The organism is Flectobacillus roseus, assembly GCF_030056595.1.
Classification (GTDB): Bacteria; Bacteroidota; Bacteroidia; order Cytophagales; family Spirosomataceae; genus Flectobacillus; species Flectobacillus roseus.
The window spans coordinates 692,057-749,727 of record NZ_JASHIF010000002.1 but is presented as its reverse complement, the minus strand read 5'-3'; the positions used below and the strand labels follow the sequence as shown (position 1 = coordinate 749,727).

Annotated in this window: 39 protein-coding genes (2 of these 39 running past the window's edge); 19 read left to right on the top strand and 20 right to left on the bottom strand. The window is 37.5% G+C overall.

Annotated features, from left to right (window positions below; genetic code table 11):
- Together QM524_RS03285 and QM524_RS03280 are read right to left on the bottom strand one after the other, a co-directional pair.
- Positions 1-1,210 carry the start of a phosphocholine-specific phospholipase C gene (locus tag QM524_RS03285; RefSeq protein ID WP_283343472.1) on the bottom strand. Its footprint begins 1,346 nt before the window's first position, so only the first 1,210 of its 2,556 coding nucleotides appear in the window; its start codon is at positions 1,208-1,210; its stop codon lies off the left edge, out of view.
- A gap of 185 nt (positions 1,211-1,395) precedes the next feature.
- Positions 1,396-4,326: a PAS domain-containing protein gene (locus QM524_RS03280; RefSeq protein ID WP_283343471.1), complete on the bottom strand. Its 2,931-nt coding sequence runs from the start codon at positions 4,324-4,326 to the stop codon at positions 1,396-1,398.
- A 506-nt stretch (positions 4,327-4,832) separates the two neighbouring features.
- Here QM524_RS03280 and QM524_RS03275 point away from each other — a divergent pair.
- The 4 genes from QM524_RS03275 to QM524_RS03260 all read left to right on the top strand — a co-directional run bounded on the left by QM524_RS03275 (position 4,833) and on the right by QM524_RS03260 (position 12,408).
- Positions 4,833-5,234 carry a ketosteroid isomerase-related protein gene (locus QM524_RS03275; protein WP_166576681.1) on the top strand — a complete coding sequence of 134 codons (402 nt, stop codon included), beginning with the start codon at positions 4,833-4,835 and terminating at the stop codon, positions 5,232-5,234.
- 1 nt (position 5,235) lies between these two features.
- Positions 5,236-5,817 carry a GNAT family N-acetyltransferase gene (locus QM524_RS03270; protein WP_283343470.1) on the top strand — a complete coding sequence of 194 codons (582 nt, stop codon included), beginning with the start codon at positions 5,236-5,238 and terminating at the stop codon, positions 5,815-5,817.
- Positions 5,818-6,307: 490 nt separating this feature from the next.
- Positions 6,308-7,207: a carbon-nitrogen hydrolase family protein gene (locus QM524_RS03265; protein WP_283343469.1), complete on the top strand. Its 900-nt coding sequence runs from the start codon at positions 6,308-6,310 to the stop codon at positions 7,205-7,207.
- A gap of 644 nt (positions 7,208-7,851) precedes the next feature.
- Positions 7,852-12,408, top strand: a complete 4,557-nt coding sequence (locus QM524_RS03260) for a PAS domain-containing hybrid sensor histidine kinase/response regulator (protein WP_283343468.1) — start codon at positions 7,852-7,854, stop codon at positions 12,406-12,408.
- 147 nt (positions 12,409-12,555) lie between these two features.
- On the opposite strand, the gene QM524_RS03255 is transcribed toward QM524_RS03260, so the two are convergent.
- Together QM524_RS03255 and QM524_RS03250 are read right to left on the bottom strand one after the other, a co-directional pair.
- A complete protein-coding gene (locus QM524_RS03255) occupies positions 12,556-14,493 on the bottom strand; it encodes an acetoacetate--CoA ligase (protein WP_283343467.1) in 1,938 nt (645 codons plus the stop codon).
- A gap of 133 nt (positions 14,494-14,626) precedes the next feature.
- Positions 14,627-15,886: a Glu/Leu/Phe/Val dehydrogenase dimerization domain-containing protein gene (locus QM524_RS03250; RefSeq protein ID WP_283343466.1), complete on the bottom strand. Its 1,260-nt coding sequence runs from the start codon at positions 15,884-15,886 to the stop codon at positions 14,627-14,629.
- Positions 15,887-16,379: 493 nt separating this feature from the next.
- On the opposite strand from QM524_RS03250, the gene QM524_RS03245 reads away from it, so the two are divergent.
- Positions 16,380-16,844, top strand: coding sequence for a hypothetical protein (locus QM524_RS03245; protein WP_283343465.1), 465 nt, complete (start codon positions 16,380-16,382; stop codon positions 16,842-16,844).
- A gap of 313 nt (positions 16,845-17,157) precedes the next feature.
- Here the strand turns inward: QM524_RS03245 and QM524_RS03240 are convergent, their stop codons facing one another.
- The 8 genes from QM524_RS03240 to QM524_RS03205 form a co-directional block, all read right to left on the bottom strand.
- Entirely contained in the window at positions 17,158-18,354 is a 1,197-nt protein-coding gene (locus tag QM524_RS03240) for a redoxin domain-containing protein (RefSeq protein WP_283343464.1), read from the bottom strand.
- A gap of 70 nt (positions 18,355-18,424) precedes the next feature.
- On the bottom strand, positions 18,425-18,940 hold the full coding sequence (locus QM524_RS03235; RefSeq protein WP_283343463.1) for a TlpA family protein disulfide reductase: 516 nt from the start codon (positions 18,938-18,940) through the stop codon (positions 18,425-18,427).
- A gap of 177 nt (positions 18,941-19,117) precedes the next feature.
- On the bottom strand, positions 19,118-20,176 hold the full coding sequence (locus QM524_RS03230) for an asparaginase (protein WP_283343462.1): 1,059 nt from the start codon (positions 20,174-20,176) through the stop codon (positions 19,118-19,120).
- Between the two features lie 334 nt (positions 20,177-20,510).
- Positions 20,511-21,269 carry a TatD family hydrolase gene (locus QM524_RS03225; protein WP_283343640.1) on the bottom strand — a complete coding sequence of 253 codons (759 nt, stop codon included), beginning with the start codon at positions 21,267-21,269 and terminating at the stop codon, positions 20,511-20,513.
- A gap of 36 nt (positions 21,270-21,305) precedes the next feature.
- Positions 21,306-22,337, bottom strand: a complete 1,032-nt coding sequence (locus QM524_RS03220) for a glycosyltransferase (RefSeq protein ID WP_283343461.1) — start codon at positions 22,335-22,337, stop codon at positions 21,306-21,308.
- Positions 22,338-22,364: 27 nt separating this feature from the next.
- Entirely contained in the window at positions 22,365-23,015 is a 651-nt protein-coding gene (locus QM524_RS03215; protein ID WP_283343460.1) for a polysaccharide deacetylase family protein, read from the bottom strand.
- 169 nt (positions 23,016-23,184) lie between these two features.
- A complete protein-coding gene (locus tag QM524_RS03210) occupies positions 23,185-24,318 on the bottom strand; it encodes a glycosyltransferase (protein WP_283343459.1) in 1,134 nt (377 codons plus the stop codon).
- Positions 24,308-25,186 carry a lysylphosphatidylglycerol synthase domain-containing protein gene (locus QM524_RS03205; RefSeq protein WP_388046175.1) on the bottom strand — a complete coding sequence of 293 codons (879 nt, stop codon included), beginning with the start codon at positions 25,184-25,186 and terminating at the stop codon, positions 24,308-24,310. Before QM524_RS03205 ends, QM524_RS03210 begins: the two co-directional genes overlap by 11 nt.
- A 144-nt stretch (positions 25,187-25,330) precedes the next feature.
- On the opposite strand from QM524_RS03205, the gene ruvC reads away from it, so the two are divergent.
- Complete coding sequence (gene ruvC / locus QM524_RS03200) at positions 25,331-25,894, top strand: crossover junction endodeoxyribonuclease RuvC (RefSeq protein WP_095163632.1); 564 nt, start codon at positions 25,331-25,333, stop codon at positions 25,892-25,894.
- A 153-nt stretch (positions 25,895-26,047) separates the two neighbouring features.
- Here ruvC and QM524_RS03195 read toward each other — a convergent pair whose 3' ends face one another.
- From QM524_RS03195 to QM524_RS03185, 3 genes are all read right to left on the bottom strand, one after another.
- On the bottom strand, positions 26,048-27,274 hold the full coding sequence (locus QM524_RS03195; protein WP_283343457.1) for a hypothetical protein: 1,227 nt from the start codon (positions 27,272-27,274) through the stop codon (positions 26,048-26,050).
- Between the two features lie 85 nt (positions 27,275-27,359).
- A complete protein-coding gene (locus QM524_RS03190; RefSeq protein WP_283343456.1) occupies positions 27,360-29,336 on the bottom strand; it encodes a thioredoxin domain-containing protein in 1,977 nt (658 codons plus the stop codon).
- A 143-nt stretch (positions 29,337-29,479) separates the two neighbouring features.
- The gene (locus QM524_RS03185) at positions 29,480-31,126 is read right to left on the bottom strand and encodes a T9SS type A sorting domain-containing protein (RefSeq protein WP_283343455.1); all 1,647 of its coding nucleotides are present in this window, start codon (positions 31,124-31,126) and stop codon (positions 29,480-29,482) included.
- Positions 31,127-31,363: 237 nt separating this feature from the next.
- On the opposite strand from QM524_RS03185, the gene QM524_RS03180 reads away from it, so the two are divergent.
- From QM524_RS03180 to QM524_RS03145, 8 genes are all read left to right on the top strand, one after another.
- Positions 31,364-32,953: an NAD(P)/FAD-dependent oxidoreductase gene (locus tag QM524_RS03180; protein WP_283343454.1), complete on the top strand. Its 1,590-nt coding sequence runs from the start codon at positions 31,364-31,366 to the stop codon at positions 32,951-32,953.
- Between the two features lie 278 nt (positions 32,954-33,231).
- On the top strand, positions 33,232-33,858 hold the full coding sequence (locus QM524_RS03175) for an NUDIX hydrolase (protein WP_283343453.1): 627 nt from the start codon (positions 33,232-33,234) through the stop codon (positions 33,856-33,858).
- Between the two features lie 38 nt (positions 33,859-33,896).
- A complete protein-coding gene (locus tag QM524_RS03170) occupies positions 33,897-35,579 on the top strand; it encodes a hypothetical protein (protein WP_283343452.1) in 1,683 nt (560 codons plus the stop codon).
- Positions 35,580-35,785: 206 nt separating this feature from the next.
- Positions 35,786-38,455, top strand: a complete 2,670-nt coding sequence (locus QM524_RS03165; protein WP_095163625.1) for a DNA gyrase/topoisomerase IV subunit A — start codon at positions 35,786-35,788, stop codon at positions 38,453-38,455.
- Between the two features lie 297 nt (positions 38,456-38,752).
- A complete protein-coding gene (locus QM524_RS03160) occupies positions 38,753-39,412 on the top strand; it encodes a SanA/YdcF family protein (protein WP_283343451.1) in 660 nt (219 codons plus the stop codon).
- Positions 39,413-39,565: 153 nt separating this feature from the next.
- Positions 39,566-40,798 carry a sulfite oxidase gene (locus tag QM524_RS03155; RefSeq protein WP_283343450.1) on the top strand — a complete coding sequence of 411 codons (1,233 nt, stop codon included), beginning with the start codon at positions 39,566-39,568 and terminating at the stop codon, positions 40,796-40,798.
- Positions 40,799-40,813: 15 nt separating this feature from the next.
- Positions 40,814-41,209 (top strand): hypothetical protein, encoded by a 396-nt coding sequence (locus QM524_RS03150; RefSeq protein ID WP_310586441.1) that lies wholly within the window; start codon positions 40,814-40,816, stop codon positions 41,207-41,209.
- A 205-nt stretch (positions 41,210-41,414) separates the two neighbouring features.
- Positions 41,415-42,281 carry a dienelactone hydrolase family protein gene (locus tag QM524_RS03145; RefSeq protein WP_283343449.1) on the top strand — a complete coding sequence of 289 codons (867 nt, stop codon included), beginning with the start codon at positions 41,415-41,417 and terminating at the stop codon, positions 42,279-42,281.
- Positions 42,282-42,525: 244 nt separating this feature from the next.
- Here the strand turns inward: QM524_RS03145 and QM524_RS03140 are convergent, their stop codons facing one another.
- Both QM524_RS03140 and QM524_RS03135 read right to left on the bottom strand, forming a co-directional pair.
- Positions 42,526-44,457 (bottom strand): DsbA family protein, encoded by a 1,932-nt coding sequence (locus QM524_RS03140; RefSeq protein WP_283343448.1) that lies wholly within the window; start codon positions 44,455-44,457, stop codon positions 42,526-42,528.
- The gene (locus QM524_RS03135) at positions 44,454-45,623 is read right to left on the bottom strand and encodes a pyridoxal phosphate-dependent aminotransferase (RefSeq protein WP_283343447.1); all 1,170 of its coding nucleotides are present in this window, start codon (positions 45,621-45,623) and stop codon (positions 44,454-44,456) included. The genes QM524_RS03140 and QM524_RS03135 overlap by 4 nt, the downstream gene beginning before the upstream one ends.
- Positions 45,624-45,948: 325 nt before the next feature.
- Between QM524_RS03135 and QM524_RS03130 the strand changes: the two genes are divergently transcribed.
- The 5 genes from QM524_RS03130 to QM524_RS03110 all read left to right on the top strand — a co-directional run bounded on the left by QM524_RS03130 (position 45,949) and on the right by QM524_RS03110 (position 52,166).
- Positions 45,949-48,525 (top strand): glycosyl hydrolase, encoded by a 2,577-nt coding sequence (locus QM524_RS03130; RefSeq protein WP_283343446.1) that lies wholly within the window; start codon positions 45,949-45,951, stop codon positions 48,523-48,525.
- Between the two features lie 239 nt (positions 48,526-48,764).
- Positions 48,765-50,282, top strand: coding sequence for a serine hydrolase domain-containing protein (locus tag QM524_RS03125; RefSeq protein ID WP_283343445.1), 1,518 nt, complete (start codon positions 48,765-48,767; stop codon positions 50,280-50,282).
- 435 nt (positions 50,283-50,717) lie between these two features.
- Complete coding sequence (locus tag QM524_RS03120; RefSeq protein WP_166576654.1) at positions 50,718-51,101, top strand: DoxX-like family protein; 384 nt, start codon at positions 50,718-50,720, stop codon at positions 51,099-51,101.
- Positions 51,098-51,847, top strand: a complete 750-nt coding sequence (locus QM524_RS03115; RefSeq protein ID WP_283343444.1) for a DUF2071 domain-containing protein — start codon at positions 51,098-51,100, stop codon at positions 51,845-51,847. Before QM524_RS03120 ends, QM524_RS03115 begins: the two co-directional genes overlap by 4 nt.
- Positions 51,848-51,965: 118 nt before the next feature.
- Positions 51,966-52,166 carry a YgaP family membrane protein gene (locus tag QM524_RS03110; protein ID WP_283343443.1) on the top strand — a complete coding sequence of 67 codons (201 nt, stop codon included), beginning with the start codon at positions 51,966-51,968 and terminating at the stop codon, positions 52,164-52,166.
- Between the two features lie 54 nt (positions 52,167-52,220).
- Here the strand turns inward: QM524_RS03110 and QM524_RS03105 are convergent, their stop codons facing one another.
- The 3 genes from QM524_RS03105 to QM524_RS03095 all read right to left on the bottom strand — a co-directional run.
- Positions 52,221-53,522, bottom strand: coding sequence for a TolC family protein (locus tag QM524_RS03105; protein ID WP_283343442.1), 1,302 nt, complete (start codon positions 53,520-53,522; stop codon positions 52,221-52,223).
- 51 nt (positions 53,523-53,573) lie between these two features.
- On the bottom strand, positions 53,574-56,663 hold the full coding sequence (locus QM524_RS03100; RefSeq protein WP_283343441.1) for an efflux RND transporter permease subunit: 3,090 nt from the start codon (positions 56,661-56,663) through the stop codon (positions 53,574-53,576).
- A 79-nt stretch (positions 56,664-56,742) separates the two neighbouring features.
- On the bottom strand, positions 56,743-57,671 hold the 3' portion of the coding sequence (locus QM524_RS03095; protein ID WP_166576650.1) for an efflux RND transporter periplasmic adaptor subunit. The gene runs 130 nt beyond the window's last position; 929 of the gene's 1,059 nt are visible here — the last part of the coding sequence; the start codon falls outside the window, past its right edge — the gene reads right to left on this strand; the stop codon is at positions 56,743-56,745.

Sequence of the window (57,671 nt, the reverse complement as noted above, 5' to 3'; positions counted from 1 at the left end):
ATGAAACGGTTGGTAAATTATTATTGTTTACATCCTCCCGAAACTGATACAAGACATCGCTTTGTGGCACCGCCATTTCACGCTCTTTCCCATCAAAATCGTATTTGATGTGACTTAGCTTTCTGTAATTGGGATCTTTTCTGTTATTGGTAAAAGCACGATGGTGAATTGCCTTTTGGGTATCCGACAATTCATTAAACTTGTCAGGATGATAAGTTACTAAGTCAACTTTGATTTGTGCCAACCAGTCTTTTTTCGATTCTAGTTGTCTTTGTGCTTTTTTATAGTCAGCGCTTGCAGCATCCAGCGTTGGTAGCTTCTTCTCTAAACTGCTGATTTCTTCAGGCAGAACTTTCTCTAATTTCTGGATAAACTCGTAATATTCTGGTGCAAACTTTACCTTGTAATTCTCAAACCACTCAATAGGGTTATCAGTAAAATTAGAAAGCCAAGCATCCTCCTCACCTTCTAAACCAGATGGCAAACTAATTTCATTTTGGTATATTTTCCAAGGCACATTAGCTTCCTGAAGTCTTTCAGGAAATGTTTTCCATTTTGCCCACTTTTCATAGTCAATATCCTCATTTTTGACATTGGCTTTGGTATTGAAAGAAGCATTTTCACGAATCGTACCCGACCATAGATACAAGCGATTGGGTGTTGTACCTGTCAAAGAAGAGCAGAAATTTTGGTCACAAATCGTAAAAGCATCCGCCATAGCATAATAAAACGGAATATCCTCACGATTGTAATAACCCAAAGTCAGGGGCATATCCTTATAATCCTTGTTTCCAGATTGTTTTGCGCCAAGCCAGCCGTTATTTTTTCCATTATTGAGCGCATCTATTTGGTTTTCCCACGAGTGTGGCAACGAGCTCATCCAAGTAGCTTTGGAATCTTTAAGATTTAGGCGAAAAGGTGCGTAAGTTTTGCCGTCTTTAGTAGTTTGTAGCCAAACTTTACGTTTATTTCCATCTGTCAATGCACGAGGGTCGTTGAACCCACGTACCCCTTGAAGGGTACCAAAACAGTGGTCAAAAGAGCGGTTTTCTTGCATCAAAATCACCACGTGTTCGGCATCCCAAAATGAGCTACCTTGTGGAGGATTGATTTCCAATGCGCGTTGAATAGATTGAGGTAGAGCGCCAAAAAATCCAGCGCCGCTAGCTAGAAAGGAGGCTTTTTTGATAAATTCTCTTCTTGATTCCATAAGTTTTTGTTTCAATTGGGTAAGTTTATTTAGCCAACAACTGCTGTATATAGGTAAATTGTCGTAGTGGCTAAATTAGCTATACAATTTCAAACTCCTGTATCATATTGTTATCATTTTCAATATGGTACAGGAGTCAAAATACAAAACAAATTTAAAAGAAGCAGCTTAACGTTACGATAAATTTACGATACCATTAAATTATCGGTAGGACTTTTGGAGTCAGGTGAATAAGGGGAAGCTTTTCTAACAATTTCATGAATGATCTCATCCATCTCACGCGCTGATATGTCTACACACGAAAGCAATTCAGCTGAAGGTAAATTTCCTTGTGAATCGTGCATAAGCAGATCTACAGCCCCGAGTATTCGAGAAAGTGGCGCACGAACGACATGTGATTGAATCCAAGTAATCTCACGAAGCTTGAGGTTTTGTTCTTCAATGGCGCGAACATATTTCTCCTTTTCGGTGATATCCTTGGAAAAACATGATACGCCGATTATTTCATCATCACGGTAGATGGGATATAAATTGATTTCCGAAATTTCATATTCGCCTTTTACAGGATTAAAACCAGAAACCTCTTCAAAGAAAGATTCTCCCGCCAAAGCTCGATCGTACAACGAATTCCAATAGGTTAATTCCTCCCCTGACCATTTTTCATTGAGAGCTTCAGACCCAACTTGAGGCTGCTCTCCTATCTTTTGGGCTAATCTTTGCGCAAAAATTGAATTGAATGTCACAAATCTTTTTTCAGTATCAATTGACCAAATGTAGTTATCTGTATTGTTGATTAATAGTTCTAAGTTGGACTTCATACGCTCTATGTTACTTTCCTGCTCTTTCAAAGTAGAGATATCACGATACGAAATAGCCATGCCATCATTAAGCGGATTACAGCTAACCGAAAGCCATTTTTTGGAATGCTCTTCAAAATCGATAAAGCTATGTTCTCTATTTTCATCTTGAGCCACCACATGTTGCATGAAGAAGGGATGATAAGGATGAATATTAAAAACTTCCCAGAGATACATACCCATGTGCGACTGCGAATCCAAATCAAAAAGCTGTTCAGCGGCCTTATTGGTATATTGAATCCGCCATTGATCGTTTACCATAAAATACCCATCTGTAATACTTGACAAGATTCTACCACTATTTTCCGCCTCTAAAAGATATTGTCGTTTGGCCGATTGTTCTTGGGTAATATCCTTACCAATAAGATAAGCAATTTCTGTATTGGACTCATAGGTCGCGCTCCACTCTATCCAATGAATTGTGCCATCTTTCGCAACACATCTGTTAGTAAAAGTTGAGCTAGCATTGTTAGAAAACATCAAATCTAAATCAAATCTCGCTGCTCCTAAATCCTCTGGATGAACCACTTGCAAAAATGGTTTACCATAAAATTCCTCTTTTACGAAACCAAGTTCTTTACAAAAGCGAGGGTTGACCTTGATAAAACTACCATCACGACCGATAGTACAGATATAATTATTGGAATGATTAAAGACATTATCCCAATCTTTCAATGCACTTAATTTAACTATTTTTAATCCTAATATATCTGCCACACTCTTACAAAATGAGGTATGTTTTTTGTTGATCAGGGTCACATCCTGCGTGCAAAGCGATAAAATTCCAACTACCCTGTGTTTACTTTTGAGAGGTAATATAAAAGAATTACACTCAATAGCTTTTCCACCATTTATTTCTCGCATTTGTTTACCACGCATGGCTTGTCCATGACGAAATACCTGTACTTCCCAGTCATCGACCGAATACTCTAGCCGTATAGGAGATGCCAAAGAGAGGCTTTCTGGAAAATTATGTGTTCCTAAACTTACATTTTTGAGATATTTACCTGCGCCATCTACAACCCACAAGGAGGCAGTTTGATAACCAGCTAGCTCACAGACACGTTTAAGCACCATTTCAAAAGGCTCATTGAAAGTTTGTGTTTGACCTAACAGTCTATGAATTTCGTTTAAGCAAAGTGTCTCTTGATTTTTCTGATAGTTATCTGTGATATCTAAAAGCGTGGCGAGATGATACCCTCCAATGAGTTTTTTATGTAGTTGATAGCTTGCGATGAGTTGATTATTCTCAAAATCTCTGATTTTGGTAATTCCTTTGGCTTGGTTATGCTCAAGAAAAGTTTGCCAGATTTGACCAAATGATTTCTTGAGACCATCCGTCATCAAAGGCTGAATTTTTGAGACTTTCAATTGATTATTATATGCGCGGAAAAGTTTAACCGCTGAACGATTCGCATCGATGATTTGTCCATCATCATCAAAAACCAAAATAGCCTCTTGTGTTTTATCGAAAATGGTTTCAAATTGGGATAGCGAAGAACGCTCACGTTCTCGAGACTCGATGAGTTGGGTAATATCCGTAAAAATCACCAACGAGGCAGGATATTCGTTTACAATGATGTTATAAGCCGAAAACTCTATATGCAGGGTATTATTTTTGGGCAAACACCACCTTACGACAGCCCGTTCACCCGTTCGAGAGGCCATATTCTTTTCCATACGGTCCTTATCGTCGGGATGACACAACTCCGTGATGTTCATCTGGGTGAGCCATTCTTCCTTTGCCGAAATGGTATCTTTTGTGGCTTGGTTTACCATCACAATTCGATTGGTATATGCGCAAGTCACAATCATCGGTATGGCTGAACTAGTAAACAAATTATTATATAAATCGATGTATTTAGATAATTTTTGTTTACTCTCTTTCTTTACTTCAAAAGAACTCAACACACGCTCTATCCAATCTTCGGAAAGTTGGCTATCGAGCAGATAATCTTCATATTTAATCTCATTCTGAGATTTTAATTCGTTTTTATTGTCTTTAGGAATTATTAAAACTATGTAGAGAGGAGATGACTGCTGGCGGTAGTCGTTGTAAAGCTGTATTTCTGGAGATGCAAAACTGGGTAGGTAATAAAAGACAATCGGACGGGGTTGAAAATCTAGTGGTTGGGCTATTTCTTCGACAGGAAGATACTTGTATTCAGTACAGAGTCGCTGAAAGCTCTCAGTTATGGACTTCGGTATGTCTGGTACTGTTTTAGTGGCGGTAAAATTTTTGAATGAGTAAAGCAACATAAGGATTCACAATTATGAGAGAGTAGCAAGGATGCCATTTTTCTATATTTTCAAGTAACAATAATGCTCAATGTAAATATAGAAAAATATGCCATCATGACAAAAGATTCTTCAAATATTTAGGAATTTCCCCATGTAGCTAAAATTATCTGCATTTAATTAAATTACTATGATACCCGCCTTACCCAAAAAAGCCTCAATCTATTGACAATCAAGCCTTAAATTTTCTTTCTTTTTTATGATATTGCTTAGAAAGAAAAAAATCTTTGGACATACCCTATAACAGCGGTCAGGTTTTATCAACCGAAATCTGTTTATCATAAATCCAAAATAGGTACGGAAGAGCAAGCTAAATTCACGAATGCACACTTCACTAATGGTAATAAATGCATGTACCTACAAATAAAATACTCATTTGATTCTTGAATTTTTTAATTTTGAACCGCATAAAAGTTATGCCCAGTGCTTCAACTGGAATCAATATTTATTAATACAATTTTAGTGCAATGAAAGGTGTAGAAATCGTAAAGGCCTATTACAATAGCTTCAATCAAAAAGATTGGCAAGGAATGTTAGACTTGCTTGATGAGAATATTCGTCATGAAAGCAACCAAGGCGATGTGCGTGTGGGAAAAGATAAATTCACTGCATTTCTTCAAAAAATGGACGAAAGCTATGAAGAAACGCTCACTGATATGGTTTTTTTGGCAGAGGAGACTGGGACTCGTGTAGCAGTTGAGTTTGTGGTAAATGGTATTTACAAAAAAGGAGAAGAAGGTCTTCCTGAAGCGCACGGGCAAACTTATGTGTTGCCTGCTGGGGCATTTTTGGAAGTAAAAGATGGGAAAATCACCCGTGTAACAACATACTATAACCTTACACTTTGGATTGAACTAGTTTCAAAGTAATATGGAATTTATCAAAAAAGTAGGCACAGAAATAGAAAGCGTTTTTGAAGATTTGGCAAAACTCAGAATCGAGGTGTTCCATGACTATCCGTACTTGTATGAGGGAACATTGGACTATGAATTGGAATATTTAAAGACCTATGCTAATTCGGAAAAAGGCTTTCTATTTGCCGTTTATGACCAAGGTAAAATAGTTGGTGCTACGACAGGGATTCCGCTCAAGGATGAAACGGAAGAAGTGCAAACCCCATTTATAGAACAAAATTTTCCTTTGGATAAAATATTCTATTTTGGCGAAAGTATTTTGTTAAAACCGTATCGAGGCATGGGACTTGGACATCGTTTTTTTGATGAAAGAGAGACATTTGCAAAGGATAACGGTTTTCAAATTACCACTTTCTGTTCTGTTGACCGAGGAGAAAATCATCCTTTGAAACCAATAGACTATCGTCCCAATGATGTTTTTTGGACAAAAAGAGGTTATTTACAACAATCTGATTTGGTTTGTGAAATGAGTTGGCTAGATATTGGCGAAACGGAAAGTACCCAAAAACCACTCAGATTTTGGCTTAAAAATCTGTAGTTGTAAGTTAGTGGGCAAGATAAAATTTAAGATTATACTTTGGGTTTTCAGGTAACAGCCTTCGGCGGTGGGTAAAAAAACATTTTAACACTCTGTGCCTTGTGCCTGTTCCCTAAACACAAATTTTAAATCTTATTCTGCGTTATTACTAGAGTTAGTGGGCAAGATAAAATTTAAGGTTACACTTTGGGCTTTCAGGTAACGGCTTTCGACGGTGAGTAATAAAAAACATTTTAACACTCTGTGCCTTGTGCCTGTTGCCTTGCACCTAAACACAAATTTTAAATCTTATTCTGCGTTATTACTAGAGTTAGTGGGCAAGATAAAATTTAAGATTACGCTTTGGGCTTTCAGGTAACGGCTTTCGGCGGTGGGTAATAAAAAACATTTTAACACTCTGTGCCTTGTGCCTGTTGCCTTGTCCCTAAACAATTTTATCATGCACTATTAATCATTTTATCAGTAATTATTCAAATTTTAATCCATTCGTATGAAAGTTCGTGTTGCAACCGCGCAATATCCCATCACGCAACATAGCTCATTTGATGCGTGGGCAAGCCACGTACACGAATGGGTGGTGGAGGCTAGTGCTCAAGAAGCCAAATTGTTGGTTTTTCCCGAATACGGTGCCATGGAGTTGACAAGTATTTTACCAGCCAATTTACAATCTTCTCTTCAAGGACAGGTAATTGAGTTGAGTAACTTACAAGACAAATTCATAGATGTTTGGACTACCGCAGCACAGCAAAATAAGGTGACGATTGTTGCTCCAAGCTTACCAGTCATCATCAACGGACGTCCTGTCAACAGGGCGATGGTTTTTTCTGAAAAAGGCTACGTTGGGTATCAAGATAAATTTTTCATGACGCGTTTTGAAAACGAAGAGTGGGGAATTTCAAGTGGAGAAAAAGTGCTCAGTATTTTTGAGGCAGAATGGGGAAAATTTGGTATTCAAATATGCTATGATGTCGAATTTCCTATTGGCAGTCAGCTGCTTGCCTCCGAGGGAGCTCAACTCATTGTGGCACCAAGCTGCACCGAAACCATCAGAGGGGCTACGCGTGTACACATAGGGGCTAGAGCCAGAGCTTTGGAAAACCAAATCTATACCGCTATAGCTCAAACTGTCGGCAATGCGCTCTGGTCGCCAGCCGTTGATATCAATTATGGATATGCGGCTTTTTATGCTACTCCCGATAAAAATCTGCCAGAAGAAGGAATCATTTCCTTAGGCGAAACCCAAAAACCAACATGGCATTATCAAACCTTAGATTTTGAACTTTTAGACAGGGTAAGAGCAGATGGCCAAGTGTTTAATTTTAGAGACCAACAAAGTATCGCTACAAAACTATTGTATCATAAAATAGATATCAAGAAAGTTCAAGTTTAATCAAGTGCGAAATTTGAGATATCGTGCAAAATAAGATTCAGGTTATGTGTTTAGGCAACAGGCAAGGCGTGTGAAAATGTTTTTAATAACCACAGAAATACTTTTTCTCAAAGCTTACCGCCGAAAGCTGATACCTGAAAGCCTTAAAAATCCTATTTTTCCCACTAAATTATATTACATTCTTCAAAACGTTTAATCTTGATAGTTTTACTTCAGGAAACAAGACTATGAAAGGTTTAATTTCCTGAAGTATTTATACTCAGCAATTACTGCTTCAAATACCAGCTCCAAGGTCGCTACAAAATTTCTATCGCCTAATTTTCTCACTCATCTTCAAAAACTAACAAAAATCATCCCTAATACTAGGGATTTTATAGCTTTTATTAGGGAATTCTAACTAGAGTCATTTGTTTTTGTTCTTCAAAAATATAACTTGCCACTGCCTTCAACAATAAGATTATTGCCCCGAACTCATCTTCTGCTTAAACGAAAACTATTTTAAGAGAACTCACTCGATAAATAGTTGAAAATCATCCATTTTAAATGGTAAAATAACTACCTCAACCAGCACTCAATTTATGTTGTAATCCGTCTGAGAAGACGGAGGTAAGGAATTATTTGATAACCATTAATGCACTAGTACTATGAATCACGTGAAGATTGAATTATTTGAGGAAGTAAAAAATCATCCAGCATTATTTGATTGGATGATTTCAAACAGTTTTACAGGCTTTGGGTTCATGCAACCCAACGAAACAGATACGATTTGGTTCAACACTGCGCTTGTCGATTTCTTCCAGAAAAACACACTCGCTATTTCAGAGTTAAAGGCAGAACTCCAGAAGTTTAAGCCATTCTCAATAGATTTTTTTCGCATAACACTAAGCAACTCAAATCATACAAGTTTTGCTGTTGATACTAAACTATTTCATTTTGATAATTCAAATAAAATTGCGTTCGGATTCTATATTGAAGAAATTGTAAAAGAAGAGAAAATTGACATCCTATCTTCCATCATCCAAAGTAGGGCATATTATGTAGTTACTACAGATTTATTCGGTAATTACAGTTTTGTAAACGAACATTTTTGTAAGGTTTTTAGCTTTAAAAAGGAAGAAATTGTTGGTAAAAATGCCTTACTAAATATTATCCCCGAAGACCATCAAAAGTGTCAGGATACCGTTGGACTATGTTTTCAGTTTCCTAACAAACCTCATCCTGTCATTTTAAGAAAACCTGACAAAAATGGAGAGGTCGTTGTAAATGCATGGGAATTTAGCGGTCAAACAGATGCACAAGGTAACGTATATGAAATCCTTTGCACAGGATACAATATCACAGACCAAATCAGAATACAAAATGATTTGAGTGTGTTGGTATCGACTATGTCTGATATTTTGATGGTAGTAGGTACCGACTTCAAGATAAAATATCTCTCCAACAGTTGGGAAAGATTATTAAACCAATCTGTGGAAGGTTGGCTGGGCGCAAACTATCTGGCACTAATTCATGAGGCTGACAAAGAGAAACTTACAATTGCTGTTCAAAGCATCGGGGAATCGCAAACGCAAACATCTGTTGAGTATCGCATATTGAGCTTTTCTGGAGAATGGATTTGGCTTCGATCTTCGATCAACTATGATGAGGCTACTAAAAATTTAGTCTTTACAAGCCAAAATATTTCTGATAATAAAGAGAAAGAGGAAAAGCTCAAAGAGTTGGCCTTGGTTGCCTCCCAAACCACAGATGCGATTATTATAGCAGATGCTCAAGGTCGTATAACTTGGATTAACAAAGCATATCAGGAACTAACGGGCTATTCACTGGAAGAGGTATTAGGTCGTAAACCTTCAGAATTGATTCATGGCCCACTGACTGACCAAAAAACCATCGAAAAAATAAGAGAGGCCATCAAAAATCATGTCCCAATATCTGAGGTAATCTTGAATTACACCAAAGACAAGCAGCCCTATTGGATCGACATCACAATCAATCCTGTTTTTGATGAACATAATGTTTGTACCAACTTTATAGCAGTTGAAAGAAATATATCGGCAAAAAAAATTGCTGAAGATGAATTACGTGCCACCAAAGCATCACTTCTGCAAACGAGTGAGGTAGCGCTTGTGGGTGGATGGGAATTAACCCTACCTGACAGAGCTTTGTATTGGAATGAGATTACCAGAAGTATTTTTGAAGTTGAACCTGAATTTAGCCCCGCACTTGAAAAAAGCGTCAATTTTTACACACCAGAGTACAGAAATATACTGATAAAATCGCTGGATGATTGTATAAGTAATCATAAAAGCTTTGATATTGAAATGGAAATCATTACTCAAAAAGGAGCTAAAAAATGGTTACGATTAATCGGTAAAATGGATACTGAATCGACTCCACAAAAAGCTTATGGTGTGGTTCAAGACATTACAAAAGTGAAAATAGCTGAGGCGGAAGCAAAAAAATCGACTTTGCTGCTTCAAAAACTATCCAGTCAAGTACCTGGGAGTTTGTATTTGTATGAATTTTCGGAAAATACTGGAAAATTTTCGTTCCCGTACGTCTCGGCGGGTATTTCTGAGATTTATGAGGTAACACCCGATGAGGTAATACATAATCCTGAGCTGATTTTTAGCAGAATTATTCCTGAAGACCAACAACGGGTGATTGACAGCATGGAGCTTGCCCTCCTGTCGTTTGACAGATGGGAGCAGGAATTCAGAATTTTAGATTCTAAAGGAAATATAAAATGGTTAAGAGCTGCCTCTACTCCTGAAAAAACAGCTACGTCATCCCTGTGGCATGGTTATTTGCAAGATATTACTAAGAAAAAAGAAATTGAAAATGAAATAACCAACTCCGAGAAAAAATTCAAAAGTTTATTCGATTTCAGCTCAGATGCGATTTTCTTATTTACAGAGGATGGCGTAATTGATTGTAACGATGCTGCCTTAAAACTTCTTGGGATGACTGCTAAAACACAAATTCTAGGTCAAAATCCAGCTGATTTTTCTCCAGAGTTTCAACCTAATGGGCAGAAAAGTATAGATTCTGTGAATGAAAAACTCGAAGAGCTTACAAATCGAGAATTTTATAATTTTGAATTTGTTCATAAAAGATATGATACTGGAGAAAATTTCCCCTGTGACATTTTATTAAACACCATCGAGCTTGGTGGAAAAAAAGTGGTACAATCGGTGATAAGAGATATCACGGCTAGAAAAGAAACTGAAGCACATCTTTTGCGAGCAAGAGAGCAGGCTGAAGCGGCCAGTCGCTCAAAATCTGAATTTTTGGCCAACATGAGCCACGAAATTCGTACGCCACTCAATGGCGTGATAGGATTTACCGATTTATTGTTGCGGACTCAGTTGGACGAAACCCAACGACAATATATGTCCACGGTTCATCAAAGTGCCAATGCATTACTCGATATTATTAATGATATTTTGGATTTTTCTAAAATAGAGGCAGGAAAATTGGAATTAGCGCCAGAGAAAATTGATTTACTCGAACTAGGGGGACAGGTAGCTGATATGATTAAGTTTCAGGCGCACCGTAAAGATTTGGAAATGCTTTTGAATATTTCACCATTAGTCAATCGATTCATTCATGCCGATCCAGTTCGTTTGCGCCAAGTGCTTGTCAATTTGTTAGGAAATGCTGTAAAATTCACCCAATCAGGAGAAATCGAATTAAAAGTCGAAGTATTATCATCGAGTCCCAACAACCCAACTTTATTTAGATTTTCGGTAAGAGATACGGGGGTAGGAATAGAGCCTAAAAATCAGCAAAAAATCTTTGAGGCGTTTTCTCAAGAAGATGCTTCGACCACACGTAAATTTGGCGGAACAGGCTTAGGTTTAACAATCGCTAATAAACTGTTGGCCTTGATGAACAGCAAGTTACAATTGGAGAGTACTCCTGGCAAAGGAAGTATTTTTTACTTCGATGTTTCCTTTGAAACCGAGCAGGCAGGACCGATTAAGACTAATTTGCCTTTGTCAATTGAGAAGGTACTGATTGTTGATGATAATGATACCAATCGACTTATTATTCACGAAATGTTGGCATTGAAGCAAATTCAATCAGTTTGTGTAAAGAATGGAATAGAAGCATTGGATAAATTAAAATCAGGAGAAAAATTTGACGTTGTTTTGATGGATTATCACATGCCTTACCTAGATGGCATTGAAACCAGTCTAAATATTCGTAAAAAACTAGCGCTCAATGCCGATCAATTGCCAATTGTCTTACTTTCGAGCTCTTCTGATGATGATAGTTTACAGCAGATTTGTCAAGAATTATCCATTCAACAAAAATTGGTAAAGCCAATCAAGATTCAGCAATTTTATGATTCGCTTGCCACGCTACACGCTGGCAAGGATACGAATTCGTCAAGAACCTCAGACAATTTGGTCACGAATCAAGACGAGTATTTCCAAGCTAAAATGGATATTTTGTTGGTCGAAGATAATCCTGTAAATATGCTTTTGGCTACCACATTCTTGAATAAAATTGTGCCAAATGGAACTGTCGTAAAAGCCCATAATGGTGCTGAAGCACTCCTTAAATTTCAGGAAAAAAGACCAGATATTATGTTTTTGGATATCCAAATGCCAGTGATGAATGGTTATGAAACAGCCACAGCTATTCGAAAATTAGAAGCTGGCAAAAACCCTGTTCCTATTATTGCTCTGACAGCAGGAACGGTAGTGGGCGAAAAAGAAAGATGTTTGGAAGCAGGTATGAGTGATTATATTACCAAGCCAGTTTTAAAGGTAACAATTCAAAAAATGATTGAAAAATGGGTATTAGAACAACCCAAAACTGAAATATTAAAAGCTCAATCGGTAGAAAGATTAGGAGTACATTTTGATAAAAACGAGTTGATTGAAAGAACGGGAGCCAATGGTAAACTGATAATACAACTCCTTGATTTGTCATTTGAGCAAACAGATAGCTTTTTAGTCGAAATACAACAAGCTATTTTGGTTCAAGATTGGGATTTGGTTCAATCACTAGCACACAAGCTTAAAGGAACTGCTTACTCTGTGAGTTTTCTAAAACTCGGAAAAATCGCTGGAGAATTAGAGGAAATAAAAGAACCAACTCTTGAAAAAGTACAGGAACTAATCCAAGAACTAACACAAGAAATAGCCTGTCTGGGAGCCTTAAAACCAGCAATGCTATTGCTCAATTGATTCATTCCAATTGGGCTTGTTCTCGAAGTTTTTAACAAAAAAGCGGTCGAAAAATAGGTTTTCGACCGCTTTTTGATGCTACTGTGCTAGATATGAATGGCTTAAAATCTAATTTAACATACACTACTCACAATTCAGCACTAATACTCACACTGAGTTTTTTTGAAAATTCCGAAAGAACTCCAAACTCTCTGGGTTGCGAACTGCACCAATATTTACTGCTTTTTCAAACGGTTTTCCTTGAATAAGCTTTTTGACAGGTAATTCTAATTTTTTACCTGAAATTGTATAAGGAATTTCTGAAACCTCAATAATTTGATCGGGAACGTGTCTTGGCGAATAGGTATCTCTAAGAACTTTTTTGATTTGCTGTTTTTGAGCATCATTCAGTTTATTACCGTCATTAGTTACCACAAACAATGGCATGAAATCTGTATCCTCTAAATGAATAATCAAAGAGTCTTTCACAAAATCCAAGGCCTCAACAGCTCGATAAATCTCGGCAGTGCCTATCCGAATACCTCCGCGATTGAGGGTTGCATCAGAACGCCCCGCAATGACTAATCCACCTGTAGAAGTCAATTTCACCCAATCTCCGTGGCGCCAATAATTAGGGTATTCTTCAAAATAACTTGCTCTATACCGTTCAAAATCAGGATCGTTCCAGAAGAAAACAGGCATAGATGGAGTTGGTTGAGTAATCACCATCTCCCCTATTTCCTCATGCAAAGGTGCTCCGTTTTCGTCCCAAGATTGTAAATCAACGCCTAACCCTATACATTGAATTTCGCCCTCGTATACAGGTGAGATAGGATTTCCACCTACAAAAGCTGTACAAACATCCGTGCCACCAGAAATAGACGCTAGCCATAGTTCTGGATTTACTTGGTCATATATCCAATCAAAACCTTCGGGCGACAAGGGAGAACCTGTTGAGCCAATAGAACGCAGATGTTCAAACGTATAATTTACCCTAGGACGTACCTGCTCTTTCATGCAAGCATGAATAAACGCAGCGCTAGTGCCAAAATGATGAACAGGTGTTTCAGCCACTAATTCCCAAAGTGTTTCCATGTTTGGATACCCTGGACTGCCGTCGTACAACACCAAGGTAGCTCCAGAAAAAAGCACTGAAATCGAAAAATTCCACATCATCCAGCCAGTCGTCGAAAACCAGAAATAGTTTTCATTTTCCCTCACATCATTGTGAAAAAGAAGATACTTTTTATGCTCTAACAATATTCCCCCATGACCATGAACGATTGGTTTAGGGATACCTGTAGTCCCTGAAGAATAAAGAATATACAACGGAAAATCGAATGATAAAGGCTCGAAAGTTAATACGCTATTGCAATTTGCCACAGTTGTATTCCAGTCAATTGTGTTGGGCAAAGTATTACCAATTGACATATAATCAATCAAGATAGTCTGTTCTAAACTTGGCAAATTTTCTTGGAGATTGGCAACCACAGCACTGCGATCAAAGATTTTACCTCCATAAGAATAGGAATTGACAGCAACCAATACTTTGGGGGCAATCTGACCAAAACGCTCTAGTACACTTCCCCCTCCAAAATCTGGCGAAGCACTCGACCATATGGCACCAATTGACGCAGTCGCCAAAAATGCTATTACCGCCTCGGGAATATTAGGTAAATAAGCACAAATGGTATCGCCTTTTTGAACTCCAATTGAGCGTAAATATTCGGCAAAAGAGGCAGTTTTCTGTTGTAATTCCGCCCAAGAAATAGCACGTTGTGAGGAGGTTTCTGACTGAAAAAGAATCGCTGGACGAGTATCCGTTACAAAGGAAAATATATGTTCGGCATAATTAAGTTGGATTCCATCAAACCATTTAGCATGAGGCATTTTTCCAGATACGACCTCTTTGTATTGTCCAGTAAATTGAATACCTGAGTAATGTAAGAATATATCCCAAAACTTGGCGATATCCTTTACCGACCATTGCCATAGTTCTTGATAATTATTGAAATGCAAACCATATTCATGCGAAAGGTAATCCATAAATCGCTTGATATTGGACTGCTCGATTTGTTGCTCGCTAGGCGACCAAAGAATTTTCATAGTTTTACGGTTGAGATTGAATTAGCAGAGAAGCAAAATATTCAAAATAGCGCTATTTTCAAAAGAGATTTTCTAGTAATAAAGCCAAGAGGCAACTCAGTCTCTGCATTTTGACTGAATTGCCTCCTATTTTCTACACTGATTCTACTTCCACTTTATTCTCTAATTTTTCCAACGCAATAGAATATAATTCGTTTGCGAGTAAAGTTCTACCTTGGTGTTGTGCATGTAATTCGTCTAAAGCTTTGTAAATCGTTTCGGAAACATCCTCAAAAATCCCCTCATCAGTCACCATCGCTGAGTCGCTCATTAAGTAGGCAAATACACGAGCCATACCACAATTTGCCACGAAATCAGGAATCAAAGCCACTTTAGCGTCTGCCAGTTCCATGGTAGGACCATAGAAAATCTCAGAATCATTGAATGGTACATTGGCACCACAAGAAATTACTTCGAGACCATTATTTACCAATTTTTCTACTTGCTCTGCACTGACGATTCTTGAGGCTGCCGCTGGAATAAATATCTCCGCTCCTACTTCCCAAATTTTGGCATTCGTTTCCTCAAAGCTCAACATATTTTCCGCATAAAGTGTGTTTTGTTTTTTGTTAAAGAAAAGGTCTTTTATTTCTTCCAAACCTAAACCTTCGGGCACAACCAAACCACCATTTCTATCAATAATACCTACAATTTTGACACCCATACGCGCCAAATTGAGTCCAGCAGCGGCAGCTACATTTCCCCAACCCTGAATAATCGCTCTTTTTTCTGACAAATCGCCACCCCACAACGAGTAATAATGCTTAACAGCCTCCGCAACACCATATCCTGTAATCAAATCTGAAACAGTATATCTATGAATGTTTTGCGTTGAAGTCGGTGTGTAATTCCAATCTTCAATAATTTTAGACACACCTTGACGCAACTGCCCAATCAAACGTATTTTTTGTGCCTCAGAAGCATGAAAATGTCCATTTACTATACCTTCTTGTGGGTGCCACAAACCATATTTTTCAGTCACAGGAATCACCTCATGAACTTCATCTACATTCAAATCACCACCAGTACCATAGTAGTTTTTCAAAAGTGGCGCTACTGCTTTATACCAACGCTCCAAAACACCCTTTTTACGTGGGTCGCTCGGGTCAAAATTGATACCAGATTTTGCTCCACCGATTTGAGGACCTGATACCGTAAATTTGATTTCCATGGTCTTAGCCAACGATTCCACCTCACGCTTGTCGAGTCCCTTACGCATACGAGTGCCTCCCCCTGCTGCACCTCCACGTAGGGAATTGATGACTACCCATCCCTCGGCTTCAGTTTCAGAATCTTTCCATTCAAATACGATTTCTGGTCGTTTGTTTTCAAATCTTTTGAGTGCTTCTTTCATTGGTTTGTCGCGAGCTAATGCCCTAATATGTTAAAATTTATCGTACAATATCAAAGGTTAATTATCGCTGCAATATTAGTTGTTTTAACAAATATTAGCAAACAAACATTAAAGAATAAATGAGTTAAGTATTAGGGCAAAATACATTTTTATTTTTGGCTTTCGACTTTCGGCAATGGGCTTTCGGTAAAAATATTCCCCTTAAATTCAATTAAGCATTTTAGCATAATGCCTAGAGCGTATTAATGCCATTTTATTCTGTGTTAACACTTCAGTAATCGTGCAAAATTAAGCTGGAGAAATCAAGCAGATAAAATATTAATAATCAAAAATACACTGATAATTCAGCACTAATACTTGTCTGTCAGAGTCCGAAGAATAAGTGATACCTTTAATACTTTTCAAACTTATAAAATTACCCTAATTTCGTTTTTAACTACTTGAAGGTTCTTCCTGTACTCGAGGTAACACCTAAAATAAACTTACTAACGCCATGTTCTATTCATTAAACAAATTGCATCCAACCTTGAGGTTTTTTATCCAACTCGGTTTTGTTTACATCCTTTTTCACCTGCTATTCCGTTTAGGAATATGGTTAATGGAACTGTATCCCTATGAGCCTCCATTCGCAGAATTTAAGGTCTCTGATGTTTCTCAACCTCAAAGTTTTGTAGATTCCGTTTCTTCTTCAAAAGGTTCTTCACACTTAGTAATTCTGTTAAAAATTACAGGAGAACTAGACGATAGTGCTGAGGTATCCTATGGAGTTTATACTTTCGAAAAGAAAAAAGGTAAAAAAACTTCAAAATTTGAAATGCTCAGTACACAAAAGCTTTCTAAAGGGAAAATAAATATTGATGTCCGAAATGACTTTTATTCCAGCGATACGGTCCATATTTTCTTCACTCCAAAAGGTTCAAAAAAAGGTTGGGTGAAAATACGAACCTCCATTCGGTGATAGTCATTTAATGAGGGGCAATTGAGTGATTATTTTATGAAAAGATTTTGCCATCTTCAAGTTTTTCCAATAGAGGGCGACTGAAATCGCCCTCTATTAGAAAAAAGGTTAGAAATGTTGTTAATTTGAACGTAAGGGTTCTGATCATTCATCAAAAGAGCGGTCGAAAAACAATTTTCGACCGCTCTTTTGATTTTGTAATACTTGATAAATCAGCTTGAGACGCAAAACATTGCGTCTCTACACGTAAAATATATATTTCTAAAATAATCACTAAACCATCAATCATTAAACGTCAGGATGGCTCCTATTACTATTTATCAGCTACTAAAATCATCAGCTTTACCTTCCTTTTTCCATCCGTTAATGTTAAACCAATCTTTTCTAACTCCTCCATACAAGCATCTGGTTTTTCGGGATACCAAGGAAAAGACAAATTGTATTTTTTCGTTAGTCCCGTTTCATCAATAATAGGTTTACTGAGGTTGTCCTCTAAAAAAGATGCTAGATTTTCCAGTCCTCCACTTTTCATTTCAAGTCCATTTGCGGAGGTAGAAACAGCAGGTGTATCATCACTCTTAGCTTCTTCCATTTTAACAGTATCACTTAATTTTGTCAAAACTTTCACATCAATCTCTCTTTCTTCAAACTTCACCTTCACAGGAGCAATACCACTCAAATACCCCAGAATGGCGCTTGAGACTTTTTCTTTAGTGAATTTAGGTGCATATATTTCCAAGCCGATAGCTTGGTCGGGCGCACCCCATCCACGGTAATATGATTTTGGATTTTCCCATCTCGTCCTAGTTCTATTAGGATAATTATATAAGATTTCATAGATGGTTGAGTAAGACATATTGATAAACGTTAACCTTCCATTTTTGAAAGATTTGTAAACGCTATAGGCATTCTTATCAAAAGGTTTTTGCACTATTTGAACATCTGTTTCTCCTTGCTCTGATCCAATCAGATTTTCTATTTCCTTCTCTACTCCATCTGAGTATTGCGCGGTTACTTTTTTGCCAGCAATAAGTTCTTTGATATGTTTATCTGTTACTAAGCCAGCAGTGGTAATACTTTGTACTATTCCACTCTTATCAATAAAAATGGTATGTGGCACAGCCTCATGAGGGAAATACCTCACATATTGTTGGTCATTAGTGTCCAAAACTACAGGCAATGCCAGTTTTCTATTTTGGAGGAATTTGATAATTCTTGCTTTTTTGTCTTGAGCAATGGTAATAATTTTCAAGTCCTTCTGATAATCCTTTTGCCACTTTTCTAATTTTGGAAAAGATTCGATACAAGGTCTACAACTGGTAGACCAAAAATCAATGATGACAGCTTTTCCTTTAAAATCCGAGAGTTTATAGCTCTGCTTCGTATCATTGAGCACCTCTTTAAATACGATGTCAGGAGCAGGTTTGCCAATGAGTTTAGAGGATTGAGCAGATAGGTTCAAGGTTGCTAGAAGACAAAAAGCAATTAGGATTAATTTTGTGTAGGTCATTGGTTTGCATATTTATGTGAACAATTTAAATTATTTAATCAAATTTACATTTATTATCAAAATTTAGGTTTTACTCCTTCAGAGGTAGAATAGGGTTCTTTCCATGAATCAACAAATCAATATCTTTATCATTTAGCTTATCTCCTGCTGTTATACTTTTCACAAAGCCTTTTTGGTCTATGATAACTGTATGGGGTAATTCAAAATGTGGAAAATACTTTCTGTATTCGCCCAAAGAGTCCATTACTACAGGAAGTTCTAAAGATTTAGTATGAAGAAACTTTTGCAATCGACTTTTGCCATCAGTTGAAATAGTAATAATTTTAATAGTCTTGGAATACTTTTTTTGCCATTTTGCTAGATGTGGCAACGAGTTAATACAATGTCCACACCAAGTAGCCCAAAACTCAATAATAACCAATTTCCCTTTAAAATCAGAAAGTTTGTAACTCGATTTGGCATCGTTCAAAACATCTGTAAAATAAATATCAGGGGCAGGTTTGTCAATGAGTTTGGAGGATTGTGCAGATACGTTCAAGGTTTCTAGAAGACCAAAAGCAATTAGGATTAATTTTGTGTAGTTCATTGAATTGTGTAGTTTGTTTTTTGAAAATACTAATCAAGTAAATGGTAAAAGTCATATTCGTTCAACGAAGAATATTATCAAAAATTACACTCATTTACTATTATAAAAATAAAAATCGGAGCTTCTTTAACAAAATATTCTGCTAAAAAAACTCCGATTACGCGTTAAATTACTTATTTATGACATTTCGCCTGCCAATGGTTTCTTCAAAATGGTCTTTATTTCGTCTAATTTATCGGTCTTTCCTAATGCATACATCATCTTAGTTACTGCTGCTTCTGTAGTTAGGTCTGCCCCGCTAACTACACCAACTTCCTGTAGGAAATGACTTGTCTCGTATCGTCCTTGAATCACTCGTCCGCCATTGCATTGTGACACATTATAAATGACAATTCCTTTGTCGATACTCTGCTGAATCAAATCTAAAAACCATTGTTCGGTTGGGGCATTTCCAGAACCGTAAGTCTCCATAATGACACCACGCAAACCTTCAATTCCAAGAATACTTTTAACCACTTTTTCAGAAATCCCTGGGAAAAGCTTCAATATCACGACATTCTCGTCTAGTTGGGTATTGACTTTCAATTGGACATTCTGCTTAAAATGACCAATAAAGGGGTAATTATATTCTATTCGCACACCTGCTTCGGCGAGTGGAGGATAATTCTCAGATTCAAAGGCATTGAACTGAACACTCTCATGCTTACGTGCGCGATTTCCTCTCAACAAAAGTGAGTTAAAATAAATACAAACTTCTGAAATAATAGGTCGACCGTTTTGTTTGGCTGCCGCAATTTCAAGTGCTGTAATAAAGTTTTCTTTAGCATCTGTACGAGCTACACCAATAGGCAATTGCGCTCCAGTCAAAATTACAGGCTTATTCAGATTTTCCAATAAATAACTCAAAGCTGAAGCCGTATATGCCATAGTATCCGTACCATGAATGATGACAAACGAATCGTAATCGTGGTATTTTTCACCAATAATTTCAGCAAGTCGAATCCATAAAGCTGGCTTGATGTTAGAAGAATCCAGTAGATTTTCGAAGGTTAGCACGGTGATGTCAAAATCTAAACGTGCCATTTCGGGAAGGTTGTCAGGAATTTGGGCAAAATCAAAAGGCACGAGGCTATCAGAATGGTGGTCGTAGGCCATACCCAGCGTTCCACCTGTATAAATCACCAGCACTCTCGAATTACCCGAGGATTTAGTTTTAATCTTAATTGTTTTGTACATATTTAGTTTGGGGGATGAATTGTGGCGCAAAAGTACTGAATTACACCAGCAATCAAAACGCAAACAAAGAAGCAAGCTATTGTTGTGGTATCTGACAAAAAGCGAAAAAATGAGGCTAGAACAGGTTTTGAAGGATATTTTCCCGAAGTCGCCAAAATGATATAGACTATTTTACGGTAAACTAGGGAATTGTCGGAGAAAAAAAGATTTACATTTTGCTTCAATATTTTTTTGAAACTTTAGCAATTGTCAAAAAAAAGGTTCAAGTGTGAACTTGAACCTGAGTAAGTCAATATTTCCGTTTAGCTACGAAAAATTCAATGCAATTGAATCCTTAGCCTAATAAAGCTTTAGCGTTTTGGGTGGTTTTTTCCAACACTACACTAACGTCGCACTGATGCCAATCTGCAATCTTTTGGGCGACTAATGGCAAATACGAAGGCTCATTTCGTTTTCCTCTGTATGGAACTGGTGCCAAATACGGTGCATCCGTTTCCAAAACTAATTTATCAATCGAAATATGCGGAATCACGTGGTCCAAACCTCCATTTTTGAAAGTTGCCACACCACCAATACCCAACAAAAATCCTAATTCAACCGCTTTTTGAGCTTCTTCTAAAGTACCAGTAAAGCAATGAAAAATACCTTTCAAATTAGGGTCGGCATTTTTTTCAATCAATTCTACTGTTTCCCAAAACGCATTTCTTGAATGGATATCTATCCAAAGATTATGCTTTTTTGCCAAAGCACATTGCTGTAGAAATGCTTCCTGTTGTTGTGCAAAAAAGGTTTTATCCCAATATAAATCCAAACCTATTTCACCAATAGCAATGAATTTTTCTTTAGCCAAATAATCTTCGATGATTTGTATTTCTTTCTCAAAATCTTCCTTCACATAACACGGATGTAAGCCAATCATAGGCAAACATTTATCAGGATATGCCTTTGCCAAAGCCATCATACTGTCAATGGTTTCATGATTACAGTTAGGCATCCAGATTTGTTCTACGCCAGCTTCAAAGGCACGCGACAACATTTGTTCCATATCCTCATTGAATCCTTCATCGTAAATGTGTGCGTGGGTTTCTATAATACTCATTGTTATAAATGTTAATGGTTATCTCCATTTTCAGGAGTAAATTCTTCCTTTCCAGTCTATTTTAATTGGGATTGCGTAAAAAATCACCATGGTAATTTGCCACCAATTGGCATATAATTCGTAGCTCAACAAATGCTTAATTAAATGAATCTGTTTGAGTTTTAGAATGGTTGGCAAGACCGTTAGGGTTTGTCCCAGCCATTTGATTAGCCAGATTCCAAGCGCTATTTTCCAAGAAAAAACACAGGAAATCGCCACAAGAATAGGCAAAAAGAGTGCTTGACAATACAGCAAAAATACAATCCACCAAGGACATTGCAAAGCCCCTACCATCCAACGTTTTCGCTGATGTAAAAATTCCTTTAGGTTAGTCATTGGCAAAGTTTGAGCAAAAACTTGTTGATTAATAGAGTTGTTAAAACTATATCCTTGCTTTACCACTTCATGAAATAATGCAAAATCTTCGGTAATCGAGAAAGGGATTTTGGCATAGCCTCCCGTGGCTTCATAGGCTTCACGAGTCATGCCTGAATTATTCCCTAAACCAGTCAATGGTAGATTAATTAGCGCAGCAGTTCGCAATAAAGTAAGCGCATGTAGCCAATCTATGGATTGATATTGGTGCCAAAGTGATTTGCCTCTAACCGCAGTTACTCCAACCTGATGCCCCAACTTTGGATTGTTTTCAAACCCTGCTATCATTCCCTCTATCCAATCAGGATTTACTTTTACATCGGCATCGGTGATCAAAAAATATTTTCCTTTTGAATGCTCATACAGATTTGCCAACACATTCGCCTTTCCTCTTTGCGCGTTAATCGTTTTCTGAACAGAAATCAATTCAAAATAAGGTTTATCTTGAATATAATCTGAAACTAAACTTGCAGTTTGATCGGAGGATTGGTCATCGCCAATTAAGACTTGTAATTGATTTTTGGGGAAATTTGTCGCATGAATCGACTCAAGACATTCAATAATATTTCCCTCTTCGTTTCGAGCCGCAATCCAGATGGTTACCAAAGGTTTTTCATCATTACTTAATGTATTCTTGTCTACTTCCATATACTCAACCAATTAAATATCAACACCTTACACCAAACTTCTAAATTCAAATCCTTTTTCCTTAAAATGCGCTAAATACCTTGGCAAAGCATAACTCATATTTCGATTGGCTTTAATACTGTCGTGGAAAACTACAATTGAACCAGATTCTGTGTACTGAATACTTTTCTGCAAAACGGTTTCGGGACTGAGATTTTGAGAAAAATCTCCTGTCAGCACATCCCACATTACGATCTCATGTGATGCCAATATGTTCTTGGCTTGTGCCTTTTTGATTCTTCCATGCGGTGGGCGAAACTTTGGTTTTTGTCCTCTGATTGCTCCTTGGTGCTGATTAATCCACGTTTCGCATTTCAAGAAATTCTCATGATACAGTTCATTTTCCGTTTTCCATCCTCTCAAATGATTAAAGGTATGATTGCCAATCAAATGCCCGTCCGCAATTACCTGATTCATGATTTCTGGATGCTTGAAGATATTGTCACCAATGCAAAAAAAGCTAGCTTTCGCCTCAAACTGCTTTAATGTATCTAACACAAATTCGGTTACTTCTGGAATAGGGCCATCATCAAAAGTCAAATAAATCACCTTGCTTTCTCCAAGATTAGACTTAGGAATTCGCCAAGTCATTTCTGGATAAATAGCACGAAACAGAAAGTTGCTTTTATGTAAAAACATAACAAAAAGGTATTAATTCAGTTTTAAAACTGTTTAAAAATTAAGTCCAAGACTAAGTCTTGAACTAGCAAATGTTTCATAGCAGTAGCTAATGGCAAGTGTAATTCAACAGAAAAAAAGATAAAATCTTTTAACCATCTTCAAATCAACAAATTCTCAAATCTTCAAATTAAAAATGTTTTCTTCCTTTCCAAACATATCCTTTTTTCCAAGCTGAAATACCAAAAAACACTACATAAAATGGATACAAAATCTGAACAAAAGGAATATATTTAATGTAGGTACCCTTCTTGAAAAAAGACAATACAGGTGCTAAAAAAAAGTATTCTGGTATACAACGAACCAGCCAAAGTACCATAAATTGAGTGGTTGTCAAATCGTTTATTAGCCATAAAAATGGACTCAAAAGCATGCCAAAATTAAGACTAAAAATAGCGATTGCCAGAAAAGTAATTTTCCAATCCTTATAGTGATTCCATTTGCTTGCCCAACGTTTGCGTTGTTGGAAAAAAGAACGAAAATTTTCTTGAGCTTGGGTGTAAACGATATTGGGTTGATAATGCGCAAAAACAATTTGACTTGGATATTTCTCTGCAATCTTGTGCATTAAAAACTCATCATCACCCGAGGCAATATGTTCATTTCCTTCGAACCCGTTCACTTCTTCAAATACAGCCTTGGGATAGGCAATATTGGCGCCATTGCACATATTAGGCTTACCAATCATCATGGCGCAAGCACCAGAACCAACCAAACTGGCAAACTCAATACTTTGTATAATCGTCCATAAACGACCATCAGGTATAAACGTAACTCCACCACTGATAAGCTTTGCATTTTGGCCTTTGTATAACTGTTGCATTCCTAATACCCAAAATTCCCCCACTCGACAATCGGCATCTGTACATACTATCAGTTCGCCTTGCGCTTGTCGAACCCCAATTTTTATGGCATTCTTTTTACCTCTTAGATCAAACTCTTCCAAATGAATAATATGAACTGGAAAATCTAATTCTTCACGCAGGTTTTCAATCTGAAAAACCGTATCATCTGTTGAGTGATCATTGATAATGATGACTTCCAAAAGTGCTTTTGGATAACGTTGCTTTGCCAAATCTCGCAGTAGATAAGGAAGGTTCAAGGCTTCATTTCGTGCAGCAACTAGCACCGAAATGGTGGTATCTTTAGGCACTTTACGCATAAAACGTTTGCCAAAAGTGACTTTTTTAAGCCACACGCCTGCCAATGTAAGGGTAAATACGGCGTAAGTCGCCACCAAAAAAAGTAATAGACTAATGAGCATTTTTTCGAGTAAAAAGTATCCAAATACTGCCAATCAGTACAGGAATTCCAATATTTAAGAGCCAAAGACTAAAAGTAGCTGTAATCACTTGGTTGATATCAACGGCGTAATGTCTCATGAAGTAAATAGCAGAAAGCTCACGGACGCCCAAATCACTGACAAAGTTTAAAGCTGGAATGATGGTTTTTGCCAAGAAAACGCTATTTACGATGGACAAAGTATCTACAAATGGTAATTTGACCCCTGCCCAATTGAATAGCAAACAAAACTGTAAGATAAAAACCAAATGGCGTATCATGCCAATAGTAAACAGGCGCACCCACTGTTTTTTTGTCAAGCTAAATATAGCAGTCAAAACCTGTTGAATTCTTTTATGTTGAATCAATTTTAACTTTTTCGAGTACCAAAATAGTATTGATGCTACCAAACCAAGCGTTGGCATAACAAGCACCAAATAGCTCTCAAGAGTATTATTCAAGCAAAATTTTTGTACTATAAAAACCAAGCCGACGTAACCAAAACTTAAAGTAACAATGGTTTGAATTATACCACTCACAATACCTGCCCCTATTCCCTCCGTTTTCTTCTTTAGGTTAATTATTCTACCTGCTACATCACCCGTTCCGCTAGGCAACAGCATACCTAGCGCCAGTCCTGTCAAGACAGATTTAAAAGCCTGAGCTATTGAAATAGGCTCAATGTGCTCTAAAAGAGTTCTCCATTTCCATGATTCTAAAGTCCAATTCAGCACCATAAGTACCAACAGAGCTATCCAAAAATAAGAAGAAGTGCCTTGCCATGAACTCAAAAACGTAGCCATAAGTCCTTCTATTCCTTGGGGTTGGTGCTTGATTGTACGAAAAAGCATATAGATTACCAAACCAAAGAGTAGGATTCGAACTACAAAAATGAGTTTTTGACCAAAATATTTACTCAAAGCTTCTTTCAAATTCTATAAAATTTATTGATTACCTTTGTATAGAATCAATTTTGAAACAAAGTTACACTTTACATGGCAGAGTCTGTTGAGAAAATCATTTTAGGAGTTGACCCCGGCACCCGATTTATGGGATATGGGGTTATATTGGTGCAACGTGGAAATATCTCAGTTTTGCAATACGGTGTAATCAATGTGAGCAAATATGCCACACAGGAGCTAAAACTGAAAAAAATCTTCGAAAGAATTATCGGGATTATCGAAGAGTTTTCGCCAGATGAAATGGCGATTGAAGCGCCATTTTTTGGAAAAAACGTACAATCCATGCTCAAGCTCGGTCGTGCGCAGGGCGTTGTGATGGCTGCTGCTCTTTCTAGACAAATTCCGATTGTAGAATATTCTCCCAAAACGGTTAAGCAATCAGTTACTGGCAACGGAAATGCGTCTAAAGAACAAGTCGCAAGTATGCTTGACCATTTGTTGAAAATGAAATTAGAGCCAGAAATGTTTGATGCTACCGATGCCTTGGGTATTGCAGTATGTCATCATTTCCATGGCAATAATATTATGTCAACCAATAAGGGTACGAAAAAAGGTTGGGCTGCTTTCATCAATGAAAATCCCAATAGAATTAAATAAGGTATACCGTAGGGTTTCGGCCTTCAGCCGTGGGCATTCGGCAAAAATATATCTATCGTTACTAAAACATTTTAACACTCTTTGCCTGGTGCCTGGTGCCTTGTCCCTAAAATAAAAACTTCAATAAAATTTTGCGTGATTACTTGAGTTATATTACTTTCTGGTAAATTCTATCGCCTCTGAGTATTTTTTATCCGCATAAAGCAATATTTCCTCTTTTTTACTTCCATTCTCAAAAGAAATAGCGGTAGTATTCGCTCCTTCCCTTCCAGTATTGACCGAATAAACCGTCAAGATATTTTGCCCAACAGGACTCATAGGTAATTCAAGCACTTTGGGTTTCTTTGTCAATGTATAGTTTTCTATCAAATATTTTCCATTCCAGCAAACTGACACGATGTCTCCATCTTCATTTTCGTGGTCATAAAGAGATAACAAAATGGTAGTTTGAGAAATCTGGAAACGCTTCTTGATTACTACTTTACGTTGTATTTCGCACAGAGATTTCGCGATAGGCTTTCTTGCTTTTTGTAATTGAACAACAGGTAATTCATAACTCATTTGGAGAGAAATCATGCCTGTATTTTCTCGAAGTGTTTGTCCTGCAATAGGTTGATTTTGAGCATATCCCACAAATTTTGTTTCAGAAATTGCCTGATATGGAATGCCAAATCGTATCCCAAAATTCAATGCTCGACCATCGTCGGCAGGTCGCCAATAGGTTTTTCCAATTTCTACAAAAAACAAATAGCTATTGGGGTTTGTGACAGTATTTTGTAAAGTAAATCCCCTCCCATCATAAATCCAAGAGTCAGAGTCTTGCATAGATTTTGACTGAAAATTCATGGATTGAACACCGAGTTCAAGGTAATTCCGTAACTCGCCAAAACCTCTCCTTCCTTTAGAAATAGAAGAATACATCAAACTCCCCCAAAATCCTGTATTGCTGATGGTATTTATCCAAGAGCTTGCTTCCTTGCCTTTGATATAAAACTTAATATTATCATCAAGGGCATAACTATGCGGAGATCTGGTATAATGAGCACCGACTTCAAGTCTAAAAAGTCGATTATTTCGAAATAATTTTTGATAATTAAGTCCTAGACCAAAAGTGCCAACCAAGCCAAATGCCTCCGTTCCACCATTTTTATTAACCGTAAAATTGATAGGTAGCGGGAAAAATGGTTTGGGAATATTACTAAGAGCACTCGACGAAAAACCATCCGAAACAGGAATACTTTGCGGTAGTCCCAAGGAGACCAAACTAGCCAAAGGTCTGATACCCAACTGGGCGCTTCCTTGCTTACGACTCAATTGGGAAAACGATTGACTAGAAAAGTATAGTAGAAAAATAAGAGCTCTAAGAAATAGGTTTTTCATGGCGCAATAGGTTTATGAATTCTCCAATTTAAGGAATAAAAGCCATAAAATAAAAATGGTCAACCTTTGGCTGACCATCTTTGGATTACAAAATCTGTTCCCAAGCCTCCTCGACTGTTTGAACAGGTCGTCGACAAGCTTTGTTGAAACAAACATAAATATTGGTTTGCCCATCAAATGCTGTTCGATGTTCGAGTAGTGGAAGCTCACTCTTATCTTTGGTAGCTGACAGGACTTTATTGGGAAAATACTTTTGATCTATTTTAGCTCGAAAATCCAAATAACTCTCTCCAACAATAGCGATTTCTACAGTTGGGTTCACCAGTTGTGATGCTAAACAAGCCCAATTTGTCAAATAATCAGCATTTTTGGTAAGCATTTCTTTCATTTTACCTACCATCAATTTAGATAAATCTGTAAAATCTTCTCTATCTAAAATCAAACCAAGTGTATAAAAATTCCTAGCCATCATAGAGTTCGAACTAGGAATGACATTGTCAAATATTTCCTTCTTACGAACAATCAAAGCCTCAGCATTTTTATCAGTAAAGAAAAATAATTCATCCTCCTCATCCCAAAAATTAAGATATACATAAAGTGAAAGCTTTTCGGCTAGATGTAACCATTTTTCCTCAAAACAAACTTGATATAAACTTGTAAATCCGTCTATTACAGCAGCGTAATCTTCTAAAAATCCTTGAATTTTAGCCTCTCCGTTTTTGTACGAATGCCACAACTGATTGTCATTCAACAAATGTTTTTCAATAAATGACGCATTTTTCAAGGCTAAATCTAAGAACTTTTCTTCGCCGAAAACTTTATAGGCATCTACCAAACCTTTGAGTGCTAAGCCATTCCAAGAACACAACATTTTATCGTCGAGTCCTGGCTTAATTCGCTGATTTCTATATGCCATCAAAAGAGCAATTTCATCAGCAAAATCAGAATTCAGGAATGTATGATTTTTCCAAAGGATATTAACCCCATGCTCCCAGTTGCCCTCCATACTCACCTGATAAGCACGGCAAAACTTATCTGCCTTTTCCCCTAAAATCTGATGTATTTCGGCATGAGTCCACACATAATATTTTCCTTCTACTCCTTCTGAATCAGCATCTTGTGCCGAATAAAATCCACCCTCAGGGCTTAACATTTCACGTTCTATCCAATCTATTGTTTCAAACACAACCTGCTGGTAAAGAGGCAATTCTGTCAAGGAATACGCTTCAGAATATAAACTCAAAAGTTGTCCATTATCATAAAGCATTTTTTCGAAGTGAGGACAAAACCATTCTCCATCAACCGAATAGCGAGCAAAACCTCCGCCAAGTTGGTCATAAATACCACCTTTGGCAATTTTACTCAAGGTCAAACGTAAATGCGCTAAAGCCTCCTCCTTTTTCTCACCACCTGCTTGAATATATCTCAAAAGAAATAACCAAACCGAAGGCATCGGAAACTTTGGCGCACGTTCGAATCCGCCCCATTGAGGATCGAAAGTACCTGAAAGTTTTTGGTACATCGCCTCTAAATCGTCAATATTAAATCCAATTTCATCCGACTGCAAACCGTATTTTATCGACTCCAAGAAAGACATATTTTCTGTAAATCCTTCCGCAGATTTTTGCAAATCAGGCAAATGATTTTGAAATCCTTCACTTACGGCATAAAGAAGTTTCTTCCAATTCATAGGCGGAAAATAGGTACCACCATAGAAAGGTTTTCCATCGGGCATCAAAAACACATTGAGTGGCCAACCACCCTGAATACCCATCGCCTGCACGGCATCCATATATATAGCGTCTACATCGGGACGCTCTTCTCTATCAACTTTGATACTAACAAAGTGCTCATTCATGATGGCCGCAAGTTCTTCATTTTCAAAGCTTTCACGTTCCATCACATGACACCAGTGACAGGCTGAATAGCCAATACTGACCAAAATTGGTTTATTTTCCTCCTTTGCCTTCTCTAATGCCTCTTTCCCCCAGGGAAACCAATCCACGGGGTTATGAGCATGTTGTAACAAATACGGAGATGTTTCTTTTGTTAACCGATTCATAATTTTTGATATAAAAATGGTTGTATTGTATGTATAAGATTAAATAAATGCTTGAAAAGAATTTACCATTTTTAAAATTAAGGTGGCAAAAATAAATATTTCTCTTCAAAATGTGTTGGTATAACACTATTCCTAAGCAAAACTTAATTATTCGTCAAAAACACTTTTTGCTCCATCAAATGTCCTTGGTTATTCACCCTCAAAATATAAACACCAGTTGGTAATTTAGGGTTTAGAACACGTCGGTTGGCAACAAAACTTTCGTTGGGCAAGTCAGCCCAATTGGCTTCAAATCTTATATTTCCCATTAAATCGTACAACTGGACTATTCCTGTAATTGATCCCGACCCTTGATACTCAAGATTGATAGGACCAGCACTTGGATTGGGATAAACTAGTATTTTTTCTGTAAACTTTTCCAACGTAAAAGCCTGTAAAAAGGTTTCTTTTCCCTTTAGGACAATACTCTTGCTCCACGAACCAATCCGAATAGTGAGGTTAGTCGTTGCGTTATCATTAGCAAACTCGTTGATGGCAGCTACCAAAACACTGTCTCCTTTGATAACCGCACGCCAAATAGGATCATAATCTTGGAAATGTTGATGAGCTGTTTTAGGAATGTAAAGGGAATAATCTCCTGTAAAAAAACCTTTGTATTGAGACAAACGGTAGAGACCATTGACAAAATACTCATACTTATTCAGGTTCATGGTATCCTGTCTGGCAATTGGCCCTTCCCATAGAAAAATCCCTTTTGCTCCCGAAAAATAAGGCATAATAGCCTGTGCTTCAATCAAATGCTTGGGAATAGACTGATCGAAGGCATAATTGGAGTTTTGGCAACGATTATACCCAAGCCATTCAAACAAAATAACATCTTTATTGCTACGAGCACGATTAGCCTCCACTTGAAACAACTGATAGGCAACATTGCTGTAGTTGGGAAAATTACGGTACTCATAACAAAAATAGGCTGAAGGAGTCAAGTGGGTATTTTGCGCATAAAATGGTCCACCTACTTTCTGAGTAAGTGAATCTTTCATGTAGTAATTTAGCGGAGTAGGTTCATCCAAAATCGCCTTCCAAGAGTAACCAATAGGAAATTCTTGATTTTTGATAGGTGCATCACTGTAGGAAGCAATTTTTGTAGTTTTGGGAAAACCAATATCCCATAGGTAATTTATGGGTTTTGCGTACAGATTCATCAAATCACGCTTGTAACGCTCAACAAACGCCGAATCTGGAAGGTTTTTATAATTTTGCGGCACACCCGAAGATAGCTTCAAGGTCAAAATATTATTATTGCTAGGTCTTTCCCTTTCGATATCCAAAACTAAAAAATCATATTGCGGAAATGCTTGTCCTCTTGTATCATTAAACTCATTGGCAAAACTTTGCATACTACCTTTCCAATACGACTGATAGGTCGCCAAGTTATTTTCCCAAGGACTTTCCAATTCATACCACGGCTGCCCACCAATACTAGCCACTCCATACCAAAGAAAAGCACGATTTTTTACAGGTAAATCTGCGTCAAACTGATTATATCTTGCCAAATGACTAAAGCCATGCTTCAAAGGTTCTTGAATATCACTGACGAATCTTGGCCCTGTATAAACATTCAAAAATGGCAAGGAAAAGTTCGGAAATTGTTGCCAATTGATAGTTCCTTTGCTGGAAGATGGTGTAAAAACAAAGCTATTTTGACCAAATGAATGGGGAAAAAAACTCATCACACCCATCCAACAAAGTACCATCATCGGAAGCTTATTTCTCAATTTTCTCAGCATAATCTGTTTTTAGTTTATTTTGAACTTTTCTAATAATCGGAAAGCACATACTAGGTTATTTCGGTTCTATATTTCAAAGAAAACGATGAAATGAGAGAAATTTTCTGGTCGGCTAGTTTCTTTTTTTGAAAAACATCACAATTCATCAGTTCTCACCAAAAATGCCTACTGAATAAGGAATCATCGTTCTTTTTTTGTTATTTTGTAAAAAATTTAAGGATAAAAACCTTACCAAAGATGAAAAAACAACTTTCTCTGGTATTAGAGCCAGAAATTGCATTTGACCAAGATAACTTCGTTAACAAGGTAAAAAATATTCTTCAGGTTTCTGCCACTGAAGAGGCTCATGTAAGAGCCATTAAACGCTCCATTGACGCAAGAGGTCGTCAGGTAAAAGTTAACGTTGAAGTGGAAGCTTTCATCAATGAGGCGCCTACATCCATGATTGAATATACAAGGGACTACCCTAATGTATCTAACGCTCCCCAAGCTATAATTGTTGGCGCTGGGCCGGCAGGGATGTTTGCTGCTTTACGTTTGATTGAGTTGGGAGTAAAACCCATTTTGATTGAAAGAGGAAAAGATGTCAGAACTCGTCGTCGTGACCTAGCTGCCATCAACAAAGATCATTACGTAAATCCTGAATCGAACTATTGCTTTGGCGAAGGCGGTGCGGGTACGTACTCTGATGGTAAACTTTATACCAGAAGTAAAAAGCGTGGTGATATTCGCCGAATTCTTGAAATTTTTGTCGCACACGGTGCCACTGAGGAAATTTTGGTAGATGCGCACCCGCATATCGGAACCAACAAACTCCCTAAAATTGTAGCTGAACTTCGCGAGAGCATTAAAAATGCAGGAGGTGAAGTGCATTTCGAAACGAAGGTTACTGATTTTATTCTCGAACAAAATACGCTGAAAGGTGTTGTTTTGGGAGATGGTCGTGAAATAAAGGGAATTGGAGTTATTCTGGCTACAGGACACTCTGCTAGGGACATTTTCGAACTTTGCCAGCAACGGAATATTTATATTGAGGCAAAGCCTTTTGCTATGGGAGTGCGTATTGAGCACCCACAAAGTTTGATCGATTCGCTCCAGTATCATCGTAAAGAGCGTGGACAATATTTGCCTGCAGCATCATATAGTTTGGTGGCACAAACTTTTTTTAAAGGTGTTCAAAGAGGGGTATTTTCTTTTTGTATGTGTCCTGGCGGTTTTATTGTACCTGCTGCTACTGCACCGGGTGAACTTGTGGTAAATGGCATGTCGCCTTCTCGAAGAGACTCAAAATTTGCCAACTCAGGAATGGTTGTGGCAGTAAACGACATAGACCTTGAGCCTTACAAAGAGTATGGAGCTTTGGCTGGATTACAATTACAAAAAGAGCAAGAACAACGAGCTTGCCAAATGATGAATGGCACACAAGTGGCTCCAGCCCAATTAGTGGGTGATTTTTTACAACAAAAAGTATCTAAAGAACTTCTTGAAACCTCGTATCAACCGGGCTTGAGTAGTTCAGACATGCTTGATGTGTTGTTTCCTCACATTGGAAAACCTCTTCAGGATGGTATCAAGCAGTTTGGTCAGAAAATGAAAGGCTACGGTACTAACCAAGGACAAATCATTGGGATCGAAAGTCGTACTTCTTCTCCAGTCCGTATTCCGAGAGATAAAGAAAGTTTGGAGCATGTTATTGTGAAAAGACTATATCCTTGCGGTGAAGGAGCTGGTTATGCTGGTGGGATTATGTCGGCTGCCATGGATGGTGAAAGATGTGCCGAGCAACTTGTATCGAGGTATTCCCCCAAAAGTCATTACAGTTTGTAAAAATATAAAACCATAACTCTAATCGTTTGAAAGAAGAAAATTCACAACTTTTTATTAAACGGTTAGAGTCAATTTTAAGCGTTTGATTTTCAATCAAAAGGCGAGAAAATGAAGGCTCACATTTTAAAAAACCGACGATTAAACGAGTAGGAAATTATATTATATTATCCATGTGACATTGCTAAAGTTTGTATATATGCCTATTTCCTACTAATTTATATCAATTTTATACATTCTATTTAATAACAAAACAATCGACATTGCTATTGAGATAACTTATGACTGACTTCAATCACTTTATCGACAACTTGAGACAGCGCTTCACATTGCCCCTTCCGGGTGAAAGTGCCCATATTCGTATGGCATCAAGTTCGAGGTTAAAGTTTAAGTTAGGTCCTAACGAAAAAACTCGACAAAGCGCCGTATTGATTTTGTTCTACCCACATGAAGGAAAAATATATCTCCCTTTGATATTACGACCAGCTTACGATGGGGTTCATGGAGGACAAATGGCCTTTCCAGGAGGGAGAAAAGAGCGTGAAGATGAAAATCTGATTAGAACAGCCATGAGAGAAGCTCAAGAGGAAATTGGGGTTCGTCTTACGGATGTAAAAATATTGGGTGAAATTTCTAAACTATTCATTCCGCCTTCAAATTTCTATGTACAGCCAGTGATTGGTTACATGGAAAAGAGACCAGAGTTTTACCCAGACCCAAGAGAAGTTGACCAAGTAGTAGAAGTGTCGCTTGATGAATTGCTTGACCCTGCCATCATAGGCAAAAAGATTTTGGATGTAAGAGGCACAGAAGTTGAGGCGGCCTACTTTAACATTCAAGGGCATACTGTATGGGGGGCAACTGCAATGATGATTGCTGAAATGATTGATTTAATTCAATCATCATGATTATCGTTACTCTCACTTAATTCTATAAATTACACCCAATGAAAATTCAAAAATCTGCATTCTGGATATCATTATTTTTATTCGCATTATTTATCCTTTTTTTACAAAATTACTGTTACAATTTTTTCTTTGCTGATGACTACCACCTTCTTAGATATGTAACAGACGCCAAACGAGCAAGTAGTTTTAAAGAACAATTTTCGTTGTTAATCGATCTGCACAACGAGCATCGAATCATATTTCCTCGATTATTTACTCTCTTAGCCTATACCATCGAAGGATTTATCAACTGGAAGACATTCAATGTAATTTCTTTATTCTACTATCTAGGAATTTGTTGGATTTTTAATCTTTTCTTCGAAAAACTAAAACTATCCGCTTGGTATTTTCTTCCTGTCCCACTCCTGTTGTTCCAACCCATTGCTCACGAAAATATTTATTGGACAATTTCGGTACTTCAACAAGTGGGGAATCTGTTTTGGGCTATGCTTCTATTCTGGTTGATTTCAAACCCCAGCAAAAAGTACTTCTATTCTTCATTTTTGGTTGGATTTGTTTTGACTTTTACGCATGGGAACGGATTGTTTGGACTAGTAATAGCAGGATTGATGTTATTCATTTCTGGCCGTACGAAAGATTTGCTCAAATGGTCTATATTCACACTTACACTTTTCTTGCTTTATTTCTATCAATATAGAAGTGGCCAAAACTCGAATGTTTCGCAAAGCCTTCAGCATATTGACATGCTACTTAGATGTCTGCTTACGTTCTGGGGAAGCATGGCTTGGCAATTCACCAATCGCTATGTAGTTTCTAATATCATCGCAGCCATTGCTGGCGCAATGATTGTTTTACCCCTTAGCTTTATCCTAGGAAGATATCTATATTTTAAAATTCTGAAACCTAAAGCAATATTGGATGATCGTCATTTATTCCTTGTAGCTTGCTTTGGATACTTACTCATTACCTCTGCTTTAGTAGCACTAAGTAGGGCTTGGATAGGCTCAGAGGCAGGATTAGATAATCGCTATGCTCATAATTCGTTCTGGGCTTTAGCACTTTTGTATTTAACACTATTACTAGATATCCCTAAATTCTTCCAGAAGTCATTGGGGATATTGGCTATTTTAACTGCTTTTACTATTAACCTATTTGGTTGGTATTCTTCGACACTCAAATTGAAATATCAATTTGATAATCAACGTGCAGAGGCTTTTAATTACAGAGTAAATGGCGTCATATTCAAAGAATCCCCAGCATTCAACCATAATATAGCCAAGACCTTAGCACTTTCTTATAAAGAAGATATAAGTCGTTTTACAGATTTCGATTTGGATGTTTTGCATTCCCTAAAAAACCCAAATATAACAATCGAAAAAGACTCAACGCTTCGATTGGGTGTTGTCCCAACTACTACCATCATTCAAGATGCCAAAAATCCAATTAAACTTGTTTCGTACCTTATCGAAGCCCAATCATTTCCCTATAATGATGAGACATTTTTAATGTTGCATTCTGATAAAAACAACTATTTAATTTCTGTTGAACACAAACATGGTTCAAAAACAGATTTACTTTTCAAAGGTAAATATTTTGGAGATGGATTCTTTACAACATTCATTACTGGCAACCTTCCAAAAGGGAAATATCAGTATGCTATTGTTCAAAAAAATGACAAAACTTACAAAATCACACTTCTTGAACAATTTTTAGAGATTTAATTTTCACCAAACCAACAAATTACCCGTTTTCTTAGTCATTTCTTCAAAATACAGACCGTATAGTTATTTTTTTTACCCATATTTTTTTCGTAAATTGGGGTTTTGTAAAAAAGCAACAAACGTAAACTTAGGGCTAAAGCCGTCAAACTAGAATTGTATTAAATTTGGTCTTAAGTCTACTTTAAAAATTTTGAGAATACGCTGTAATGGAAAACACAAATCAGACAGAAGATTTCGACGAAAACAAGAACACGAAAAGCGAAGAGGCATTACATGAGCAAGTGGCAGTGGCTGGGTTGTACGAAAACTGGTTTCTGGAGTACGCATCGTATGTAATTTTGGAACGTGCCGTACCAGCAGTAGAGGATGGTCTTAAGCCTGTACAACGCCGTATCTTACATGCCCTTAACGAAATGGATGATGGTCGCTTCAACAAAGTGGCCAATGTAATCGGTCAAACCATGCAGTATCACCCCCACGGGGATGCTTCCATCAATGAAGCATTGGTAAACATGGGTCAGAAAGATTTATTGTTTGACTGTCAAGGTAACTGGGGCGACATTCGAACAGGAGATAGCGCTGCAGCAGCTCGTTATATAGAGGTTCGTCTTTCAAAATTTGCCCAAGATGTAGTATTCAACCCACAAACTACCGAATGGCAACTATCATATGATGGTCGCAAGAGAGAACCGATTACCCTACCTGTAAAATTTCCACTTCTATTAGCTCAAGGGGTTGAAGGTATTGCTGTTGGTTTGGCTACCAAAATCATGCCTCACAACTTTGTGGAACTGATAGAGGCCTCTATTGATATTCTCAAAAATAAGAATGTGGAAATCTATCCCGACTTTTTAACGGGTGGTTTAATCGATGTTTCTAATTACAACGATGGTATGCGCGGCGGCAAAATCCGTGTGCGTGCCAAAATAGAAGAATTAGACAAGAAAACACTCATTATCAAGGAAATACCTTTTGCTACTACGACAACCAGTTTGATCGAATCCATCATTAAAGCAAATGATGCGGGTAAAATCAAAATAAAAAAAGTAATAGACAACACCGCAAAAGAAGTAGAAATCCAAGTTCAATTGGCGCCAGGTACTTCTCCTGACGTAACAATAGACGCTCTTTATGCTTTTACCGACTGCGAGGTTTCTATTTCGCCCAATGCCTGTGTTATCATCGCAGATAAACCACACTTTGTTGGCGTAAGTGAAATCCTAAAAGTTTGTACACGCCAAACCTTAGAGCTACTCGGACAAGAACTCGAAATTCGTAGAGGAGAGTTATTAGAGAAATTACTCTTTAGCTCACTTGAAAAAATCTTTATCGAAAACAAAATCTACCGCGATATTGAAAACTGCGAAACGTTTGAAGAAGTAGTAGCTACTGTAGATAAAGGATTAGAGCCTTACAAACCACAATTCTATCGCGAAATTGTTGAGGAAGACTTACTCAGATTATTAGAAATTCGTATCAAACGTATTTCTAAATATGACTCCTTCAAGGCTGATGACTTGATGATTAAATTGCAAGATGAGCTTAATGAGGTAAATGACAACCTTGCCAACTTGGTACGTTATGCAATTGACTATTACAAAATGCTCTTGAAAAAATATAGTAAAGGGCGTGAACGTAAAACAGAAATTAGAAACTTCAATACCATTACTGCTGCTGTTGTAGCAGCTGCCAATCAAAAACTTTATGTGGATCGTGAAGGTGGTTTTATTGGCTACAGTCTCAAAAAAGACGAATATGTAATGGATTGTTCAGACATAGATGACATTATCGTATTCCGAAAAGATGGTTCTTGTGTAGTAACCAAAATTCAAGACAAGGTATTTGTAGGAAAAGATATTATTTATTGTTCTGTCTTTAAAAAGAACGATGATCGTAAAGTCTATAATTTGGTGTATTTCGATGCTAAATCAGGAACAAGTTATATCAAGCGTTTCAAGATTACAGCTGTAACCCGAGACAGAGTTTATGACCTCACAGCTGGAAATCCAAAATCAAAAGTATTATACTTTACAGCTAATGACAATGGAGAAGCAGAGGTAATTCAAATAAATCTGACGGCGTCTTGCACTGCTCGTGTCAAACAATTTGAATACGATTTCAAAGACTTACTCATCAAAGGTCGTGACTCAATGGGTAATGTTTTGACAAAGTATCCTGTTCGAAAAATTGTTCAAAAATCTGCTGGAGTTTCTACCTTAGGTGGTCTGGATATTTGGTATGATCCAACGATTGGTCGTCTAAACCGTGATGAACATGGTAAGTACTTGGGTAACTTTGAAGCCAAAGACCACATTCTTGTAGTTTACAATGACGGACAATATGAGTTAACTAATTTTGAGTTAACCAACCGTTATGAGCCAAAAGACATTGCGGTATTAACCAAATTTGTTCCTGAAAGTGTTATTTCTGCAGTATACTACGATGGCGCTAGCAAATTGTACTATGTAAAACGATTTAGAATTGAGACTACCACTGTTGATAAGAAATTCTTGTTTATTTCGGATGAAAAGGGCTCAAAACTATATTTTGCATCAGTTGATATTTACCCTCGTATCGAACTAACCTTTAAAAAAGATGAAAAAGGTGCACAGCTTGAACATGAAGAGATAGCAATTGACGAAGTGGCAGAAATAAGAGGATGGAAAGCATTAGGAAGTAAATTAAGTACTCATAAAGTACAAGGCATAAAACCTTTAGAGCCAAAAATTGTTGAAGTTTCTGTTCCAGAGAGTAATGAAGAAGAAGATAAAACAGAAACCGAAGAAGCAGTAGCAGCCAAATTGGTTGAACCAGAAGAAATTGAGTTTCCCGAAAATTCTGATTCAGGAACTGGAGAACAATTAGGATTATTCTAATTTTTCCACTATTTCTAAAAAGTCTGATAAATCATCATTGTACCCTACAGTACGGTGTGGTTATCAGACTTTTTTTTTATATATTAGGGAAATACTTTCAATATTAAGTAAATATTAAGGCTAAAACTTAAACTTTTTCGATAAAAAATTTAACAATTCCACCAACATATCCTATCGATTTCAACGTTATCTATTTGAATGCAATATCTTTAAAAAGCAGATTGATGATTCATATACAAATGTTTGATCGTATTTTCGGAAAGTCAGGAGGAATAAGTAAAGTTGTACCAAAGCTATATGAAAAGTACCCTTGAAATAGCGATTCGAGAACCACTTAACTTCACCCGATTTATCAAACGGGTTGTTAAGGGTCTTATTGCGTTGGGATTCATGGGCATTATTCTAGTTTTGATGAGTAATATTTGGATCGTTTTTTCTACAGAAAATTATAATTATTATAATATCGAAAATCTTCCATCCAATGATTTTGCCTTAGTACTTGGAACCAGTAAAAATGTTACTCGAGGAAAGGAAAATCTCTTCTTTCGCTATCGTATTGAAGCCGCTGCAAGATTATACCATGAAGGAAAGGTAAAATATCTCATCTTGAGTGGCAATCATGATTCTATCTTTTACAATGAACCCGCAGATATGCGTCAAGCACTCCTTAAACTTGGTGTGCCTTATGATGTTATGATTTTAGATTTTGCTGGTTTTAGAACTTATGACTCAATAGTACGTTGTAAGAAGGTATTTAATCAGCAGAAATTTACGATTGTCTCTCAACCCACACACAACGCTAGAGCACTATTTTTAGCACAACATCTCGGAGTAGACGCAGTTGCCTTTGCTGCTCAAGATGTCCCTTCTGGCTACAAAACCTATCTTCGCGAATACCTTGCTCGCCCTAAAGCAATTCTGGACGTATACTTCTTGGAATCTCAAAAATATAACTAAACAGATTCTGGTAATTATATTTGTTAAGATATTAAAATTGAAAGATTTATCCTACATATCCTATAGGAATAAATACAAACTAAATAATTCATCATAAACTCTTCCTAAAAGTTGCTTATATTTACAAAAATTGAACAAAGCCCTCATTTAACCATGACGCAAAAAAGAAGAAACTTTTTGAAAAAACTGATTGGCACAAGTGCGATGAGTGTACTTGGGACTGAAATTGTTTTTTCCAACAATATGCTCAAAGGCTACTCCCCTGTCATTCTAAATTCGTTGGATGATAATGCACTTGAAATGCTCAAAAAAAATAAGGAAATGACCATTTTGAGCGATCGTCCTTGGAATGTAGAAGCACCCACACACCTGTTAGATGATGAAGTCACGCCTCTCGACAAAATGTTTGTGAGAAATAACGGAAATCCTCCTGAAAATATCGACATCAAATCTTGGACTCTAACGATTGAAGGAGAATCTGCCAAGACGAAAAAAACCTTTACTTTAGAGCAACTCAAGAAACAGTTTAAACAGTATACCTATCAAATTCAATTAGAATGTGGTGGTAATGGCAGAAGTGGTTTTGTACCGCAGGCATCAGGCAATCAATGGTCAGAAGGTGCTATTAATTGCGCTGAATGGACAGGCGTGCGCCTCAAAGACGTACTAAATTCAGTTGGAATCAAGGATGATGCAGTGTATATCGGCTATTTCGGCAAAGATACCCACTTGAGTGGCGACCCCAAAAAAGTTACAATTTCTCGTGGTGTTCCGATAAAAAAGGCTCTCGAAGATGAAAGTTTGTTAGCTTGGGCTGTCAATGGACAAGAAATTCCATTGATGCACGGGTATCCCTTAAGATTGATTCTTGGCGGATGGCCAGCTTCTGTTTCGGGAAAATGGCTAGAAAAAATCGTTGTTCGTAACAAAGTACATGATGGTGAAAAAATGGATGGTACGCACTACAGAGTACCTCTCTACCCGATTGAACCAGGTGGAAAAGCACCAGATAGTGATTACAGAATCATAGAGTCTATGCCTGTAAAATCGCTGATTACCTATCCCAAAACTGGTGCTATGATTGATGATGGCAAAACGCTCAGTTTAAGAGGACATGCTTGGGCAGGCGATTTGGAAGTAAGTCAAATGGAAATTTCGATTGACTTCGGTGCAACTTGGCAGAAGGTGAGTTTACAAAAACCTAAGAACCGATTGGCTTGGCAACATTGGTCAACTGAAGTTAAATTTCCAAGAAAGGGTTATTATGAGGTTTGGGCAAAAGCCACAGACGCCAAGGGAATTGCTCAACCTATGGTCATTCCAGCATGGAATCCAGCAGGTTATCTCAACAACTCATGTCATAGAATCGCCATAAAAGTGGTCTAATCCAAATATACTCTTATGAAAAAAATCATGTTAGTGGCCGCATTGCTTTCTATGGTTTATCTTGCTTCCCTAGGAAAAATTACGCCACACCCATATAGTCAAAAAGCCATCCATGCTGACTCGACCAAAGGATTAGATCCTGAAACAGGCTTGGTAATTGCTAAAGAACTAGATATGGTCAAAGCCCAATGTACAGGATGTCATTCTAGTAAAATGATTCTACAATTCAGAGCTACACGCGAAGGTTGGTTAGAAAGAATTCGATGGATGCAAAGAACACAAAAACTTTGGGATTTAGGCGAAGCCGAACCCGTCGTTCTTGATTATTTGAGCAAATATTATGGTCCTGTCAAGCATGCACAGCGCCGTCAGCCCCTTTCAAATATACAATGGTATAAATTAAATAAATAGGCAAAATATTTTTACTTCTCAAAAGCCGATTTATTAAGATATTTGTTGAAGCGTATATCTTATTATATCGGCTTTTGGTCGAATATTTCACCAAGACTTAGAACAATTTTAGACGAATTTGTATTATTAATGATGAAACGGCAAATGTTCATCTCTCGGACATACCAACATTCAATCATTATTCATCCAAAACTCATCGTAGAAAATGAACAAACTTTGGCTATCTCTCAATCTCCTTGTTGTTAGCATAATGGGGTATTTTGCTTCAAAACCCATCGAACAACCTGAAAATCAAATTACAGTTTGTCATGCACCAGTATCAGGCGATATGGCACAATTCGCGAATGACCCAAATTTTATTGCTTTACACCCAACTCCCCTAGCCATCAAGTTTGTAGCAGAAGGCGAATCAATCACTTATCCAACTGCCGATGGTAACACAGCGAGTGCCTATATTGTCAAAGCAAAAAAGAAATCTGACAATTGGCTTTTTGTATATCAAGAGTGGTGGGGTCTTAACGACCATATCAAGCATCAAGCAGATGTTTTTTATAACGACCTTGGTGGAAAAGTAAATGTGATTGCCTTAGACATGTATGATGGAAAATCAACCACAAATCCACAAGAAGCAGGAAAGTTGATGCAAGGTGTAGTCGAATCCAGACTTGAAAACATTGTAAAAGGCGCAATTACCTTGGCAGGTCCAAAAGCTCAGATAGCGAATGTAGGCTGGTGTTTCGGTGGAAGTTGGTCCTTAAAATCAGCCTTATTGGGCGGAAAACAAACCATCGGTTCAGTAATGTACTATGGAATGCCTGTAAAAGACGTTGAAAAACTAAAAACCTTAAATAGTGATGTTTTGGGCTTGTTTGCCACAGAACAATATATCTCACAACAGGTAATTGAGGATTTTGCGGCAAATATGAAAACTGCAAATAAAAAATTGACTTACAAAATTTTCAATGCAGTACACGGATTTTCAAACCCAAGTAATCCTAAGTACGACGAAGCAGCTAGTAAAGAGGCTTACGGTATGGCGATTGGATATTTGAAAGATAAGTATAAGTTGTAAGAGAATCCTTTTAAGTAATAGTGCGGAATAAGGTTTCAGTTGTTTTTAGGCACTAGGCAACGGGCAAAGAGTGTTAAAATGTTTTTTATTAACTACAGCCATGCTTTTTTCCAAAACCCACCGCCGAAATCCGTTACCTGAAAGCACAAAGCACAATCTTAAATTTTAATTTATCCACTAACTTAATACAAAAGAGGCCTCAATGTTGTTAACATTGAGGCCTCTTTTGTATTAAAACCTTCGACTAATAATCCGCTAACTTACTCTTCCAGATTATACCATTTTTGCTCTCAAATTTGTCGATATATCCTCTTTCGTACAAATCGTCCAAGGTTTTTTCAGTATCTTCTACCGATTTTTCACTCAAAAATGAAAACTCTTTATTGGTCATAGTCGAAAAACAACTGAATAAGAAAACAGGGTCTGTATTTAGACTTCTTTTCTGTGCATTGGGAATCAATTGATGAATAATGTCTTCGAAATATTTATATTCTTGATATCCTTTTGCAATAATTGTTTTGTTTTCTTGATTAGTAAAAATCAAGGTCGGGAATACGCCAACTTCCATATTTTGTGCCAAAATCAAATCATTTCGAAATGCCTCTTGCGCTTTTGTTTCGTAATCTTTGATAAATTTGGCTGAATCTAGCCCTACTTCAAAAGCTGCATTTTCTAAGTAATTGAGATCAACAATATTCTTTTTTTCTAAGAATAGCATCTCTTTGATTCTTCTCAAAAACAAAATCGCTAAGTCTCCGTCTTGCATCTGAGCTGCTTTAAACGCGATAGAAGGTGGATAAGATGAAGGCAGTGGATCTTCTAACCAAATATCTCCATCTAATGGTATGCCATGAATCATACACACTTCCTCCCAATGCGATGCAACGTCAGAAGGCTGAGTGATTGGTCCACGCTGATAGTCAGTCCATGAGGGTAAAAGTCCTCCCATGCGATAGTCAATATCGAAATATTCACCATACTCTAATTTCAACCTACGTAACATCGGTTGAACCACCCAGCAAGTTGAACAAATAGGGTCGGTAAAATATTGCACCTTTAGTGGTTTATCTCCTTTATCATCTGATTCTTTTTTAGAAATCAGCGGTACCACCATTTTATCTCCATCTATTTTTTCAGGGTGCATAAAGAGCTCTTTTAACTCTCTCCCCAAATAGATATGTTTAGAAATCTCATCTTTACGAGAGGCATAATATTGCTCAAAGGCCAACTCAGAATTGCCAATTTTTAGCAACAAATCTGTCAATGTTTTTGCATCGATGATGGCATTGGTGGTTCCTGCACTCGTAAATGGCAGAGCCAAATGGGCAGCATCGCCTATCAATACGACATTTCCTTCATGGAATTTAGGCAATAGTCCAAAATCTCTTGTATTCCAAATATAGCTCGTTGAATAGTCGTTGGTAGCAAGCAATTCATTGACAATTGGAGGAAAATCACTCAATTGAAAATCACAAAAAGCCTTTAATTGCTCAGGTGTTGACTTGTCACAACAATCTGCTTCTATTGCATTATATTGCATAAACCAAACAAAATCAGAAGCTGACACAGGAATCATACCAAAACTTATGCCTCTGGTATCGCTCTGAAATTTGGTAAATACGTTGGGTAACTTAGAGGCCAAAGTTTCGTTTTTACATAAACCCACAACTTCCTTTACTTCTACTTTTGTAAACTCAACAGATCCCAATATGGCTTCACGAACTGACGAATTACTGCCATCCGCACCTACAAAAATATCACCATACTCTATTTCTCCATTGCTGAACTGAGCCGCAATTGCCTTGCCATTTTCATAAATAAAATGTGAAAAAACACGACCAGTTTTGATAATTCCTTCAGGAACCAATTGATTCAAAAATGCAATTAAGTCTTTTCTCCTAATACAACGCCAAAGATTGAGCTTTTGACGCTTTACGGGTTCTCCATTGCTTTTATTAAAATTAAATTCCCCAATTTCGATACCCGGTAGAGGAATATTTTTCCCTTCACTCAGCTCCTCTAGGATAGACCATCCGTCGAGATGCATGAGAAAAGCGTGACCTCGGGTATGAAATTCGGTCATTTTTTCATTAATGACTACTTCAATATTTTGTTTGTTTAACAACAGGCCAAGTGACAATCCAGCCACTCCCCCACCAATTATTACAACTTTCATAAGTAATTAAGTGCGGTTTTTATATAATTAAGTGCGTTAGAAAGAATTCCATTTGATGTGGCAAAACTTAACCTGATATAACCCTCTGCTCCTGTTCCAAACCATTGTGGTAAACCCGGAACAACTGCTACTTTGGCTGTTTCTAGTAAGTATGCTTGTATTTCGGCGCTGGTCTTGCCTGTGGCGGTGATGTCTGCAAATGCGACATAACAACCTTGTGGTGCGATACATGACACCCCCTTACTTGCATTGAGTTCAGATACACATAAATCTCGCATCTGCTGGAGATGCTGAATAAAACCCTCCAGCCAAGGTCCACATTCGTTTAAGGCAGTGGTTGCAGCAATCTGCCCTAAAACGTTTGCTCCGTGAACCGTAGATTGATGTAATGAAGCTCTGAAAAGAGTATCAGCGTGGTTTTGATTAAATGCTACCAGCGAACCAATGCGCAAACCAGCTAAACCATAGGATTTGCTATATCCCGTAACGATAATGGTTCGTTGACGGATGCTTTCATCAAGACTAGCAATACTGGTAAATGTGTATGGGTGATAAACAATATCACTCCAGATTTCATCTGATAAAATAATAAGATTGTGCTTACACGCTACCTCACCCAAAATTCTTAACTCCTCTGGAGTAAAAACTTTGCCCGTTGGATTAAGAGGATTGCAAAGGCAAATCATTTTTGTTTTGGGAGTAATTAGGGTTTCTAGCTCCCAAAAATCAACAAACTCTTGACCTGGAGGAATACCATAAGAAATGGCACTAGCACCAACCGTTTCAATTGAGTATTTAAAAAGGAAATCTACAGGGTTAAAAATAATCGCCTCGTCACCTTTTTCAAGGAAGGCTTTGCAAATGACATAAATTCCAAAAGCCGCACTGTCTACGGGAAAGGTAAATTCGGGTTTGGCTGGAACGTTTCGTTTGTTGTGAAAAAATTGGGCAACACTTTCTTTAAACTGAGGAAGTCCTTCGGGTGGACCATAACATAAATAGCGGTCTTTGATAAACTTGGTTAGGGCATCTGCTATTTGTGGTGCACTCGGGAAGTCTGGATCCGCCGCGGTTAACGGAATCACGCCTTCAGGAACTGTCGCCCAGCGTAAGTTATAGGCACGCTCTTTTAGGATGCCTACATTTACAGTTGAGTCATCAAACATAGGATAATCTTAAGGGTATATTTGTAAATTTTATGGGTAATTCGATATGGCAATAACTATAATTTTTCTTTGTGTGCTAAATATGTACAATAAAAGTAGAAAAAACAATTTTATATTTAAAATTTCTAGAATAAATATTCAGTTAAATATGTAATCGGTATTTTGTATTTATTTATTTCTCAAGCTTTAGAACCATAGTTTGAGCTTGTTTCAACAGATGTGATTTTAATCTTAGTTCCAGTATGCTACAGGATGCGAGTGTTGTTTTTATTTTCTATCTATGTATCTTGAAAAAATTAAAATAATCATATCAAAAATGAAAATTATGTCTTTTACAAAATTAGAAAATCAAAGATTGGCCAACTTTAGAAGGGTTTGTTTGCTGATAACTTTTTTTCTGATTGGAATGTTTACTACAAATGCACAAAAGTATAATACGCATAAGCCTTGGGCGTATTGGTGGTGGATGGGCAGTGCAGTAGATGAAGCAGGTATCCGTAAAAACTTACAAGATTATGCTCAAGCAGGCTTTGGCGGTTTGCATATTATACCGATTTATGGTGTCAAAGGAAACGACGCCAACAACCTAGATTTTTTGAGTCCTAAATGGAATCAAATGTTGGCATTTACTGTAAAAGAAGCCAACAACTTAGGATTGGGAATAGATATGACCATGGGTACTGGTTGGCCATTTGGCGGAAAGCAAGTAAGTGAAAATGAGGCAGCTAAATATTTTGAAGTTTTTACAGAAAATGGAAAAACTAGCGTCAGAGCATTACCGACTAAACAAAAAGTCAAACGTGCCGCTCCCGGGGGTGAAGGTTTAGTTCTCGACCACTTCAACAAGGAGGCGTTAGAACATTATATGAAGCCTTTTCAAACACTATTCCAGTCACCAGAATATGGAGTACGTGCGCTTTACAACGACTCATACGAAGTGTATGGTGCCAACTGGACAAGTAATTTTTTAGAGGAATTTAAGAAAAGACGTGGATATGATTTAACGCCTTACTTGAGTACTTTGGCAAAAACAGAAACAAAAGATCTTCTCGAAAAAAGAATTTTTGGTGACTATAATGCCACGATTGCTGACTTGTGCAGAGAGGCCTTTACTAAAACTTGGGCAGAAGGCGTTAGAAAAATGGGCAAAATTTCAAGAAACGAAGCTCATGGTTCACCCGGCAATATGCTCGACTTATATGCACTTTCGGATGTACCTGAAACTGAATACTTTGGAACAAAATATTTTGACATTCCAAATTTCAGAAGAGACCCCAAATTTGAAGAAACTAGATACGGTATTCCAGATCCTTTGGTAATAAAATTTGCCACCTCAGCGGCTAATACAGAAAATAAAAAATTTGTGGGCTCAGAAACCGCAACTTGGTTGGCAGACCACTTTAAGGTGTCATTATCACAGGTAAAACCGATTATTGATGAGTCTTTGACTTCGGGTATCAATCACATTTTCTATCATGGTGTGCCTTACTCTCCTCCGCAAGAGGCATATCCGGGTTGGTTATTTTATGCGTCTACTAACTTCAACCAACAAAGTCATTTCTGGAATGAATTACACTTTTTGAATGAGTATATTGCTCGTTGTCAGGCACTTTTGCAAGAATCCAAAGCACAAAATGATGTATTGCTCTACTTCCCGATTCATGATATTTGGCACGATGCGGGAGGAAAAGAACATGTACATTTATTATCGGTACATGCCAATGCACAGGAACTTTTGTTCAATAACTCATTTGGACAGGTTGCAAAACTTTTACAATCGAAAGGCTTCAACTATGACTATATCTCTGATTTACAGTTGACTCAGTTAAAATATGTAAACGGGAAACTACAAAGTCATGGAGGTTTGACTTACAAAACCATCGTCATTCCGAAAACACAATATTTGCCTTCAGAAACCCTCAAAGCCTTACAAATATTGCAAAAGCAGGGGGCGCCAATTTTGTTTATTGACCAATTACCTGCCAATACTGCTGGCTTTAAAAATTGGGAATCAAACGAAGCATTATTAGCCAATTTCAATGCAAGCTTGAAGACTACCGATATTTCTACCCTTCCAAATGCCTTTGCAAAACTTGGAATTACCTCAGAGGAAATGGCGAGCAAAGGAATTTCTTTTATCAAGAAGAAAAATAGCATAGGCACCTTATACTTTATCAGTAATTTCTCTCAAAAGTTTCAAGAAGGTAATTTATTACTGGGCGCTAAAGGCGAAGCAGTGGAAATATATGACCCGCTCCATCAAACAAAGGAGTATATCTCTATAAATAAAAAAGGAGCTTATACCGAAATCAAATTAGCCCTTTTGGCAGGAGAAAGTCGTTTTGTACAATTTTTTGACAAAAAACCTGCTCAGATTATTGCCAAAAATATGGTTGCCCAACCTACGCATAAAGTAGAAATCAATGGAACATGGAAAGTTGACTTTTTGGAGGGACAACCATTTTTACCAAAATCTTACCAAACTACGAGACTAGACTCTTGGACGAGCGTTGGAGATTCTACGAACCAATATTTTACAGGAACTGCCAAATATTCGGTAGATTTTGACTGGAAATCTGTAAAAGAAAGCGTAATTTACTTGAACCTTGGTAATGTTCGTGAGTCGGCAAAAGTAACCTTAAATGGTCAAAGTTTAGGAACACTTTGGTGTTTGCCGTTCCAAGTAGCAATTCCTACCAAGTTGTTAAAAGAAAAGAATCATTTAGAAATTGAGGTAAAAAATCTTTCAGCTAACAGAATGCGATATATCGACAAACAATCACATAACTGGAAGAAATTCAAGGACATTAATATCGTCGATATTCAATATAAAGCCCTAGAGCCATCGACTTGGGAACCCGAACCCTCTGGCTTATTAGGTCCAGTTCAAATACTTTACTAAAAACAAGTCAATGAGTATGGCGGATATTAGATATGGGATTTCGGATATGATTTTACAAAAGCAAAATCCGAAATTTCAAATCTGAAATCCTAAATCGAACCGTATTTTTCCACTTTTTGCTATATAATTCAGTTTACAAGCCCTTCTTCACCAAGAAGGGCTTTGTTTTTGATTCGGCTAAATATATTTGTTTTTCAACACCTAAAAAGCTATTTTAGAGAAAAACTCAACATTAAAATATGCGCAACTTACCTCATCAACGAATTTTAGGAATAGCCTTGGGTCTAGGATTATTCTTCCAAACTCAAGCACAAACATTTGAAGAAAGAAAGCAGCAAGTTTCACAAGCTCTGCCTTTGGTAGACCAATTATTTAAAGAATATGCCGAAAAAAATCATTTCCCCGGCATGAGCTACGGTATTGTTTTAGATGGCAAACTAATTCATACCAAAGGAGTCGGCATGGCGAATCTTGAACAAAATATTCCTGCCACGCCACAATCTGCCTTTAGAATTGCAAGCATGACCAAAAGCTTGACGGCTATGGCCATCGTCAAACTTCGTGATGAAGGCAAGCTTCAGATGGACGATCCAGTTTGGAAATATGTGCCTGAAATGAAAAATCAGAAATATGCTACAAAAGATTCACCTACTATTACGGTCAGAAACCTTCTTACGCATTCAGCTGGTTTTCCTGAAGACAATCCTTGGGGTGATAGACAGTTAGGTATTTCAGAAAAAGAGTTTACGGATTTCCTAAAAAAAGGAATTAGCTTCTCAACCGCCGTTGATACTGAATACGAATACAGCAATTTAGGTTTTGCGCTATTGGGTGCTATCATCAAAAAAGTATCAGGAATAGCTTATCAGGAATACATCAATCAACAGATTTTAAAGCCATTAGGAATGAATCATACCTATTGGGAATACACGAAAGTTCCACAAAAAGAACTAGCCTTAGGCTACCGTTGGTTAGATGGCAAGTGGATTCCACAACCATTAGAACACGATGGCGTTTATGGCGCTATGGGCGGACTTATCACGACTATGGAGGATTATGGCAAATATGTGGCTTTCCATCAAGCTGCTTGGCCAACAAGTGATGCCCCCGAAGTGGGACCTATTAAAAGGAGTTCGGTACGAGAAATGCAAAAACCTTGGCAGTTTAATAACCTCAATGCCAACTACCAATATCAATCAGGGAAAAAATGTGCAATGGTAAGTGCGTATGGATACGGTTTACGTACCTCTGTTGACTGCGAAGGCCGTCGAATGGTAGGACATAGCGGGGGGCTGCCGGGCTTCGGAAGTCATTGGTATATCTTACAAGATTATGGTTTAGGCGTTGTTTCTTTTGCCAATAATACCTACTCACCGATGAGCTATATCAATATTCAAATTTTAGACACGCTTTTGGCTACAACCAAACTTGAACGTTATCCTATCCAACCCGCTAAGGTACTGGAAAAGAGATATGTACAGTTGGTAGATGCTGTCAAAAATTGGGAAAACGCTAAGAGTATGAATATTTTTGCTATAAACTTTTTCGACGATTACCCGATGTCAATTTTAGGAAAGGACACCAAAAACTTCCAAGAAAAAATTGGCAAGGTGGTCAAAATTCATCCGATTAAACCTCAAAACAAACTGAGAGGTAGTTTCATAGTGGAGGGAGAAAAAGGTAAATGCGAAATCAGCTTGACACTTTCACCAGAAACTCCAGCCTTAATTCAGGAATATCATTTTAGGGTTTTGTAGGCTTGTCTTTTAAAATTGAGTGAATTGAGAATGAGTGATTATTTTAACATTTGTATTCTAGCTGTAGAGACGCAATGATTGCGTCTTAGGCTAGGTAAAATTTGGTATAGTAGAAACAAAAAGCGGTAGAAAAATATTTTTCTACCGCTTTTTTGTTGAAAAATTACGAGGTTTCAACTGGCTTTAAACACAAAGTATTGCCTCTCTACCAGTAAAACTCTTCATTATTTCTCAACATTTATTAACTCATTCTATAGTTTAAGGAATCATAATAACCTTTAATGCAGAAAATCGTTCGAGAAATTTCTTTCTGAATCTCAATAAATGAGGTAAATTACAATTACTTTACGGAACAACGTTTTTTATCTATATCCGAAGTTCTGTTTTTTTGTATCAAAATTAGTCTTCTTGCCACCCATAAAAAGAAACTCCGCCATGACACAAGCTCTTCACGACTATTTTCGGCATTTTATTGCTACCGTTTGGCTACTGAATGGGCTTTATTGTAAAATTTTAGGGCAAGTTCCTAGACATGAACAGATTGTTGAAACTATCCTAGGGGCTACATATAGTCATGAACTCACTATCCTCATCGGCGTACTGGAAATATGCTTGGGAATCATTATTTATCTGAATATTCAAGCGAAATTTATCGCGATTTTTCAAATCGTGATCGTGATGACGATGAACCTTCTGGAATTTGCGTTGGCTCAAGAATGGCTATTATGGGGTGCATGGAATCTCCTTTTTGCCTCAATTTTTTGTCTACTGATCTATCTACATACCTTTGTATTTAAACCTATCGGCAAGCAAATATGAATATCTTCAAAAAGCTTCAATCACATCCTTTTCCTGTAGAAGCATTTTTCAATAAGTCAGTAGTTGTTACCTGTGCCGTTGAAAAGAGTATACTGGAGAAATTAATTCCAGCGCCATTACAACTTGATACTTTTCAAAATAATTGGGGATTTGTGGCTATGGCTTTGGTAGAAACTCAAAACCTGCGCCCGAAAGGATTTCCTGCTTTTTTAGGAAATGATTTTACACTTATTGGTTATAGGATTTTTGTGAGATATACTAACGAAAAAGGCAAAAGCTTACGAGGTTTGTTTATTCTGAAATCAGAAACGGATAAAAGAAAAATGGAGTTTCTGGGAAATATTTTCACCAACTACAAATACGAAACCATTGATATTCAGAATACTACACGACAAAATAGTATACTTTTTCAATCTAAACTTGGAGGTTTTAAAATACAGTATCATGAGGAGGATGTATCCAATATTGTATTACCTTCAAACTCTCCTTTTGCCGATTGGAAAGAAGCCAGACGCTTTGCGGGACCATTACCATTTACATTTTCGGTGGATGATGTTAATCGAGAAGTAATAATTGTGGAAGGGAAAAGATCATTTTGGGAGCCTAAACCCATACAAATTCAAGATTTTTCCTGCAAGTATATTAACCAACTAACGAAGAACCAATTTCAATTAGCCAGTGGATTTATCGTTAAAAATATACCTTACGAGTGGAAAGCTGGTAAGATAGAAGCGTACAGAATTTAGAATAAACTTCTCAAAAACAGGTTTTTATGTAACAATTATCACTGTATGACATAGGAATAATCGGGATATTTATGACATCATTTCAAACCCTTTTATATTCAACCAAACAATTCATACTATGAAAAAGAACATGGGAAGTACCGACAAATTAATTCGTGTCATAATTGCGATCATTATTGCTATATTGTACTTTACTGGAACGCTCACAGGTACCATTGGCATCATAGCACTGGTCATTGCAGGTGTATTTTTTGTGACAAGTTTAGTCAGTTATTGTCCACTTTATACCATTTTGGGCATATCTACTTGCAAGAAATAGAAAACAAAAAAGCCCTCCATCAAGAAGGGCTTTTCTTTTATCACTCAGAAAGAATTATAATTCAAGTTTGTACGCCAATTGCTTCAAATTAATTTCAGCGAGTTTCGCCGAGTAACTCAAATTATTCAAACGATAGCCAGAGTTTTCGAAACTTTGCTGAGCTAATTTCACATCCACAATCGTCGCTTGACCCAGCTTGAATTGGGTCATCACCACTTTAAGCAAGTTACTCGCCAATTCATAGTTTTGCTTTTCAGTTTCTAGCAATTTCAAGGCATTCGTGTAAGATTGCCACGCTTTTGTAGCATTAGCCTGATAATTTTGAATAAGCGTTTCCTTTTGGATTCTCGCAGTTTGAGTATTGATACCAGCGATTTGCACCTGTCGAGAGTTTACAGAACCCGTGTAAATTGGAACAGTCAAATTCAGTCCAAGAGAAGGTCCATAAGTTTGGTTCAATAAAGTCAAACCTGCTGCACTTTGGCTTCTAATATAACTTACCCCAGCGTTAAGATTTAGTGTTGGAGACATCCGTGCTTTGGCCTCTTTTTCTAAAAATTGATTAATCGTAATTTGTTGATCAGCCGCCATAATGTCAGGATGCGAGTTGATACTTGTTTTCAGCGCATCCCAGTCTAATTTCGCATCTACCAAAATGGTATCTTGAATCGCGATATTTGATTCTGTCTGTTGGGTCATTGCCCTTAACAAGTCGGTTTTGGCTTGTTCAATCACCAGCTTTTGAGATTGAATAGACTGAAGTTGCGAATTGACATCCAATTTTGCTTGAATCAAATCAGCATCATTTGACATCCCAACTGAGCGTCTTGATTCAATAATTGACAAACGTTGCTTAGAAACCTCCAAAGATTTTTCAAGAGTTGTTGAAAAATTTTGTTGCTGAACTACCGCATAATATTTCAACATTACATCAGCCAAAATTCCTTGAATAACACTATTCAACTGAGTTTGACTAAGTTTTTGAAGTTCGTCCAATCGCTTTCTGGTGGTCATAATTCTGTTGCCATTATACAACACCATTGTTCCCGTAATATTTACGTTAGTGTTATTAGCTGCCACATTTGGTCGATTTGTTGAGGTTCCATTACTCAACTCCTGGTTCAAACTTGTTACCTGTTGGGTATTGGTTGCACTACCATTTACCGTTGGCAAAGCCCCTGCCACTCCTCTATTATTATTGATGGTAGCAATATTTAAGGCATTTTTGGCAATTTGTATATCCAAACTATTCTTTAGCGCAGTATTTACCGCATCTGACAGAGTCACGCGGTCTTGGGCAATCATCCAAGTAGGCAGACAAGTCGCTAAGAAGATATAAGAAAGTCTTTTTTTCATTATTATTTCAATTCACATGAATAGGAACTAATTCGTTTGTATGAGTGAAATCTAAGCTTGTAATGCTTCCTCCTCGTCTGGCTCTGGTTGATGATCCTTTTTACCTGAAATAAAGGTATAAACTGCAGGAATCACCAAAAGAGTTAGAATTAGCGAGAATAAAATACCGCCTACCACTACAATACCCAAAGGAATACGGCTGGTAGCAGCAGCACCTAGAGACATAGCAATTGGTAAAGCACCCAAAGAAGTTGCCAAACTAGTCATTAAAATTGGACGCAAACGTTGAGCAGAGGCTTCTACTACGGCTTCGAAAATTGATAAACCTTCGGCACGTTTGTGATTGGCAAATTCAACAATTAGAATACCATTTTTAGTCACCAAACCAATCAACATAATCATACCGATTTGAGAGAAGATATTCAAGGTTTGATTAAAAATCCACAAACTTAACAACGCTCCTGCCAATGCCAAAGGTACCGTCAACATGATGGTCAATGGATCTTTAAAGCTTTCAAACTGTGCTGCCAAAAGCAAATAAATTAACACCAATGCCAAACCAAAAGCAAAACTGGTATTTGATGAACTTTCGGCATAGTCACGTGAAGGACCATTAAGCGCTGTTTGGAAAGTATTATCCAGCGTTTTTCCAGCAATTTTCTGCATCGCTTTCACACCGTCACCAATGGTTTTACCCTCTGCTAAGGAAGCAGATACAATCGCAGATTTCAGACGATTGAAGTGATAAATAGTAGAAGGGTTACTACTTTCTTCTAACTTCACAACGGCACTCAACGGAATTCTCTCAGCACGAGAATTAGTGACATATACATTTGTGATATCCAAAGGTTGCTTACGATCTGTTCTTTCTACCTGACCTATTACTTGATACTGACGACCATTCATCGTAAAATAAGCCAAACGACGACCAGAAAATGCGCCTTGAACTGCTGAAACGACATCTTGTGTTGTCAAACCTAAATCTTTGATTTTGATACGATCAAAGGTCATTAAGAGTTCGGGTTTATTAAACTTCAAGTTTACGTCAACGTTCTGAAAAGTTTTTTCATTACGAGCCTCTTCCAAGAATTTTGGCAATACCGTTTTAATCTTGTTCAAGTCTACGTTCTGAATTACAAACTGAACTGGCAATGAGCTTCTTGAACCAGAACCTACTGAAATTGTCTGCTCTTGTACGGCAAAAATACGTGCGTTATTGAACTGCGAAAGTTTCTCGTTAAGATCCTTGGCAATTTTTTGCTGGCTTCTTTTACGTTCGGTTGGAGGCACTAAACCTACACGAGCAATCGAAGAGTTGGTACCACCACTACCCCCAAAACCTGGCACTGCATTAAATACAAAGTCCATTTCAGGGACCGAATCGTTGAGGTAAGTCGTTAGTTCCTCTGCTACATTTTTTGTAAAGTCAAAACTAGAACCTTCTGGTGCCGTAATGGTAAAACGTACAGAGCTTTTATCTTCCATTGGTGCAATCTCAGACTGAATATCTTTTCCTATAAACCAAATGATACCTGCACAAACTACTACTATGACCCATGCCATCCAACGGATATTCATAAATCCTTTTAGCATTTTCTTGTAGCCATTTTCCATTCCCACAAAGAATGGTTCTGTCTTAAGATAGAACCAGCCATAAGAATGTTTCTTGCGACTCATGACTACATTAAGTACTGGTGTGATGGTCAGTGAAACAAAGGCCGAAATTAATACAGCACCTGCTACCACGATACCAAATTCACGGAATAAGCTACCTACAAAACCTTGCAAGAAAATCACGGGTAAAAACACAACCGCCAAAGTCAAGGATGTAGAAATAACGGCAAAGAAGATTTCCTTACTACCCTCCAAAGCCGCCTTACGAATCGGCATACCTTCTTCGAGTTTACGGAAAATATTTTCGGTAACAACAATACCATCATCCACTACCAAACCTGTTGCCAATACAATACCCAATAAAGTCAATACGTTGATTGAGAAACCTGCCCAGTACATCACAAAGAAAGTGGCAATCAATGAAATTGGGATATCGACCAAAGGACGAATAGCAATAAGCCAATCACGGAAGAACAAGAAAATAACGATGATTACCAAGCCTAATGAAATAATCAAAGTTTCTTCTACCTCTTTCAAGGAGTTACGAACGTTTTTGGTGTTATCTATCAATAGTTTAAACTCGATATCCGATTTGTTTTCCTTTTTGATTTCTTCTAATCTTTTGTAAAACTCATCTGCGATATCAATATAATTTGCACCTGGTTGAGGAACAAGCGCCATACCAACCGCAGGAACACCATTGAATTTCCAAGAAGTTTCTAAGTTTTCAGGTCCCAATTCTATTTCAGCGATATCTCCCAAGCGTACAATTCCATCTGCATCCTGACGAATAATCAAATCACGAAATTGTTGTTCTGAAGTCAAACGCCCCATGGCACGTATCGTCATTTCTGTTCCTGCACCATATATTTTACCCGCTGGAATCTCTACGTTTTCACGAGAAAGAGAAGTCTGTAAATCAGTAAATGAAATGTTGTGTGAGTTCATCAAATCAGGCTTCAACCACAAACGCATTGCGTAACGTTTTTGACCTAAAATATTAATCCCACTTACATCATTGATAGTTTGGAAACGTTGTTGCAAAACGTTTTCCGCATAATCACTTAATTCTAATAAGCTTTTTGACTTACTCTGAATCGCCAACAATAAGATAAAATCAGAGTTGGCATCGGCTTTAGAAACCACTGGAGGAGCATCAATATCCTGTGGAAGGTTACGAGAAGCTTGCGCAGCTTTGTCACGCACATCACTGGCGGCAGCCTCGAGGTCAGAGCCAAGGTTAAATTCGACCGTAATCGTACTACGACCTAGCGTACTTGAAGAGGTAATAGAGCGAATACCAGGGATACCATTAATCTCTTTTTCGAGAGGCTCGGTAATTTGGTTTTCGATAATGTCGGGGTTAGCACCTGTATAAGAAGTCGAAACCGTCACAATCGGAGGGTCAATCGCAGGATAATCCCTCACCGACAAAAATGAAAATCCTACTGCACCAAAAAGTACAATCAAGATATTCATCACGGTAGCAAAGATGGGTCTCTTTAGTGATAATTCTGAAATATTCATAAAATTAATCTAATGCTTTAGTAAACAAATCATACTGTTGTTTGGATGAATCACGGGGTATTGTTTCAGCGTAAATTGATTATTTATCTGATCTCTCAACTTTTCTTACTTTTACCTCTTTTCCGTCACGAGCAAACAATACTCCACCAACTACCACAGTATCACCCATACTTACACCACTTTTAATTTCTACAAATTCTTCTGTACGTACCCCCGTTGTTACATCTGTAAATACGGCTTTACCATTTTTCACTAATACCAATTTCTTATTTTTATCATCTGGAATTACTGCATTGGTTGGAATCATAATACTGTTTTTATCTACAGCACTATTAATATAAACCTTAGCAAATGTTCCTGGGTTGGCATTGCATTTTTGAAGAATTGCACGCACTTGAATATTTCGAGTAGTCAAATTGATTTGTGGCTCTACAGCAATAACATTTGCTTTGCAACGGGTTTTGCCTCCAGCATCTATTTCCACATCTACAACAGAGCCTTTTTTGATTGCAGTAGAATATTCTTCAGGTAAAGTAAAGTCAACTTTTAGCACAGACGTTTGTTGAATCGTAGCAATAATGGTCGTTGGAGTTACGTAGGCACCATTACTTACTTTTCTCAAACCAACTGTACCAGCAAAAGGAGCTTTTAGGACAGTTTTCTCCAAAAGAGCCTGCGTATATACCATATCGGCTTTTAAGGAATTAACGGTATTCAAGGCTGCATCATAATCAGCTTGGTTGATACCATTGACTGCCAATAATTTCGACAAACGTTGTTCTGTTTTCTCAGCCAATTCTAACTGCACCTTTTGCTTTAGCAATTGTGCCTGCAAATCGCCATCATAAATTTTGGCAATGATCGTACCTTTGGCAACGGTTGTACCTTCTGGAACATTGAGGAAAGTTAGGCGTCCACTAATTTCAGGATGTAGTTCTACGTATTCATTTGCAACCACCGAACCGTTTGCCTCAATAACGTTGGCAACTGACTCTGGATAAGCCACTA

Coding starts and splice junctions, on each gene's coding strand:
- QM524_RS03280 (WP_283343471.1), bottom strand. CDS start 4,326: ATGTTGCTTTACTCATTCAAAAATTTTACCGCCACTAAAACAGTACCA.
- QM524_RS03275 (WP_166576681.1), top strand. CDS start 4,833: ATGAAAGGTGTAGAAATCGTAAAGGCCTATTACAATAGCTTCAATCAA.
- QM524_RS03270 (WP_283343470.1), top strand. CDS start 5,236: ATGGAATTTATCAAAAAAGTAGGCACAGAAATAGAAAGCGTTTTTGAA.
- QM524_RS03265 (WP_283343469.1), top strand. CDS start 6,308: ATGAAAGTTCGTGTTGCAACCGCGCAATATCCCATCACGCAACATAGC.
- QM524_RS03260 (WP_283343468.1), top strand. CDS start 7,852: ATGAATCACGTGAAGATTGAATTATTTGAGGAAGTAAAAAATCATCCA.
- QM524_RS03255 (WP_283343467.1), bottom strand. CDS start 14,493: ATGAAAATTCTTTGGTCGCCTAGCGAGCAACAAATCGAGCAGTCCAAT.
- QM524_RS03250 (WP_283343466.1), bottom strand. CDS start 15,886: ATGAAAGAAGCACTCAAAAGATTTGAAAACAAACGACCAGAAATCGTA.
- QM524_RS03245 (WP_283343465.1), top strand. CDS start 16,380: ATGTTCTATTCATTAAACAAATTGCATCCAACCTTGAGGTTTTTTATC.
- QM524_RS03240 (WP_283343464.1), bottom strand. CDS start 18,354: ATGACCTACACAAAATTAATCCTAATTGCTTTTTGTCTTCTAGCAACC.
- QM524_RS03235 (WP_283343463.1), bottom strand. CDS start 18,940: ATGAACTACACAAAATTAATCCTAATTGCTTTTGGTCTTCTAGAAACC.
- QM524_RS03230 (WP_283343462.1), bottom strand. CDS start 20,176: ATGTACAAAACAATTAAGATTAAAACTAAATCCTCGGGTAATTCGAGA.
- QM524_RS03220 (WP_283343461.1), bottom strand. CDS start 22,337: ATGGAAGTAGACAAGAATACATTAAGTAATGATGAAAAACCTTTGGTA.
- QM524_RS03215 (WP_283343460.1), bottom strand. CDS start 23,015: ATGTTTTTACATAAAAGCAACTTTCTGTTTCGTGCTATTTATCCAGAA.
- QM524_RS03210 (WP_283343459.1), bottom strand. CDS start 24,318: ATGCTCATTAGTCTATTACTTTTTTTGGTGGCGACTTACGCCGTATTT.
- QM524_RS03205 (WP_388046175.1), bottom strand. CDS start 25,186: ATGCTTTTTCGTACAATCAAGCACCAACCCCAAGGAATAGAAGGACTT.
- ruvC (WP_095163632.1), top strand. CDS start 25,331: ATGGCAGAGTCTGTTGAGAAAATCATTTTAGGAGTTGACCCCGGCACC.
- QM524_RS03195 (WP_283343457.1), bottom strand. CDS start 27,274: ATGAAAAACCTATTTCTTAGAGCTCTTATTTTTCTACTATACTTTTCT.
- QM524_RS03190 (WP_283343456.1), bottom strand. CDS start 29,336: ATGAATCGGTTAACAAAAGAAACATCTCCGTATTTGTTACAACATGCT.
- QM524_RS03185 (WP_283343455.1), bottom strand. CDS start 31,126: ATGCTGAGAAAATTGAGAAATAAGCTTCCGATGATGGTACTTTGTTGG.
- QM524_RS03180 (WP_283343454.1), top strand. CDS start 31,364: ATGAAAAAACAACTTTCTCTGGTATTAGAGCCAGAAATTGCATTTGAC.
- QM524_RS03175 (WP_283343453.1), top strand. CDS start 33,232: ATGACTGACTTCAATCACTTTATCGACAACTTGAGACAGCGCTTCACA.
- QM524_RS03170 (WP_283343452.1), top strand. CDS start 33,897: ATGAAAATTCAAAAATCTGCATTCTGGATATCATTATTTTTATTCGCA.
- QM524_RS03165 (WP_095163625.1), top strand. CDS start 35,786: ATGGAAAACACAAATCAGACAGAAGATTTCGACGAAAACAAGAACACG.
- QM524_RS03160 (WP_283343451.1), top strand. CDS start 38,753: ATGAAAAGTACCCTTGAAATAGCGATTCGAGAACCACTTAACTTCACC.
- QM524_RS03155 (WP_283343450.1), top strand. CDS start 39,566: ATGACGCAAAAAAGAAGAAACTTTTTGAAAAAACTGATTGGCACAAGT.
- QM524_RS03150 (WP_310586441.1), top strand. CDS start 40,814: ATGAAAAAAATCATGTTAGTGGCCGCATTGCTTTCTATGGTTTATCTT.
- QM524_RS03145 (WP_283343449.1), top strand. CDS start 41,415: ATGAACAAACTTTGGCTATCTCTCAATCTCCTTGTTGTTAGCATAATG.
- QM524_RS03140 (WP_283343448.1), bottom strand. CDS start 44,457: ATGAAAGTTGTAATAATTGGTGGGGGAGTGGCTGGATTGTCACTTGGC.
- QM524_RS03135 (WP_283343447.1), bottom strand. CDS start 45,623: ATGTTTGATGACTCAACTGTAAATGTAGGCATCCTAAAAGAGCGTGCC.
- QM524_RS03130 (WP_283343446.1), top strand. CDS start 45,949: ATGTCTTTTACAAAATTAGAAAATCAAAGATTGGCCAACTTTAGAAGG.
- QM524_RS03125 (WP_283343445.1), top strand. CDS start 48,765: ATGCGCAACTTACCTCATCAACGAATTTTAGGAATAGCCTTGGGTCTA.
- QM524_RS03120 (WP_166576654.1), top strand. CDS start 50,718: ATGACACAAGCTCTTCACGACTATTTTCGGCATTTTATTGCTACCGTT.
- QM524_RS03115 (WP_283343444.1), top strand. CDS start 51,098: ATGAATATCTTCAAAAAGCTTCAATCACATCCTTTTCCTGTAGAAGCA.
- QM524_RS03110 (WP_283343443.1), top strand. CDS start 51,966: ATGAAAAAGAACATGGGAAGTACCGACAAATTAATTCGTGTCATAATT.
- QM524_RS03105 (WP_283343442.1), bottom strand. CDS start 53,522: ATGAAAAAAAGACTTTCTTATATCTTCTTAGCGACTTGTCTGCCTACT.
- QM524_RS03100 (WP_283343441.1), bottom strand. CDS start 56,663: ATGAATATTTCAGAATTATCACTAAAGAGACCCATCTTTGCTACCGTG.